General features: G+C 38.9%; 58 protein-coding genes and 1 tRNA gene (2 of these 59 cut by a window edge). 27 read left to right on the top strand and 32 right to left on the bottom strand.

Translation table 11 applies throughout. The features are described from left to right. The 4 genes from CDOM16188_RS00610 to CDOM16188_RS00595 all read right to left on the bottom strand — a co-directional run. Positions 1-237: the beginning of a hypothetical protein gene (locus CDOM16188_RS00610; RefSeq protein WP_172197275.1), read on the bottom strand. Its footprint begins 495 nt before the window's first position; the window shows 237 of its 732 coding nt (coding positions 1-237); its start codon is at positions 235-237; its stop codon lies beyond the left edge, outside the window. 110 nt (positions 238-347) lie between these two features. Then, a complete protein-coding gene (locus tag CDOM16188_RS00605; RefSeq protein WP_172197273.1) occupies positions 348-2801 on the bottom strand; it encodes a GGDEF domain-containing phosphodiesterase in 2454 nt (817 codons plus the stop codon). Next, a complete protein-coding gene (locus CDOM16188_RS00600) occupies positions 2798-3655 on the bottom strand; it encodes a cytochrome-c peroxidase (RefSeq protein ID WP_253908103.1) in 858 nt (285 codons plus the stop codon). The genes CDOM16188_RS00605 and CDOM16188_RS00600 overlap by 4 nt, the downstream gene beginning before the upstream one ends. A 46-nt stretch (positions 3656-3701) precedes the next feature. Continuing rightward, positions 3702-4424 (bottom strand): class I SAM-dependent methyltransferase, encoded by a 723-nt coding sequence (locus tag CDOM16188_RS00595; RefSeq protein WP_172197271.1) that lies wholly within the window; start codon positions 4422-4424, stop codon positions 3702-3704. A gap of 54 nt (positions 4425-4478) precedes the next feature. On the opposite strand from CDOM16188_RS00595, the gene CDOM16188_RS00590 reads away from it, so the two are divergent. Next, complete coding sequence (locus tag CDOM16188_RS00590) at positions 4479-4886, top strand: thioesterase family protein (protein ID WP_172197269.1); 408 nt, start codon at positions 4479-4481, stop codon at positions 4884-4886. On the opposite strand, the gene CDOM16188_RS00585 is transcribed toward CDOM16188_RS00590, so the two are convergent. After that, on the bottom strand, positions 4883-5233 hold the full coding sequence (locus CDOM16188_RS00585) for a Fur family transcriptional regulator (protein WP_170018951.1): 351 nt from the start codon (positions 5231-5233) through the stop codon (positions 4883-4885). The genes CDOM16188_RS00590 and CDOM16188_RS00585 overlap by 4 nt on opposite strands. A 116-nt stretch (positions 5234-5349) precedes the next feature. On the opposite strand from CDOM16188_RS00585, the gene CDOM16188_RS00580 reads away from it, so the two are divergent. From CDOM16188_RS00580 to CDOM16188_RS00565, 4 genes are read left to right on the top strand one after another with little or no spacing between them, the layout of a single operon-like run. Next, on the top strand, positions 5350-6240 hold the full coding sequence (locus tag CDOM16188_RS00580; RefSeq protein WP_172197267.1) for a zinc ABC transporter substrate-binding protein: 891 nt from the start codon (positions 5350-5352) through the stop codon (positions 6238-6240). Next, positions 6240-7685 (top strand): DUF1007 family protein, encoded by a 1446-nt coding sequence (locus CDOM16188_RS00575; protein ID WP_172197265.1) that lies wholly within the window; start codon positions 6240-6242, stop codon positions 7683-7685. The genes CDOM16188_RS00580 and CDOM16188_RS00575 overlap by 1 nt, the downstream gene beginning before the upstream one ends. Next, positions 7682-8449 carry a metal ABC transporter ATP-binding protein gene (locus tag CDOM16188_RS00570; protein ID WP_172197263.1) on the top strand — a complete coding sequence of 256 codons (768 nt, stop codon included), beginning with the start codon at positions 7682-7684 and terminating at the stop codon, positions 8447-8449. Before CDOM16188_RS00575 ends, CDOM16188_RS00570 begins: the two co-directional genes overlap by 4 nt. A 2-nt stretch (positions 8450-8451) precedes the next feature. Continuing rightward, entirely contained in the window at positions 8452-9249 is a 798-nt protein-coding gene (locus CDOM16188_RS00565; protein WP_172197494.1) for a metal ABC transporter permease, read from the top strand. 44 nt (positions 9250-9293) lie between these two features. Here CDOM16188_RS00565 and CDOM16188_RS00560 read toward each other — a convergent pair whose 3' ends face one another. Together CDOM16188_RS00560 and CDOM16188_RS00555 are read right to left on the bottom strand one after the other, a co-directional pair. Then, positions 9294-10175: a DMT family transporter gene (locus CDOM16188_RS00560; RefSeq protein WP_172197261.1), complete on the bottom strand. Its 882-nt coding sequence runs from the start codon at positions 10173-10175 to the stop codon at positions 9294-9296. Positions 10176-10202: 27 nt separating this feature from the next. Next, complete coding sequence (locus CDOM16188_RS00555; protein ID WP_367649325.1) at positions 10203-10952, bottom strand: DUF4197 domain-containing protein; 750 nt, start codon at positions 10950-10952, stop codon at positions 10203-10205. 212 nt (positions 10953-11164) lie between these two features. Between CDOM16188_RS00555 and CDOM16188_RS00550 the strand changes: the two genes are divergently transcribed. Then, entirely contained in the window at positions 11165-11743 is a 579-nt protein-coding gene (locus CDOM16188_RS00550; RefSeq protein WP_169942898.1) for a manganese efflux pump MntP family protein, read from the top strand. Between the two features lie 43 nt (positions 11744-11786). On the opposite strand, the gene CDOM16188_RS00545 is transcribed toward CDOM16188_RS00550, so the two are convergent. Beyond that, positions 11787-12659 carry a pirin family protein gene (locus CDOM16188_RS00545; RefSeq protein WP_172197255.1) on the bottom strand — a complete coding sequence of 291 codons (873 nt, stop codon included), beginning with the start codon at positions 12657-12659 and terminating at the stop codon, positions 11787-11789. A 190-nt stretch (positions 12660-12849) separates the two neighbouring features. Between CDOM16188_RS00545 and CDOM16188_RS00540 the strand changes: the two genes are divergently transcribed. Continuing rightward, on the top strand, positions 12850-13071 hold the full coding sequence (locus CDOM16188_RS00540; protein ID WP_172197252.1) for a hypothetical protein: 222 nt from the start codon (positions 12850-12852) through the stop codon (positions 13069-13071). A 340-nt stretch (positions 13072-13411) separates the two neighbouring features. Here CDOM16188_RS00540 and CDOM16188_RS00535 read toward each other — a convergent pair whose 3' ends face one another. Further along, complete coding sequence (locus CDOM16188_RS00535) at positions 13412-14170, bottom strand: exodeoxyribonuclease III (protein WP_172197249.1); 759 nt, start codon at positions 14168-14170, stop codon at positions 13412-13414. Positions 14171-14260: 90 nt separating this feature from the next. Here CDOM16188_RS00535 and CDOM16188_RS00530 point away from each other — a divergent pair, with 90 nt between their 5' ends. Both CDOM16188_RS00530 and CDOM16188_RS00525 read left to right on the top strand, forming a co-directional pair. Continuing rightward, positions 14261-14620, top strand: a complete 360-nt coding sequence (locus CDOM16188_RS00530; RefSeq protein ID WP_172197246.1) for a diacylglycerol kinase — start codon at positions 14261-14263, stop codon at positions 14618-14620. Next, a complete protein-coding gene (locus CDOM16188_RS00525; protein WP_172197243.1) occupies positions 14617-14868 on the top strand; it encodes a replication/maintenance protein RepL in 252 nt (83 codons plus the stop codon). Before CDOM16188_RS00530 ends, CDOM16188_RS00525 begins: the two co-directional genes overlap by 4 nt. A gap of 3 nt (positions 14869-14871) precedes the next feature. Here the strand turns inward: CDOM16188_RS00525 and prfA are convergent, their stop codons facing one another. Both prfA and rpsT read right to left on the bottom strand, forming a co-directional pair. Continuing rightward, the gene (gene prfA / locus CDOM16188_RS00520) at positions 14872-15939 is read right to left on the bottom strand and encodes a peptide chain release factor 1 (RefSeq protein ID WP_172197240.1); all 1068 of its coding nucleotides are present in this window, start codon (positions 15937-15939) and stop codon (positions 14872-14874) included. A gap of 14 nt (positions 15940-15953) precedes the next feature. Beyond that, positions 15954-16226 (bottom strand): 30S ribosomal protein S20, encoded by a 273-nt coding sequence (rpsT, locus tag CDOM16188_RS00515; protein WP_169942906.1) that lies wholly within the window; start codon positions 16224-16226, stop codon positions 15954-15956. 181 nt (positions 16227-16407) lie between these two features. Here rpsT and glmM point away from each other — a divergent pair, with 181 nt between their 5' ends. The 4 genes from glmM (at position 16408) to hemJ (ending at position 19103) form a co-directional block, all read left to right on the top strand. Continuing rightward, positions 16408-17751, top strand: coding sequence for a phosphoglucosamine mutase (gene glmM / locus CDOM16188_RS00510; RefSeq protein WP_172197237.1), 1344 nt, complete (start codon positions 16408-16410; stop codon positions 17749-17751). Next, entirely contained in the window at positions 17744-18196 is a 453-nt protein-coding gene (lspA, locus tag CDOM16188_RS00505) for a signal peptidase II (protein WP_172197234.1), read from the top strand. The genes glmM and lspA overlap by 8 nt, the downstream gene beginning before the upstream one ends. 98 nt (positions 18197-18294) lie before the next feature. Further along, positions 18295-18657: an NINE protein gene (locus CDOM16188_RS00500; RefSeq protein ID WP_172197231.1), complete on the top strand. Its 363-nt coding sequence runs from the start codon at positions 18295-18297 to the stop codon at positions 18655-18657. An 11-nt stretch (positions 18658-18668) separates the two neighbouring features. Next, positions 18669-19103 carry a protoporphyrinogen oxidase HemJ gene (hemJ, locus tag CDOM16188_RS00495; RefSeq protein ID WP_169942910.1) on the top strand — a complete coding sequence of 145 codons (435 nt, stop codon included), beginning with the start codon at positions 18669-18671 and terminating at the stop codon, positions 19101-19103. Positions 19104-19247: 144 nt separating this feature from the next. Here the strand turns inward: hemJ and CDOM16188_RS00490 are convergent, their stop codons facing one another. From CDOM16188_RS00490 to proC, 5 genes are read right to left on the bottom strand one after another with little or no spacing between them, the layout of a single operon-like run. Further along, a complete protein-coding gene (locus CDOM16188_RS00490; protein WP_172197229.1) occupies positions 19248-19637 on the bottom strand; it encodes an energy transducer TonB in 390 nt (129 codons plus the stop codon). Positions 19638-19670: 33 nt separating this feature from the next. Then, positions 19671-19982, bottom strand: coding sequence for a WG repeat-containing protein (locus CDOM16188_RS00485; protein ID WP_172197491.1), 312 nt, complete (start codon positions 19980-19982; stop codon positions 19671-19673). Further along, positions 19979-21247, bottom strand: a complete 1269-nt coding sequence (locus tag CDOM16188_RS00480) for a WG repeat-containing protein (RefSeq protein WP_253908107.1) — start codon at positions 21245-21247, stop codon at positions 19979-19981. The genes CDOM16188_RS00485 and CDOM16188_RS00480 overlap by 4 nt, the downstream gene beginning before the upstream one ends. Positions 21248-21256: 9 nt before the next feature. Further along, positions 21257-22189, bottom strand: coding sequence for a DUF4299 family protein (locus tag CDOM16188_RS00475; protein ID WP_172197225.1), 933 nt, complete (start codon positions 22187-22189; stop codon positions 21257-21259). Between the two features lie 56 nt (positions 22190-22245). Next, entirely contained in the window at positions 22246-23034 is a 789-nt protein-coding gene (gene proC / locus CDOM16188_RS00470; RefSeq protein WP_172197223.1) for a pyrroline-5-carboxylate reductase, read from the bottom strand. Between the two features lie 160 nt (positions 23035-23194). Here proC and CDOM16188_RS00465 point away from each other — a divergent pair, with 160 nt between their 5' ends. Then, positions 23195-23443: a chemotaxis protein gene (locus tag CDOM16188_RS00465; protein WP_172197221.1), complete on the top strand. Its 249-nt coding sequence runs from the start codon at positions 23195-23197 to the stop codon at positions 23441-23443. 149 nt (positions 23444-23592) lie between these two features. Here the strand turns inward: CDOM16188_RS00465 and CDOM16188_RS00460 are convergent, their stop codons facing one another. After that, positions 23593-24840: a glutamate-5-semialdehyde dehydrogenase gene (locus CDOM16188_RS00460; protein WP_172197219.1), complete on the bottom strand. Its 1248-nt coding sequence runs from the start codon at positions 24838-24840 to the stop codon at positions 23593-23595. Positions 24841-24848: 8 nt separating this feature from the next. Continuing rightward, on the bottom strand, positions 24849-25967 hold the full coding sequence (proB, locus tag CDOM16188_RS00455) for a glutamate 5-kinase (RefSeq protein WP_172197217.1): 1119 nt from the start codon (positions 25965-25967) through the stop codon (positions 24849-24851). A gap of 206 nt (positions 25968-26173) precedes the next feature. Here proB and CDOM16188_RS00450 point away from each other — a divergent pair, with 206 nt between their 5' ends. From CDOM16188_RS00450 to CDOM16188_RS00435, 4 genes are read left to right on the top strand one after another with little or no spacing between them, the layout of a single operon-like run. Continuing rightward, positions 26174-27325, top strand: coding sequence for an ABC transporter substrate-binding protein (locus tag CDOM16188_RS00450; RefSeq protein WP_172197215.1), 1152 nt, complete (start codon positions 26174-26176; stop codon positions 27323-27325). Then, the gene (locus CDOM16188_RS00445; RefSeq protein ID WP_172197212.1) at positions 27315-28355 is read left to right on the top strand and encodes an iron ABC transporter permease; all 1041 of its coding nucleotides are present in this window, start codon (positions 27315-27317) and stop codon (positions 28353-28355) included. The genes CDOM16188_RS00450 and CDOM16188_RS00445 overlap by 11 nt, the downstream gene beginning before the upstream one ends. Beyond that, complete coding sequence (locus CDOM16188_RS00440; protein WP_172197209.1) at positions 28352-29125, top strand: ABC transporter ATP-binding protein; 774 nt, start codon at positions 28352-28354, stop codon at positions 29123-29125. Before CDOM16188_RS00445 ends, CDOM16188_RS00440 begins: the two co-directional genes overlap by 4 nt. Before the next feature lie 48 nt (positions 29126-29173). Further along, positions 29174-29626 (top strand): DUF523 domain-containing protein, encoded by a 453-nt coding sequence (locus tag CDOM16188_RS00435; protein WP_172197206.1) that lies wholly within the window; start codon positions 29174-29176, stop codon positions 29624-29626. Positions 29627-29692: 66 nt separating this feature from the next. Here the strand turns inward: CDOM16188_RS00435 and CDOM16188_RS00430 are convergent, their stop codons facing one another. After that, positions 29693-31237, bottom strand: a complete 1545-nt coding sequence (locus CDOM16188_RS00430; protein ID WP_172197203.1) for a flavocytochrome c — start codon at positions 31235-31237, stop codon at positions 29693-29695. 259 nt (positions 31238-31496) lie between these two features. Between CDOM16188_RS00430 and CDOM16188_RS00425 the strand changes: the two genes are divergently transcribed. Continuing rightward, positions 31497-33440: a methyl-accepting chemotaxis protein gene (locus tag CDOM16188_RS00425; protein WP_216656196.1), complete on the top strand. Its 1944-nt coding sequence runs from the start codon at positions 31497-31499 to the stop codon at positions 33438-33440. Positions 33441-33559: 119 nt separating this feature from the next. Next, a tRNA-Val gene (locus tag CDOM16188_RS00420) sits at positions 33560-33635 on the top strand. A gap of 326 nt (positions 33636-33961) precedes the next feature. Here the strand turns inward: CDOM16188_RS00420 and CDOM16188_RS00415 are convergent. Next, positions 33962-35527: a right-handed parallel beta-helix repeat-containing protein gene (locus CDOM16188_RS00415; protein ID WP_172197200.1), complete on the bottom strand. Its 1566-nt coding sequence runs from the start codon at positions 35525-35527 to the stop codon at positions 33962-33964. A 534-nt stretch (positions 35528-36061) separates the two neighbouring features. On the opposite strand from CDOM16188_RS00415, the gene thrS reads away from it, so the two are divergent. Continuing rightward, on the top strand, positions 36062-37870 hold the full coding sequence (gene thrS / locus CDOM16188_RS00410) for a threonine--tRNA ligase (protein WP_169942925.1): 1809 nt from the start codon (positions 36062-36064) through the stop codon (positions 37868-37870). Continuing rightward, complete coding sequence (infC, locus tag CDOM16188_RS00405; protein ID WP_169942926.1) at positions 37867-38385, top strand: translation initiation factor IF-3; 519 nt, start codon at positions 37867-37869, stop codon at positions 38383-38385. The genes thrS and infC overlap by 4 nt, the downstream gene beginning before the upstream one ends. 36 nt (positions 38386-38421) lie before the next feature. Here the strand turns inward: infC and CDOM16188_RS00400 are convergent, their stop codons facing one another. Continuing rightward, positions 38422-38952 carry an isoprenylcysteine carboxyl methyltransferase family protein gene (locus tag CDOM16188_RS00400; protein ID WP_172197197.1) on the bottom strand — a complete coding sequence of 177 codons (531 nt, stop codon included), beginning with the start codon at positions 38950-38952 and terminating at the stop codon, positions 38422-38424. A 133-nt stretch (positions 38953-39085) separates the two neighbouring features. Here CDOM16188_RS00400 and CDOM16188_RS00395 point away from each other — a divergent pair, with 133 nt between their 5' ends. Then, the gene (locus CDOM16188_RS00395; RefSeq protein ID WP_172197194.1) at positions 39086-39778 is read left to right on the top strand and encodes a pirin family protein; all 693 of its coding nucleotides are present in this window, start codon (positions 39086-39088) and stop codon (positions 39776-39778) included. 31 nt (positions 39779-39809) lie between these two features. Here the strand turns inward: CDOM16188_RS00395 and CDOM16188_RS00390 are convergent, their stop codons facing one another. Further along, entirely contained in the window at positions 39810-40727 is a 918-nt protein-coding gene (locus tag CDOM16188_RS00390; RefSeq protein ID WP_172197191.1) for a methylenetetrahydrofolate reductase, read from the bottom strand. Between the two features lie 40 nt (positions 40728-40767). After that, positions 40768-43029, bottom strand: coding sequence for a 5-methyltetrahydropteroyltriglutamate--homocysteine S-methyltransferase (metE, locus tag CDOM16188_RS00385; RefSeq protein WP_172197188.1), 2262 nt, complete (start codon positions 43027-43029; stop codon positions 40768-40770). Positions 43030-43565: 536 nt separating this feature from the next. Here metE and rpmI point away from each other — a divergent pair. Both rpmI and rplT read left to right on the top strand, forming a co-directional pair. Further along, complete coding sequence (gene rpmI / locus CDOM16188_RS00380) at positions 43566-43757, top strand: 50S ribosomal protein L35 (protein ID WP_169942931.1); 192 nt, start codon at positions 43566-43568, stop codon at positions 43755-43757. 89 nt (positions 43758-43846) lie between these two features. Further along, positions 43847-44203, top strand: coding sequence for a 50S ribosomal protein L20 (rplT, locus tag CDOM16188_RS00375; protein ID WP_172197185.1), 357 nt, complete (start codon positions 43847-43849; stop codon positions 44201-44203). Between the two features lie 223 nt (positions 44204-44426). On the opposite strand, the gene CDOM16188_RS00370 is transcribed toward rplT, so the two are convergent. Genes CDOM16188_RS00370 through coaE form a run of 3 tightly spaced genes read right to left on the bottom strand, consistent with a single transcriptional unit; the run spans position 44427 to position 46450 of the window. Then, positions 44427-45134, bottom strand: a complete 708-nt coding sequence (locus CDOM16188_RS00370; RefSeq protein WP_172197182.1) for a glucosaminidase domain-containing protein — start codon at positions 45132-45134, stop codon at positions 44427-44429. Further along, a complete protein-coding gene (dapF, locus tag CDOM16188_RS00365) occupies positions 45115-45858 on the bottom strand; it encodes a diaminopimelate epimerase (RefSeq protein WP_172197179.1) in 744 nt (247 codons plus the stop codon). Before dapF ends, CDOM16188_RS00370 begins: the two co-directional genes overlap by 20 nt. Next, on the bottom strand, positions 45839-46450 hold the full coding sequence (coaE, locus tag CDOM16188_RS00360; protein WP_172197176.1) for a dephospho-CoA kinase: 612 nt from the start codon (positions 46448-46450) through the stop codon (positions 45839-45841). Before coaE ends, dapF begins: the two co-directional genes overlap by 20 nt. Before the next feature lie 73 nt (positions 46451-46523). On the opposite strand from coaE, the gene purM reads away from it, so the two are divergent. Then, the gene (gene purM, locus CDOM16188_RS00355; RefSeq protein ID WP_172197173.1) at positions 46524-47507 is read left to right on the top strand and encodes a phosphoribosylformylglycinamidine cyclo-ligase; all 984 of its coding nucleotides are present in this window, start codon (positions 46524-46526) and stop codon (positions 47505-47507) included. Positions 47508-47549: 42 nt separating this feature from the next. Here the strand turns inward: purM and CDOM16188_RS00350 are convergent, their stop codons facing one another. From CDOM16188_RS00350 to ung, 6 genes are all read right to left on the bottom strand, one after another. Continuing rightward, complete coding sequence (locus CDOM16188_RS00350) at positions 47550-51404, bottom strand: hypothetical protein (protein WP_172197170.1); 3855 nt, start codon at positions 51402-51404, stop codon at positions 47550-47552. A 196-nt stretch (positions 51405-51600) separates the two neighbouring features. Next, positions 51601-52779 (bottom strand): replication-associated recombination protein A, encoded by a 1179-nt coding sequence (locus tag CDOM16188_RS00345; RefSeq protein ID WP_172197167.1) that lies wholly within the window; start codon positions 52777-52779, stop codon positions 51601-51603. A 119-nt stretch (positions 52780-52898) separates the two neighbouring features. Then, positions 52899-55019 (bottom strand): TonB-dependent receptor, encoded by a 2121-nt coding sequence (locus CDOM16188_RS00340; RefSeq protein ID WP_172197164.1) that lies wholly within the window; start codon positions 55017-55019, stop codon positions 52899-52901. A 205-nt stretch (positions 55020-55224) separates the two neighbouring features. Further along, on the bottom strand, positions 55225-55737 hold the full coding sequence (locus CDOM16188_RS00335; RefSeq protein ID WP_172197161.1) for a pyridoxamine 5'-phosphate oxidase family protein: 513 nt from the start codon (positions 55735-55737) through the stop codon (positions 55225-55227). Positions 55738-55745: 8 nt separating this feature from the next. Next, entirely contained in the window at positions 55746-56588 is an 843-nt protein-coding gene (locus CDOM16188_RS00330; RefSeq protein WP_172197158.1) for an HAD family hydrolase, read from the bottom strand. Between the two features lie 11 nt (positions 56589-56599). Beyond that, the gene (ung, locus tag CDOM16188_RS00325; RefSeq protein ID WP_172197155.1) at positions 56600-57295 is read right to left on the bottom strand and encodes a uracil-DNA glycosylase; all 696 of its coding nucleotides are present in this window, start codon (positions 57293-57295) and stop codon (positions 56600-56602) included. Positions 57296-57415: 120 nt separating this feature from the next. On the opposite strand from ung, the gene CDOM16188_RS00320 reads away from it, so the two are divergent. Continuing rightward, positions 57416-57671 carry the 5' portion of a YbaK/EbsC family protein gene (locus tag CDOM16188_RS00320; protein WP_172197152.1) on the top strand. It continues 308 nt past the right edge of the window, so only the first 256 of its 564 coding nucleotides appear in the window; it begins with the start codon at positions 57416-57418; the stop codon falls past the right edge of the window.

Here is a 57671-nt window from a genome sequence, read left to right as displayed (position 1 = left end):
AAATTTAATAACCTCATCTCTTTGAACTTCGTTCAGATAGGCGCTAAAGCACATTGAGCTGTTGTGCGAAGTGTAATTTACTCTTTCGTAAATTAGCAACTGATGGCGACTTATAAAAGAACATTCGCAAAAGCGCTCATTTATAAATTCCACTATATTTTCAGCAAGCATACCGGTGGATTTAGTATATCCTATTTCATCGGTATCATCAATGGCAATATAAGTTTTATACTTCAAGTTTATATCCTATTTTATATTTTAAATTATAGAATTTTAGTAATTAAATTTAGATAATAGAATTTAAAAGGATTGGGCTTGTAAATTTATAGGCTTAGGATAAAAGCGAATTATTTTTTAGTATCTTTTTTTAGATCGTCAGGCGAGATAGGTTTGCCAAGCAAGAAGCCTTGAGCGTATTTGATACCGAATTTTTTAACTTCGGCTAAAATTTCAGGAGTGCTTACGAATTCGGCTACCACATTGTAATTTTGGCGATTAGCAAAATCGATGATAGTTTGCATTAGATATCTGGCGTTTTTATCAAAAGGCAGCTTTTTGATTATAGAGCCGTCGATTTTAATTGTATCTATATCAAGCTCTAAAATTCGGTAGTAGTTTGAGTAGCCGCTGCCAAAATCGTCAATTGCGATTTTAGAGTTGTAGCTGCTTACTTTGTGGATAAAATCATTTACCGCTTCATAGTCATCCACGCCTTCGGATTCTAAAATTTCAAAATAAACATGCTCAGGATATGAGCAAATTCTAAGCTTTTGTTCTATGAGATCGCGAATTTGGGAATTTATGATGTCGCTATTTGAAAGATTCATCGAAAATTTAAGATCAGGAAATCTCTCAACCAGTCTAAATACATGGCCTATGACTTTTTTAGTTATGTCGTTATAAAGAGAAATTTTCTTAGCGATATCCAAAAATTCTCCAGGATAGCGCATCTTGCCGTGTTCGTCGATGAGGCGCACAAGAACTTCGTAATATTTGACCTTAGGATTTTTTACGTTAAAGGATATGTCATATACGCCTTGGCACTCCACGATAATGGTGTTGTTATAAATAGCGTACTCGATAGTTCTTGACATGATTTGGTTTTGATAATACTGCTGCTCTATGTGGCTGTTTTCGGTGTAGTAATAAACATCTTCACCTCTATACTTAGCCTCGTGGTGAGCAAGCATCGCTTGAGTTAGGCGGTTTGTCTGAATAGTATCTTGCGTCAAACTAACGCCGATAGTGGTTTTTATGTTCGGGATGAACTCTTTTTTATCATCGACTATGATATAAAGGTCGTTAGCTACGAAATAATCCTTAATCCTGCTTATATCTCTTTGGACATTATTGCCGTCATACCAGATACAAAATTCGTCAAACTGCACCCTATAAACACTTGCATTTATCTTATAAGTATCGATACAAAGCTGGATAGTATTGGCAAATGAAGTGATAATAAGCTCTATCGTCTTTGTCTTGTAAAAGAAACGAAAATCCATAAAGTTGTTGATATTTATATAGATGATCATACCGCTTGGATGCTCCGTAAGCCTTTGCGTAAGACCAAAATAGCTACCAAATCCAGTGAGCCTATCATAAAGAGCCTTGTTTCTAAGCTCGATATCTTTTTTCTCAAGCTCTTTTGCGTTTAAAATTTCTTGAGTTCTGTCAAATTTTACCGATAGATAGCCTTCTCTTTTGCCCTTTTCGTCAAACAAAGGAGAAAACATAACTTGCTCATATATCAAATCGCCGTTTTTTGACTCCGTTACATACTCATTGCATCTCCAAACTTTATCGCTTTCTAAAGTCTTGATGATATCTTCGTAAAATTCATTCACGTGAGTATGGGATTTTAGTATGTCGGTGCTTTTTCCTATAACCTCTTCGGGCTTATAGCCGGTAGTTTCTTCAAAAATTTTATTTACATATTTAATTTTTCTATTCATATCTATAAACATAACCGAGCTAAATATATTATCGATGGCTTGATGCAGGTGGTTTGATCTTTTTAATATTCTTTTGCTTTTTAAAAATGTAAAAAATATCAAAATTATTGATATGGCTATGAGTAGGATAAAAATTCTAGTCATATTTTTTAAATTCGAGATGGACTTGTTGATGTAGTGCTGACTTTCTACAACAAGCTTATCAAGCTGCTCTTGCAAATTTAGTCCATAAATTTCATTTAAAGTTATCTGCGCCTCTTGATAATACTCCACAAGCTCCTTGGCTCCATGCAGGAAGCTTATGTCATGCTTATTAAGCTCCGCTCTTTCAAAATACTCACTTAAAAGCTTGTATGGTTTTTTTAAATTTGCATTTATATCATATCTAAAGAGCAAAATACTGGGCATAACGCTGTCAAAATAACTGCTTCTATAAAGATCTTTAAAGATTATATCGTCATATATGAATTTAGCCAATATCGCAACGGAGTTAAAATTATCTATCAAATTTATTTTTTTATCGAAAATTTCCTTAACTCTTTCTATGGTTTCAAGATTTACCGGAACTTCGTTAAAGGATTTATGCTTTTTAGTATATAAAATTTCATTCACGATACCGCTAAAATCATTAGTTAGCTGCATCATTTTATCGTGATCGGCTTGCAAAAATGTCTTATCAAGTATAAATTTAATCTCTTTATTTATCCTAACCAGATCGGTTATATAGTTGCTCCACCTATAACCTTCTAAAACATCTTTGTTTGCCTTATAGGTTATCATAGCGCCCATAAACAAAATCAGCGCCAAAGACAAAAACAGCAATTTTAAAAATATAATTTTGTTTTTCATTTTAAAATTTCAGGCTTTTCGCCGCTTAAAGTAAGTAAAAATTTATATATAAATTCCATCTCTTCATCAGTGATATCCTGAGATACCTGAAGTCCAGAAACATGCCTGATAGCCTCTTTTAAATTATCCTGCTTGCCGTTGTAAAAATACGGAGCCGTTTTAGCGATATTTCTAAGTCCGGGCACTTTATAATACCCCGTCTCGGCCTTAACTGAATTATCGTCAAGCTGGACGTTATAATATACATTTGCGCCCAAATTTCTGCCGCTATGGCAGTTTATGCATCCGACTTTTTTAAACAGTTCAAAACCTCTTTTTTCATCACTACTAAGGGCGTTTTCATCGCCTCTTAAAAACTGATCGAACCTTGCATTGGGAGTTATAAGAGCTTTTTGAAATTCCGCTATAGCATCAACTATATTTTCAAAAGTTACTCCGTCATCATAAACGGCATAAAACTGGCTTCTATATTTAGCGTTGGAGCTTACTTTTTTTACTACGAATTCCTTTGTGCTTCCAAGCTGATTTAGATCGGTTATGCTCTCTATGACCTGATCTTTCATATTTCTTACTCTACCGTTTTTGAAAAACAAAAAATTCGACGCGGCATTTAGTACTGTAGGAGGATTCATATAGCCGCTTATGGAAACTTTGATGTTGTGATCTATCGTACCGCTTGTATTCCAGTAAAGATTATGGCATCTTTCACAAGAAACGGTTCCGCTTGGGCTAAGTCTGGTATCATAAAAAAGGTTTTTGCCAAGCTGCGCTTTTTTCTCATCATACTTAATAACCTCAATCGGTGCTACCGGTCGGCTATTTGCAAAAAGCGACATAGACATTAAAAATATCAACAAAAACCTCAAAATACTCTCCGACAAAAAATTATCCGATTATATCCTAAAACACCAAAAGTTTCATTGAAGAGTCGATAGTTTCTGTTATTTTTCCGTTTATACTTTGCTTTTCAAGTTCGTTTTTAAGGGATTTTTCATCAAATTTAATTTTGCCGATTTCTAAATGCCAAGTAACATTTTCGTAAGCTTCCTGCAAACTCAAATCCTTGCTTCTTACCTCTTGGATAATCTCTGATTTAAAAGGAATTTTTTGCATTTGCAAGTGATACTCAAACCCGCTTGCTCTATCAAACCACTCTTTTCTCTTTCCGTAAATTTCATAAAATTTATTGATTAAGTCCGAATTTCTAGGCTTATTCCACCATAGATAAACTCTTTGCTTGCCTGCACTTGTAAATTTATCAAAGTCCTCCACGGTCGCGATCGCCGGACTCATCGTGCTAAAAGCTATATCGTAAATTTGATCAAGCTTAAAGCTCGTCCAATCGCTCTCAACTATCCTTAAATTTGAGATACCGAATTTGCGAGCGTCATCGCTCATAACCTCAAGCATCTTGGTCGAGAGGTCAAGACCTGTTACGTTTTTACACATTTTAGCAAGATGAAGAGTTTTTACACCTGTTCCACAACCCACATCTATAAGAGTTTTTTCTTTAAAGTCGATTCCGTATTTATCCAACTTATCAAAAAATTCTTTTTGAAATTCGTTAAGTTCGCCCTCATATCTTGAGTAATTAGCCGCTTTTTTATCCCAAGAGCTCTTCATAAAACCGCCTTTTTAAAAATTTGAGTTACAATTGTATCAAACAAAAGGACAAATATGAGAATTTTTAGCTACAAATTTAAAGTAGGCAAAGAGGCTATAGACATAAACAACCACGCAAACAACGCATACTATCTTATCTGGATGCAAGAAGCGGCTTTTGCGCACTCAAATTTCGTGGGAGATACGTTTGAAGAGCAGCTTAAAAACAACTCGACTTGGGTTATAAAACGCAACGAAATCGACTATTTGGAGCAAATTTATTTAGGAGATGAGATCGAGATAAAAACATGGACAAAGCAGGCTAGAAAAGTTAGTTCAAACAGATTTTACGAATTTATAAAAGACGGCAAGATTATAGCTAAAGCCATAACCACTTACGTATATTTTGACCTTGACAAAAAGCGTCCAAAGGCGATCCCCGATCATCTTGCGGAGCTTTACGGCGAAAATGAGGAAATTTAAAAGCAATCGTCGCAAATTCCCTTTACAACTACGCTTTTAACGTGGCTTTGGTTTAAATTGGGCATATCGATATTTGTCATCTTTCTGCAAACATCACAGACAAAATATGCCTTTGCTTCGCCTGCAAGCTCGTAAAAATTTTTGTGGTTGTTTTCGCTTTTTACGATAATGCCTTTAGCTTCAAAAATCTCCATCGAGCGGTAAAATGTCGTTTTATTGGCCTTAATTTTGCTTAAAATTTCATCATATCCAAGCGGAGTATCGGCGCGAGATAAAATTTCTAAAATTTGCAACCGAAGCGGAGTTGCCTTTATATCGTTTATCCTTAAGAGCTCTTGAGGCGACATCTCATCCTTTCGTTTAATCTCAAAAGCTATCATACTAAAATTTATATAAAAAAGCATTAATTCGCAACTAAGTTGCTTTTGCTATACTTCCCTAAAAATTTAAAAAAAGGTTTAAGATGAAGAAAATTTTAGCTTTTTTATGTTTTGGCGCGCTTGTATGCTTTGCAAAGCCTGTCGTTAGCGTAAGTATATTACCTCAAGAATTTTTCGTAAAACAAATCGCAGGCGACACGGTTGAAGTAAATACCATGGTATCTCCAGGAGCCGATCCTCACACTTACGAGCCAAAGCCAAAGCAGATGAAATCTCTTGAAAACAGCAAACTTTACTTTGCCATAGGCATTGAATTTGAAGAGGTTTGGTTGCCGAAATTTCAGCAGTCGTTTCCAAAGCTAAAATTTATCTTTACTCAAAAAGGAGTAGAAAGAGTCGCTATGCAAGAGCATGAGCATGAGGGGCACGCGCACGATAAAAAAGAGCATTGCCACGAACACAACGGAAAAGTGCATTGTCATAGCCACGACGGGCTTGATCCACACATCTGGCTTGATCCGGTGCTTGTAAAAACTCAGGCTAAAAACATCCTAAACGGACTTGTTAGAGTTTTCCCTGAGCATAAAGAGCTTTATAACGCAAATTACGAGAAATTTCTCGTTAAGCTAGACGAGCTTGACAAATTCATCAAGGATAAGCTTGCAAATCTTAAAAACCGCGAATTTATCGTGTATCACCCATCTTGGGGATATTTTGCAAAAAGATATGATTTAGAGCAAATTTCCATAGAAGTCGAGGGCAAAGAGCCAAAGCCCGCAGAGCTTGCAAACCTCATCAAGGAGGCAAAAGAGCACGGCGTAAAGGTCATCTTCGTAGCGCCTCAGTTTTCTAAAAAATCGGCAAATTTAATCGCAAAAGAAACGGGCGCAAAGGTAGTTGAGATAGATCAGCTCCCGCTTGATTGGGAGGCTGAGCTTAAAAAGACAGCCGAAATTTTCGCTAAGAGTCTTTAATGATGAAATTTGGGCGCATACTGGCCGCACTGACGCTTTTTGCGTCCATTGCCTACTCGTGTGCGCTTTGTGCGCTTTACACACCCACAGCTCATGCGCAGATCAAATTTGACGCATGGAGCGACACGCTTAAAACAGCTACTATAACATGGACGTTTTCAGAAAATTTCACCGAGCTAACCATGCAAGGATATGACGAGGACGCCGATAAAAAGCTAAACGAAAAAGAGGCTTGGAACGTGCAAAAATCCTTGCTTGACTACATCGTGCCACGCGGATATCTTACTACGGTTAGCTTTTATGACGGCGAGGGTGCGAGCGAAAATTTATTCGTAAAGACAAAGAGCCAGCGCGTTTATATTGAAGAAAACAGGCTAAATTTCGAGTATGTTTTGGAGCTAAATTTAGAAATTTTGCCTCGCCGTGTGGTTGTGTTTGAGATAATCGATCGCGAAGGATTTTTTAACTTCAAAATCGCAAACGACGAGCCTTACAGGATAACCGAATCCATTTTCATAGTGCCAAATTCAAATTTAAACACCGTGTTTTTTGAGATGAGCGAGCAAAAACCTAAAATTTCAAACAAAGACAAGCCTGAGCTTAGCTCGCTTGTAAAAAACAAAAATTTAGAAGAGATTGACGCGATAGACGAAGCGAAATTTAACTCTCTTGCCAGAACCACGATAGGCTTTTTAGACAGGCTAAAAGAACTCATCAAAGAAAACTCAACCGCATTTGAAGCTTCGAAATTTGCCCTCATTATGCTTTTTAGCTTCGTCTACGGCTTTTTGCACGCAGCGGGCCCGGGACATGGCAAACTGCTTACGACATCGTATTTTGCAGCAAGCGGAGGCAGCTACTTAAAAGCTTTTGGCTTCTCGCTTAAAATCGGCATTTTGCACGTGCTTGGCGCGCTCATGTTGGTTTGGATTACCATGAGTTTGCTTGAAAGTTTTGCGGCAAACGTAGCAAATTCCGCTGCAAATTTGACGACTAAAATTTCAGCCCTGATCATCATGGCGATCTCTGCTTATATGATATTTACTAAGCTAAAATCACTCAAACCAAAAGTTCATAACTACAAATTTAGCCCTCACAAGGCAGACTGCGGATGTGCGGCTTGTAAAGCAATGGAAGTTAAGCCAAAGAGTCTAAACGAGTGGTTTGTAGCGCTTGCAGCCTCGCTTGTGCCGTGTCCCGGCACTATCATAGTCTTCATACTTGCATTTAGTCTAAACAGCTGGTTTATAGGCGTGATGAGCGGCGTTTTTATGGCGCTTGGTATGAGTATAGTTATATTTATCGCAGCGGTCTTTGGCACGAAAGTAAATGCGCTCTCAAAATATAAAAATTTAAAAATTTACTGCGAATTCCTAGCTCTTTTAGTTATGTTTGGATTGGGAGCTTTTATGTTTTTTATCGCGGGTAGGATATCGGTTTTATGAACGGGGTTAGAATAGAGAATTTGTCGTTTGGATACGATGAGAATTTGATATTTGAAAATATAAATTTAAACTATGATATCAAGGATTTTCTAGCTATCATAGGTCCAAACGGCGGGGGCAAATCAACCCTACTTCGCCTTATGTTAGGGCTTTTAAGACCTAAAAGCGGCGAGATAAAGATATTTGATAAAAACCCTAGCGAGGTTAGCAAAACCATAGGATACGTCCCTCAAAACATCTTCATAAACGCGAATTTTCCGATGAGGGTTTTAGAAGTGGTACTTATGGGGCGAATCGATAGGAAAATTTTCGGCTTTTACACCAAAGACGATAAATCAGAAGCGATGAAAGCGCTTGAAAAAGTCGGCATGAGCGAGTTTGCAAACTCTCGCATAGGCGAGCTCTCGGGCGGTCAAAGACAAAGAGTTTATATCGCAAGAGCGCTTTGCGCAAAGGCTAAAATTCTCATGCTTGATGAGCCAACCGCAAGCATCGACACCAAAGGGCAAGCCGCGATTTATAGCCTGCTTAGCGATATAAACAAAGAAGGAATCGGTGTCATCTTGATAAGCCATGACGTAAATATCGCACTTAGCTTCGCTACGAAAGTTGCTTACGTAAATCACAAAATTCACATGCACGACATCGCGCCCGATCGTTCAAAGCAAGAATTCATCGCTCATCTTGCACACGAGCATAATCACTTTTGCGATGTCGAGATCGCGCTTAAGGAGTGCGGTTGCAAGAGCTTAGACAAAGGGTAAAAATGCTAGAAGCGCTAAATTTGGAATTCATGCAAAATGCCCTTATGGCAGGGCTTTTAGTAAGTATCGCATGCGGAGTTATCGGCTCGCTTGTAGTTATAAATCGCATGGTTTTCATCGCCGGCGGCATAGCGCACGGAGCTTACGGCGGACTTGGGCTGGCGTTTTACTTTTCGCTTGAGCCGCTTTTGGGTGCTAGCGGATTTGCGATATTTCTTGCACTCTTGATAGCTACTATCACGCTAAACGATAAGAGCAAAATGGACTCGGTTATCGGCGCACTTTGGGCGTTTGGAATGGCGTTTGGCATTATCTTAATAGATCTAACGCCCGGATATAACGTAGATCTCATGAGCTATCTTTTTGGCTCGATTTTAGCGGTGCCTGATAGCGATTTAGCCTTTATGGCGGCGGTTGATTGTGTCATCTTGCTTATAGTTACGCTGCTTTACAGGCAGTTTGAAGCCCTTAGTTTTGATTCGGAATTCGCCAAACTTCGCGGAGTAAAAACCACGCTTTTATACTATGTACTAGTCTGCATGATGGCGCTAAGTGTCGTGATGACGATACGCGCAGTGGGTCTTATCTTAGTCATCGCGCTTCTTACCATACCGCCTTATATAGCGCAAAATTTCTCTAAACGCCTTGGCGCAATGATGCTAAACGCTACTCTTATCTCGGCTGCGTTTTGTATATCGGGGCTTTGGCTTAGCTTTGAAGCGAACTTAACAAGTGGAGCAAGCATAATACTTATAGCCTCAATCTGCTTTTTTATATTTACGGCTATAAGCAGACGCTAAATTTGGTTAATTTTAATAAATTTGCGCTTGTAAGATAACGAAATTTAAGCTTTTTGACTCTTGTAATAGCTTCCCACTTCACTGATTATAATTCCAAAAAGTATAAGCAAAGCTCCTAAAATCTGCCACGAGCTTAAAATTTCCCCGCCAACAAAATACCCAAAAAGCCCGGCACTAACAGGCTCAAAAGTAAAGATAAGAGCCGTTTTCATAGGAGTTGTGTAGCGCTGCATCGCCGACTGAACAAAAAATGCAAAGACGGTCGCAAACACCGAAGTTATGATAACGGCTTTAAAAAATGCATAGTTAGCCACAGGCAAAACGCTATGCGTATCAAAAACAAGAGCCGCAAAAAGACATAGAGCGGTTACTACCAAAAACTGCATGCAAACCATCTGATAAAGCTCGCATTTGCGCACAAAAACGCCCGTAAATATGATATGAACAGAATAAGCAACGGCACAAAGCACGGAGAGAATTTCACCTCTGCCAAACCCAAGCTCGCTATCACTTAGCAAATACAGCCCAAAAGCCGATAAAAAGGCTCCTATAAACGAATAAACATAGACTTTTTGCCTAAAAAACAGAAATACTATAAAAGGCACAAAAACTACATTTAATCCCGTGATAAAGGCAACGGTCGAGCTAAAAGTGTATTTAAGGGCAAAGGTTTGAAGCGCAAAGCCCGCAAATAAAAACACACCTAGCAAAGAGCCGAATTTAAGAGAATTTGAGTCAAATTTCTTAACAAATTTAATCGAAATCAAACCCATTAACAGAGTTGAGATTAAAAATCTCCAAAATAAAATGACAAAAACGCCGTTACTCTTAAGCGCTTCAGCCATCGGCAAAAACGTCACGCCCCACACGACGGCAACGACTACAAGAGCGAGATCGGCGCCAAATTCCTTTATCTTTTTCGTCATATTATGGGTTTAAATTTAAGCTAAAAGTTATTTAAAGATATTTTCAATAGCTTTTTTGCCGTAACCCACAGGATCGCTTCTAAGCGACTTTTCATTTTCGCTCATCACTTTAAATAGCCCATCAAGCGTCTTTCTCGTGATGTATCCGTTTAGATCCTCGCCGTCGTTTGTTACATATTCGCCCATGCCAAGGCTTGAGGCTACAGATTTAACCGACTTCATACTCTCCGAGCCGCCAAGAGAATTTTTCACAAATGAATTTAGCCCGTTATAAGCGGTTGCAAAACTGTTTTGACTCATCATCTTTTCAATGATCGGCTTAAATATCTTTTCAAGCTCCTTGCTTGAATTTTGTTGCAAAAATTTACTAAAACTATCATTTCCACCGCTCATGATCTTTTTAACATCGCTTTCACTCATGTTTTTTATAGTTTTTGAAAAGACATCGGCAGCTCCGGGAACTGCGCTACTTGCGGCTTTGTTTATAGAAGTAACCAACTCGTTTGCCCACTTGTCGCCGCCAACTTTCTTTGCCAAATTTGCAGCCGTTTGCAAGCTTGGCGGAAGCGGAATTTTAGCCGAGGCATTTTTGATAAATCCGTCATTTGAAAGCTCTTTTACGGCATACTCAAGAGCCGAGCTTACCATGCTTTTATAATCGCTCTTTGTAGAGGCTTGATTTACGGCTTTAAGCCCATCTCCAACCATCTTACCCCAATCCGTACCAAAAGCGCTTAAAGCAAAAAATAGCGCCAAAATCACGATTTTTTTCATAATAATATCCTTTAAATTTAACCCTGCAAGCGTAAATTCGGCTTGGCAAGCAAATAAAATGATATTAAATTTTGGCTTTTCATCACTTGAAATTTATCTTTATACGCTAAATTTGCGCTCATAAAATATCAAATTTTAATTCCGTCAAATAAGGCCGAATTTTAATCTTAAAAAAATTAGTTTTAATGTAAAATTAGCCTTTTTCAGGAGAATTTATGGAGCTTTTACTACTAGCTTTCGCCCTTGCCATGGATAGCGTAGCACTCAGTATCGCAAGCGGTGCAAAATGCCGCGCATTAACCGTTTCGGGGGTCATTAAAGTCTCTTTTATATTTGGCTTTTTTCAAGCTCTTATGCCCTTTTTGGGATATTTTTTAGGGCTAACCTTCGTAAGCTTTATAGCTTCCATAGATCATTTTGTCGCATTTGGCATACTTTCATTTTTGGGTATCAAAATGATACTTGAAGCAAGAGAGCATAAAGACGAAGCGTGTTTAAATGACCTAGGACTAAAAGTCCTAACCATGGGCGCAATAGCCACGAGCATCGACGCGCTGGCTGTCGGAGTGACGTTTAGCTTTGAGAATATAGACATCATTTATACTAGTATTTTGATAGGATCTATCTGCTTTATCCTATGTGTTTTGGCGTGTTATGCGGGGAAATTTTTAGGTATAGTTTTAGAAAAAAAGGCTCTTATTTTAGGCGGAGTTATACTCATAGGCATAAGCGTAAAAATTCTCATCACTCATCTTTTAGACCATGGGTTCTTGGCTCATTTAAAGCCGTTTTGATTTTACGCTTACTATTTTCTAACTCCACACTAACAGGTCAAATTTAGCCTATGCTACCGAATTTTCCGCTGTTATAATCATCAATAGCTTGGCGAATTTCATCTTTTGTATTCATCACAAACGGTCCGTATCCGACAATCGGCTCATCTATAGGCTCGCCCGAAAGAAGCAGGATTTTTACATCTTGTCCGACTGCCTTTACTCTCACTTCACCGTCGCCTTTTTCAAAATTTACCAACTGAGCCTCGCCTGCGCTTTCATTGCCGTTAAAAATCGCTTCTCCGCGTAAAACAACCATAGAAAGCGAATGTGAAGCAGGTACGTTTATAACCGCTTCTTTGCCGGAATTTATCATAACGTCCCAAACATTCATCGGCGTAAATGTGCTTGCCGCTCCGCCTACTCCATCAAATTCTCCCGCTATAATCCTTGCTTGTCCCGCACCGTCTGCAAATTTGATCACAGGAATTGCTTCGCGCGACAAGTGCTGGTATTTTGCGGGAGTGTTTTTATGCTTTTTAGGTAAATTTACCCAGAGCTGAACCATCTCAAAAAGTCCGCCCGAACGGCTAAAATCCAAAGAGTGAAACTCCTCGTGCACTATGCCCGCACCCGCCGTCATCCATTGCACGTCGCCCGATTTTATAACTCCGCCACCACCGCTTGAATCCTTATGTGCGACCTCGCCGCTATAAGCTATCGTTACAGTCTCAAATCCTTTATGCGGATGGTGTCCGACTCCTCTTGGAAAGTCCGTTAAATTCGGTTTAAAAACCTGAGGCGCAGCGTAATCAAGCATCAAAAACGGATCAGTGCCGCGATCTTCGCCCATGTGACTAAAAAGTGGCTGAACTAAAAATCCGTCTCCGACCCAATGTGCACTATTTGATTTGTAAATTTTATTAACTTTTCTCATTTTTTATCCTTTATTTTATTTAAAATTGCGGTATTTTAATGCAGTCTCGTTAATATATTATTTAAAATCGGTAAATAAAAATTAAGATTATTAATCCAAACTTAAACAACTCTATTTATTGACCCATATCTATAAAATTTCACCCAAATTTGAATATAATTGTAAAAATTTAAGCGCGAAAAGGCTCGAAATGTTTAATTTTATATTCTCTTGGAAGTGCTATTTCTTACTCTTGATAATCGGAGTTAGCGGGTATCTCGCCGTGCCATACCTTGACGCGGCAGGCGCTCACAATGAAACGATAGAGGTGTTTAAGATACTAACTATGGCCATGGTAATGGGCATTGCCATATACCTGCTACTTGCGATTTGGGTGATACTTTTTAAAACTATCAGATCCTCAAGCAACTAATTTATCTCAAAGCGTCTTTTTTAAAAGCCATATATTTGGATACAAATTTAAAATTTGATATGAATTTTCAAGCTCTTTGCGTTTAGAGCTAAATTTAACTTGCCCGATTAAATTTAGCCGACTAGTTAGCCAAACTAGGAGTTTTAATCCTTGCCAAATAATATAAAAGCAATGCAGATTTTACGCAAGCGTTTTATCTTAGACAAAATTCAAGCTCATCTTTATTGCAAAAAACATGAGGTCTAACGCCAAAATTTGTACCAACCAAACTCATAGCTAAAAAGGAAGTAAATTTCATTAAACAAAGTTTGGCAATGCGAATTTATAAAAACGAAAACGATTAAATTTCTATCTCAATTCCCACGGGACAATGATCGCTTCCCGTTATATCACTAAGTATAAATGCGTCTTTAAGGCGATCTTTAAGGCTTGCCGAAATGAAAAAATAATCAATCCTCCAGCCGACATTTTTGGAGCGAGCGTTAAATCTATAGCTCCACCACGAATAAGCATCCTCTTTATCGCCGTGAATTTGCCTAAAAGTATCGATAAATCCGTGCTTTATAACTTCATCTATCCACTCTCGTTCAATAGGCAAGAAGCCTGAAGTCTTAGAATTCGCCTTTGGATTTTTAAGATCTATCTCGCGGTGAGCGGTATTAACGTCTCCGCAAAATATCACGTCCCTACCTTCACGCACAAGCTCGTTGCAGTAGGCTAGAAATTTCGCATAAAAATCCATCTTGTAAGCAAGTCTTTCATCATCCTTTTGCCCGTTTGGAAAGTATATGTTAAAAAGTACGATATTACCAAACCTATGCTCCAAAACCCGCCCTTCATCGTCGTTAAAGAACTGCGATTTTAGAGTAGCTAACGGAAACTTACTAAGGCTCATCACGCCCGAATACCCTGCCCTTGCGGCCGAATTTACGCTCACATCGCTAAATCCGAGCTTGTAAATCTCACTAGGCACATCAGCTTCTTTTACTTTTATCTCTTGAAGCCCTAAGAAATCGGGCTTAACCTCATGAAGCCAACTAAATCCGTCTTTGCTTGCGACCGCGCGAAGTCCGTTTACGTTCCATGAAATCAGTTTCAAATTTAGTCCTTTTTAATTGCAATTATACGCACTCAACCTAAATTTAAGAGTCTATTTTGATATAATTATTCAAAAATTTAAGGTCTAAAATTGAGAAATCAACCAAAATACAAATTCTTTAAAAACTGGAGTTACGCACTTAAAGGGCTAAAGGAAATTTTTAAAAACGAAAGTAGCTTTAGACTTGAAATTTATATATTTTCGCTTGCTTTTATTTCTCTTTTGTTTTGGAATTTTGGCGCGGTCTTAAATTTATTTTTGACTTTTAGTATGGTTTTGGTTCTAGTTTGTGAGTGCATAAACTCCGCTATTGAGCGTATAGTGGATCTTGCAAGCCCTGAAATTCATCCTCTAGCAGGCGCGGCAAAAGACGCAGGAAGCGCTGCGGTAATGATATGCAACACGCTTTGTGCAGGAGCGTGGATATATGCGATTTGGGATAAATTTTGAACTCGCTTGAAAGAGAAATTTTTGGCACTTTAATCGGCGAAAAGAAATTTGAGATAATTGAGTTTTTTATCCAGAATTTAGATGAAAACGGACTTATAAATTTCACAATTGCAGAAATTTGCAATGCTACAAATTCAAGCAAACCGACCGTCATAGAAACAATAAAACTACTTGAAAATAGAAAAATTTTTAAGCGAGTAAAAAATGGAGTTTATAAATTTAAGAATTTAAAATCTAACTCTAACTAGATATCACAGCCCGGCGGCAGCTATAGCTTCGGCTTGATGGTGCGCGATAAGAGGTTCTATTATCTCGTCAAAAAGCCCGCCTGCCATGATCGCATCTAAACGATAAAGCGTTAAATTTATGCGGTGGTCGCTTATGCGGTTTTGAGGGAAGTTGTATGTGCGAATTCGACCGCTTCTATCTCCTGTACCTACTTGGCTCTTGCGCTCGCTAGTCTCTTTCGCAAGGCGCTCAGCCTCTTGCATCTCATAAAGTCTAGCTTTAAGCACTTTCATCGCGGCCTCTTTATTTTTATGCTGGCTTTTTCCGTCCTGGTTGGTTACGACAAGTCCTGTTGGGATATGTGTGATACGCACGGCACTATCGGTTGTGTTTACGCTTTGTCCCCCGTGTCCCGAGCTTCGCATAACGTCGATTCTTAAGTCGTTTGGATTTATCTCTACTTCACTATCTTCAACCTCGGGCATGATTGCGACAGTAACGGCCGAAGTATGGACTCTGCCCTGACTTTCAGTCTCAGGCACACGCTGAACCCTATGCGTTCCACCTTCGTATTTTAGCCTTGAGTATGCGCCGTTTCCTTTTACGAGCAATATTATCTCTTTAAACCCACCCGTGTTGCCCTCGCTTTGGCTTACTACTTCAAATTTATATCCGCGAAGTTCGGTATAGCGCACATAAGCGTTAAAAAGATCGCCTACAAATAGCGCCGCCTCATCTCCACCGGTTCCAGCGCGAATTTCAAGAAAGATGTTTTTATCGTCGTTTGGATCTTTTGGAAGAAGTAGAATTTTTATCTCTTCTTCAAGCTCGGCTTTGCGCATTTCAAGGCTCTTGAGCTCATCTTTGGCAAGCTCGCCAAGTTCAACATCATCAAGTAGAAGTTTGTTTTCGTCAATGTCGGCTAAAATTTGCAAATACTCTTTGGAAGCATTTCTGATATCTTCTATGCTTGATTGCTCTTTGGAGAGCTTGGTCATATTTGCGATATCTTGAGTGATTGATGGATCGCTTAACAGACGAGAAAGTTCGTCATAGCGATCCAAAAACGGTTGCAGTTTATTAGCTAACATTTAAAATTTAGTGATTAAGCAGCTGTGTTTAGAGTATTTACAAGCTTCGCCAAGCGTCCAACACGGCGTGAAGCTGTTTGTTTTTTCAAAAATCCTTTACTAACAAAGCTGTGCAGGCTTTTATTAGCTTCTTTTAGCGCTTTTAAAGCAGTCTCTTTATCGCCAGCTTCTACGGCTACACGTACGGCTTTTGTGATATTCTTAAGTCTTGTGCGATAAAATCTGTTTCTTTCGGTTCTTTTTATCGTCTGTCTAGCTCTTTTTTCAGCAGATTTATGGTTTGCCATAATATACCTTTTTCATAATTTTAGTCCGTGATTATATAAAATTTAGTTTTAAATAGCGCTTAATTTAAGTGAAATTTAAAGCAGTCAAAATTCACGTATTTAAATTTGTGAAATTTTGATAGAATACAACAAATTTTATCATAGATAAGGCAAAACAGCCTTTAAATCATGAAGGATAAATATGAAACTATTCGGTACCGACGGAGTTAGAGGCAAGGCGGGAGCCAAGCTATCTGCGCAAACTTCCATGAGGCTAGCGATGGCTGCTGGAATTTACTTTCGTAAATTTGCTCAAGTTACCAATACCATCTTACTTGGCAAAGACACTAGAAGAAGCGGGTATATGATAGAAACGGCCATCGTTGCGGGACTTACGGCGGTTGGCTATAACGTGCGCCAGATCGGCCCTATGCCCACACCTGCGATCGCATTTCTTACCGAAGATATGCGCTGTGATGCGGGTATAATGATAAGCGCTAGCCACAATCCATACTACGATAACGGTATCAAATTTTTTGATAAACACGGCAATAAACTAACCGAAGATGCCGAAGCCGAGATAGAAAAAATTTATTTTGACGACGAGTTAATCGCTCAAAGCCAAAAACATATGCTTGAAATCGGCGCTTCAAAGAGAATTGACGACGTTATCGGTCGCTACATCGTTCATATCAAAAATTCCTTTCCGAAATCTTTGACTTTGCACGGAATAAGAGTTGTTTTAGACGTAGCAAACGGCGCGGCTTACAGAGTAGCACCGACTATATTTAACGAGCTTGGCGCGGAAACCATCGTGATAAACGATGAGCCAAACGGAAGCAACATAAATCTAAACTGCGGCGCGCTCTATCCGCAAAATTTAGCAAGCGAAGTCGTGAGATTAAGAGCTGATATCGGACTTGCTTTTGACGGAGACGCCGATAGGCTTGTCGTAGTTGATGAAACGGGTGAAGTGGCAAACGGAGACGCGCTTCTTGGAGTGCTTGCGATGTATCTTCATAAAAACAAAGCCTTAAAAGGCGGCGGAGTGGTGGCTACGGTAATGAGCAACGCCGCACTTGAAGACTACCTTACAAAGCATAAAATAAAGCTGCTTCGCGCAAACGTAGGCGATAAATACGTACTTGAGATGATGCAAGAAAACGGTATAAATTTTGGCGGCGAACAAAGCGGACACATAATCTTTTCAGATTATGCCAAAACAGGCGATGCTCTCGTGGCTGCGATGCAGTTTATCGCTTGCATGCTAACTCAAGGCAAAAAAGCAAGCGAAATTTTAAGCGAGATCAAGCCGTATCCGCAAATTTTACTAAATTTAAAAGTCGCGGACAAAAAACCTCTTGAGAGTATAGAAGGACTAAAAGCGCTCGAAGAAAATCTCAGAAAAGACGGAATCAGGCCTTTATTTAGATACTCGGGAACCGAAAATTTAATCCGCCTTCTGCTTGAAGGAAAATGCCCCGACAAAGTGCAAAAACGAATGGACGAAGTGGAAAAATTCTTCACTAAAGCTCTAAATGCCTAGGGTTTTCATTAAATTTTCTATAGCTTTTTTTGTCGTTTTTATAGCCGATCAGCTCGTTAAGCAAATTTTCTTAAACGGCTTTACATGGCAGGGAGAATACTTCTCTTTGGTGCTTGCGTTTAACAAAGGTGTTGCCTTTTCGATGTTTGCAAGCCTTGGCGAGTGGCTTAAATTCATCCAAGTAGCTCTTATCGTAGCCGTTTTTGCATATCTTGTCTGGCAAAAAGAAATTTTAAAAGATCACGCCATAGCCATTGGAATTTTGCTTGGTGCGGGCAGCTCTAACCTACTTGATCGCTTCGTGCACGGCGGAGTTGTGGATTATGTTTATTGGCATAAGTGGTTTAGTTTTGCTATTTTTAACCTTGCAGATGTTATGATTGATGTTGCGGTTTGTATTATCTTATGGCAAAGCTTTAAAAAGCCAAAAAATAGCGGCAAATGAAAGCCGAGCGGGTACTGGCAAACCCGTAGAGTCGCATTTAAATTTTATAAATTTGATGCAAATTCGCTTAAATTTATAAAACTTAAAAAGGATGAAAAATGGGAAATAACGTATATATCGCTTATGCGCTTTGGCTGTTTTGCGGCTGGTTCGGAGCGCATCGTATATATCTTGGCAAATTTATCAGCGGATTTTTTATGATGACGCTGTTTTTTATGGGCTCGATGACATATTGGATACTGATAGGTTGGCTGTTTTGGCTGATTTGGGGTATTTGGTGGCTGTTTGATATATATCTTACCGGTGTTTATGTGGAGAAAAATTTGCAAAAAGACGAACTTAAACACGAGCTTAAAAAGCAAGATCTCGAGGCTCAGCTCAAAAGGCTTTATGAGCTTTACGAAGAGGGCAAGATAAGCAAAGCCGAATTTGAAGCTAGAAAAGAAATTTTATTTAGATAAAAGGAGAGTAAATGGCGGAATACTATAATCTCATTAAGTATTTTCACTACTTGGCGTTCATATCGTGGATGGCTGTGTTGTTTTATCAACCGCGCCTATACGTATATCACGCAGAGCATATGGATAAACCCGACTTCGTAAAGGTAGTCGAGGTTCAAGAGTATAAGATGTATCACTATGTGGGCTGGGTTTCTATCATCGGCACGTTTTTAACTGGAATTTTGATACTCGTGGCGATACCTGACCTACTTAAAAGCGGATATGTGCATGTAAAGCTTACCGTAGTCGTGCTGCTAGCGATATACCATCTTGATCTTGGCAGATACATGAAACTGCTTCGCGAAAAACGCTGTAACAAATCAGGCATGTTTTTTCGCGCATACAACGAGGTGCCTACTATAGCTATGGTCATCATCATCTGGATGATGGTCTATAAACCGTTTTAAAATTTAGCGTCTTCGGGCGCTAAATTTATCTTTTTTGTTATCGCCATTTTATTCTTAACAAGGGATTTATTTCTGTCTATCAAGTTGCATCACAAATTAAGTTTAATAAATTTACATAAAATAATCTCACGCTGCTTATCAACATTACCCGGACACCTTATAACTGATCGGAGCTATTATTTGAGTATCACGGCTAGGCTTTGGGAATTTGGTTGAAATTTCTTTGATAGTTTTAATCGCCGCATCGTCTAAAATTTTATGCCCCGAGCTATTTTTTATCTTGATATCTTTTATCTGTCCGTGTGCAGTAAGCGTGAATTGTACTACAACTTTTCCGCTAATTCCAAGTTCTAAAGCCTCGTTTGGATAAGTGGCGTACCTTGAAATAATACTTGCTATACTATAATCACTATCATCGCTATCATCGCTATCGCCGCTTAAAAATTCGCCGTTTTGGCTAAAAAAAGCAGTCGCCTTTCCCTTTTGCGCCTCTATCTCGCCACTGCTTAAAAAGCTGATTTTGGTAAATTTCACAGGCACCAAGATCTTGCCGTTTCTATCGGCAACTCACCAGTTTAATCCATCCAGCGCGATTAAAACAAGCCCGCTCTTATGTAAAAAGACATGTTCGTAAATCGCAGGGATTATAAACTCGCCGTTTTTATCAATCAGCCCGTGCTTGCAAATCTTATCGCAACCAACAACAACTACGGCGACTTCATCGCTAAATTCATAAGCCAAATCATATCTAGGCGAGATAATCTCAAAGCCGTTTTTATCGGTGTAACCGAATTTTCCGCCTGACTCAAATGGCGAAATTTCAGCAGCCATAACAAAAACGGCTAAAATCAAAAACGCAAAGTAAGCTTTAAACTTCATCTGTCAATGCGCTTTACTATGCCCCATTTACCGTCTTTTTGGGCTGCAAAAATATCCGCTTGTATGTGATATGCCATATCATAAATTATCGGCAAAACCATCTTGTTATTTTTGTCTATAAAGCCCTGCTTGCCGGATTTTTTAACCCAAGCGATCTCATCTTTAAAATTTGCGATAGCTTCGTATTCAAGCGGGATTATAAATTTGAAATTTTTATCCGCTACGCCGTATTTACCGCCTTTTGCAACTACGGCTAAACCGTCTTTAAAGATATCGGCATCATCAAATTCAAAATCCATGACAAATTTACCGCTCATATCCGTAAAGCCAAATTTACGGCTTGCAACTACGCCGTTTAAGTGCCTTTTGTATTTTTGGACCATGACAAAATTTTCGCCCGATATCGTTGCATTATCAAATTTTAAAGGCACAACTTCCTTACCGCTAGTATCTATAACACCCCATTTTTCGCCTTTGCTAACTTCGGCAAAGCCGTTTTTAAAATCCGCGGCCGTGTCGTAAATTTTATCTATCACGAGCTTGCCTGTTTTATCCATATAGCCTTGCTTGCGAAAGCCGACTCTGGCAAGCCCGTCGTTAAAAGCGCCGGTTAAATAATCGCCCTGCAAGACTACGTTTAAATTCTCATCTATAAATTTCGCCCTCTCCTCGCCATGCTTTCTAGCTATAAAAAATCCGCTTTTATCAACGATAATATGCTCTTCGTATTCTACGGGCAAGACAATCTTGCCGGAAGTGTTTATAAGACCCGCTTTTCTATCTTTATACTCAAAAATTTTGGCGAATTTATCATCTATCCAATAAGCTTGATCGTATATTATAGGCGTTACGATTTTTCCGTTTTTGTCTATAAAACCGTATTTACCGTCTTTTGACACTTTTGCGATGCCGTTATTAAACAAAAAGCCGCTAACTCCTTTATTTAAAAGAAAAACAGGCTCATACTCCATAGCAATTACGACCTTGCCTCTCTTATCGATGAAGCCGTATTTTGCGCTGTTATCCGTTATCTTGGCAACTATGGCAAGCCCTTCTTTGAATTGCGAAAGATAGTCGTAAGCAAACGGCAAAATTTCCCTTCCTTCTAAATCTATAACCCCGTATTTGCCGTCTTTTTTAACGCTTATCAACCCTTCTGCGGAAAAAGAAAGCTCATCATAGATAAAAGGCGCTATGATTTTTTCTCTTTCTGCCGCCTGCACAAAAAGCCCCATACTAGCGATACCCGCCATGATAAATTTCATTATTTTCAATCACTCGCCCTCCGCTTCAAGTCTATTTTTACACTTTGAGATAAGCTCGTTTAACTCATCACGCAAAAGCCCTTTGACCGCTATATAATTTGCGTCTAAAAACTCAAATTTATCTTTAGGCAAATTTGATATAAAATCATCATACCTAATCGTGCCGATAACCTTATAATCCTCTAAATTCTCGCTATCGCCATCAATCGCCACTAGCGATATAACCCACTCGATATCTTCATTTTTTATATCAAGATTTATATTTTCAACCATCGGCTCATAAGGCAAGATAGTATCAAGCTCTTGCGTAAGGGCGTAACTGCCCAGCACTGCGCCGTCATCTTTTTTGTAAAATGCCTGATTGGCGCTAAAAGCATCGTGGTATTGAGTGCGCTTGATAAGCTCGTCAAATTCTTTTACCGCATCGATGCCGGCTAAAATTTCTTCAGCCATCTTAGAACTTATGGCAACAGGCCTATAAACACCTTGCATATACATCATATCATGGTCTCTTAGCGCATTTAACCCCGCTTTTATATCGCGTTCGTAGTCAAATTTCTCTATCTCGTCGGGGCTAAATTTCTCATCCTCTTCGCTTACGATATCGCTTCCCATGCGATGGGCTAAATTTTTCATATATTCAAGAGCTATTTTCCAATCAAAGCTCGTGCTTGGCGTGAGAATTCGCACGCTATAGCTTTTGATTTCGGGCTCATAAGATAGCTCAAACCCACGCCCGCTTACTCCGTCAACTCCCAAAAGCAAGCAGGTATAATCACTCAGCTTTGAAGAGTAAAAGCCCTCCACGTCAAAGTCCTCCCCACTCTCATCAAAGCTAAATTGCGTGATATTTGGCGAGATGTTAAAACACTCTTCCACGCTTAAAACATCTGCATAAGAAAGAAATTTCTTCTTGTTTTTAATGTTAAAAATTACACTCACGGCTTACTCCTTAAGTTTATTTATGATTTTAGCGGATCAAGCTTGCGAATTTAGACTTAAATTTTGCCGTTTGCCTTAAGAGCGGCGGCATTTACGGCCTCTATCACGGCTGATCTAAAACCTCTTTCTTCAAGCACTCTAAGCGCTTCTATCGTAGTTCCAGAAGGCGAGCAGACCTCATCTTTAAGCACTGCGGGATGCTTGCCGCTTTTTAGCACCATATCTGCACTTCCTGCGATGCTTGCCGCAACTATCTCGTAAGCCTTGGCGCGAGGAATTCCGTTTAGCACTCCCGCATCGGCTAAAGCCTCGATAAATACAAATACATACGCAGGCAAGCTTCCTGCAATACCCACAAACGCGCCCATGAGCGACTCGTTTATCTCATGCGCCGTGCCGAAGCAAGCAAGTAGGTTCATCACGCTATCTTTTTCTTGAGCGCTTAAATTTTCTCCGAAACTTACCGCCGTCACGCCCTCGCCGATCGCTGCAGGAGTGTTTGGCATGGTTCTTACTACCTTTTTGTTTTCGCCGATTATGCTCGCTACTTTTTCTATACTGAAATTTGGCGCTAAAGTAATGATAATCTGGTCTTTTATATCTTTTTTGATCAAATTTAAGAGGCTTTCATAACAGTTTGGCTTAACGGCAAGCACGACTATATCTGCGTTTTGCACTACTTCACGCTCATTAGCAAGTGGAGTGATGCCAAATTTGAACTTTAAATTCTCGTTTTTGCTTCTATCATAGACGAAAATCTCCGCTAAATCGGCAAATTTAGAATTTGCAACTGCCGCTATCATCGCGCTTCCCATATTCCCCGCGCCGATAAATCCTATTTTCATCTTTTCTCCTTAAATTTAACTTACCGATGATATCTAAATTTTGTTTTGTTTTGCCTTGTTCTTAAAATTTGCAAGTATTGTTTAGTGATTTTAAGCATCTCTTTGTCTATATCATGATAACATATATCAATTTTATAAAAATAAATCAAAAAGGCTAGATATGGATAATAATCTACTTCAACAAAACGATGAACATATTGTTCGTGCCCTTGAGAAAATCAATTTGGCGATTAAAAATTTCATCGATATTTCAAAAGACGAGCCAAAATTTAAGGAGTATTATATAGAGCTTACGAGCATAGGACAAGAAATTTTTAAGCTACACGAGAAGCTTCATAGCGAATTTAAAGAGCTAGGAGACTGCGAAGAGAAATTCTACGGCAAGTGCGATAAAACAACGCTTGCATAAGTCATAAACTCGCACAAAGCCTTCATTTTGGCAAATTTGTACCTGTAAATAAAAATGAAAGCGGTTAAATAAACCGCTCATCAAGAAAATTTTAAACATTACAAGCCGCATATATTCTTAATTACGGCTTTTGGCGGCTACCTGCTAAATCAGCGAATTTGCCCGTTTCCTCTAACGACATATTTAACCGTCGTAAGCTCTTTTACTCCCATAGGTCCGCGTGCATGAAGCTTTTGCGTACTGATACCTATCTCCCCGCCAAAGCCAAATTCTCCTCCGTCGCTAAATCGCGTAGAGGCATTAGCATACACAACCGCACTATCAACCGCATTTAAGAACTTCTCGATATTTTCATAATTTTGGCTTAAGATACTATCAGAATGCCCGCTTGAATGCGAATTTATATAGCTTATCGCTTCGCTAGTGCCTTGTACCGATTTTACCGCCAAAACGAGGTCTAAAAACTCCTCTCCGAAGTCCTCCTTGCTCGCAAGGCGCACATTGCTAAAACCGCCGAAATTTTCATATAAATTTCTATCAAGTCTTAGCTCGACATTATCAAGTTTAGCGATCAAGCTAGGCAAAATTTCATCGGCTATCTTTTCGTGTAAAAGCACGCATTCAACGCTATTACAAGTGCTTGGACGCTGAGTTTTGGCGTTTTTTATAATCTCTATGGCTTCGTTTAAATTCGCACTCTCATCAACATAGATATGACACACTCCAGCACCCGTTTCTATGACCGGAATCGTTGCGTTTTGGATGATAAATTCCTTTAAATTTTTACCTCCGCGCGGGATTAGGACATCGATAAATTCGTGCATTTTTATCATTTCGCTTACGGCATTGCGATCCGTGTTTGTAATGAGCTGCACGGCATTTTTAGAAAGAGAGAATTTGTCCGCGACTCTATTAAACAAATTTACAAGAAATTTATTCGAGCTTATCGCATTTGCAGAGCCTCTTAAGATAACGGCGTTTGAGGATTTAAGCGCCAAGGCTGCAGCATCTATAGTAACGTTTGGACGGGATTCGTAGATGATACCAATCACGCCAAGAGGCACGCGAATTTTGCTTATCTGCATGCCGTTTTTATGCCTCCATCCATCTAAAATTTCTCCGATAGCATCAGGGAAATTTGCAAGCTCTAGCACGCCTTGCGCCATCGCTTCGATCCTAGAATCACTCAACTTGAGCCTATCAAGAAGCGCCGCGCTCAAACCTGACTTTTCGCCGTTTTCAAGGTCGATCAAATTTGCCGCTTTTATCTCCTCTTTGCAAGCTAAAATCTCACTTGCAACGGCTCTTAAAATTTCGTTTTTTGTGCTTGCACTTAAGTTTAAAAGCTCGGCGCAAGATGCTTTTGCCTTTTGGCAAATTTCTAAAATTTCACTCATTTTATCTCCTAAACCAACATCAAATTATCAATATGCACGACATTATCATCGTATTTGTGTCCCAAAATTTCCTCTATATCCTCGCTTTTTCGCCCTTTGATGAGCGCAATTTCGCTTGATGAGTAGTTGCTGATACCCTTTGCTACAAGCTTGCTTCCTGTGGTTATCTTCACTACCTGACCGCGCTTGAATTCTCCTTGCACCTCGCAAATGCCTACAGCCAGCAAGCTCTTACCGTTTTTTAACGCTTTTAAGGCTCCGTCATCAATTATCAGATTTCCCTTTTGAGACGTGCCGTAAGCAAGCCAATATTTGCGTGAATTTATCTTTTTATCTTGGCGTAAAAAGAGCGTTCCCACATCTTCGCCATTAACTGCGCGCACGATATTTGCAGGATCTTCTCCGCTTGCGATGATCAAATTTGTGCCGATTTTCGTAGACATTTCAGCTGCGGTTATCTTTGTTTTCATTCCGCCGGTGCCAAATTTACTCCCCTCGCCCTCAGCCATATTTTTGATGCTCTCGTCGATATTTTCTACCGAATTTATGAGTTTCGCGTCTTTAAATTTGCTCGGATTTTTATCATAAAGCCCGTTAATATCGCTTAAAATTATAAGCAAATCGGCATCAACCAAACCCGCCACAAGGGCCGAAAGAGTGTCGTTATCGCCTACTTTCAGCTCGTCGCTTACGACAGGATCGTTTTCGTTTATAATTGGAATTATCTTTTTATTAAGAAGTGCGTTGCAGACGTTTCTTGCGTTTAGATACCTTTGACGATCGCTAAAATCTCCCCTTGTAAGAAGAAGCTGCGCGATAGTCTTTGAATGCGCCCAAAAAAGAATTTGATAAAGATGCATTAAAGCCACTTGTCCCACACTTGCAACTGCTTGTTTTTCGCTTAGAGCTTTTGGCTTTTGAGTTAAATTTAACTGCCCCATACCCGCTCCGACCGCACCTGAGGTAACAAGTAAAATTTCATATCCTAAATCGCTAAGCGCACTTAAATTCGCAACTATTTTTTTAATCTTATCCTCATTAAGCTTGCCGTCGCTTTTAGTAAGCGTTGAAGTGCCGACCTTAACGACGATTTTGCGAACATCTTTTAAGAGCTTTTTTCTGTCCATCTCAAACCTTAAATTTGGCTTTTAATTTATCAAAAGTATAGTATGGCTATGCTTTTAAAGCCTTAAATTTAGCCGTGAATTTTCAAATTTCAATCGTTTAAGTAAGACTGATAATCAAAAAATATGCTTAAATAATATTAAATTATTTTTTATCATATTTTAGCTAACATCATAAAAGCTGAAATTTATCGTTGAAAGGGGCATTTATGAGGTTTTTATTAGCTGTTTTTATGATTATAAATTTGGCGTTTGGCGCTAGCGTCATAAAAGATATGCGCGGCGTAGAGGTAAAGATCGCCGAACCGCTTACGAAGATAGCGACTATCGACGATGGCTTTGTCGAAGGCGTGATGACGCATCTTGGTGTGATTGACAAGGTTAAGGTTATCGGCTCTTGGTCGATGAAAAGAGACTACAAATACTCCTTCACAAGGCGCTCAGGCGAGAACTACACGCTTCGCGGCTGGAACACGATGAAGTATCTTCACCCTTGGCTTGATGAGCTAACCTGCATAAATTCACCGCAAGGAAACGTGATAAACTTTGAAAATTTAGCCAACGAAAATCCGCAACTCGTCATCCTTCGCGTCGGTGACTGCACACTTAGAGGCTCAAACAAAGACGCAGTTGAAAAGACAATATCGACTATAGAAGCCCTCGGTCTTCCGCTTGTAGTGATTTACGCGCCTAAAGGGGCTGAAATTTCGACGATGAAAGAGGAGATGAGAGTTCTTGGCGACGTGTTTAATCAAAGGCAAAAGGCGCTTAAGCTATTTGAATATCTTGACAGCACTCAAAAGCTCATAGAGGAGCGAACAGCCAAGCTAAAAGAGAGCGAAAAAGTAAGCATGCTTTATATGGGGCTTAATCCAAACGTCCGCAAAAACGGCGGTATGGCGACAGCTTACGGAGTAAATACGCCCGAATCTTTCATCATACAAAATGTCGCAGGTGCTAAAAACGCATTTACGGGCGATGGCACAAACGTGATCTTAAGCACGGAGCAGCTTTACGCGATAGATCCTGATGTGATCGTGCTTCCTACATCAAACGGCTATCACCCTGCAAGCGAGCTTTTAGATTCTCCTGACTTTGAAAAGCTAGGCGAGCTAAAAGCGGTGCAAAACAAGCGCGTATATGCGATGCCTTGGTCGCCGATGAACTGCGCTAGACGCGTTGAATACCCTATCGACATGCTAATCATCGCAAAAGCTGCGTATCCAAAGCTATTTAGCGACATCAAGGTTCATGAGTTCGTGCTTAAATTTTATAAGGACGTTTATGGCGTAGATGAGGCTACGGCTAAGGCGCTAAGAAGCGAGCAAATTTTAGACTGGACCGTGGAAGATGACTTCTAGCGAGCATGCTAAGTCAAAATTTAAATCAAAATATGTATTTTTAATATTTCTCGTCGCGATACTTGCCGTTTGCATGGTCGCGGCACTCATGCTTGGGGATTATAAAATTTCCGTTAGCAAGATAATCGGCGTGCTTGGACTTAAGCTTTTTGATTTAGAGGCTTCAGGCATAACAAAAATGGATCAGATCGTAGTTTTTGATATCAGAATGCCTCGAATTTTAACCGCAGCGATTATCGGCTTTGCACTATCAAACGCAGGTGCCGTATATCAAGCCTGTTTTAGAAATCCGCTTGTTGAGCCGTTTATCCTAGGAGCTAGCTCGGGAGCTGCGCTTGGAGCGGCATTTGGGATCATATTTGCGGGATTTTTCCTAAGCATAACGGCAAGCGCTTTTGTGTTTTCGCTTTTGGCTGTATTTTTATCTTACACATTAGCGCGAAACGGCGGCATAGTGCCTGTGGTGGGGCTCATACTTTCAGGCGTGATCGTAGGCTCGATATTTTCGGCAGGTGTTTCTATCATCAAGTATGTAAGCGAGGATGCGCAACTTCGCGAGATAACGTTTTGGATGATGGGTGGGCTATACTATTCCAAGTGGGACGCGCTTGGCGAAATTTTAGCAGTCGTTGCGGTGTGTTTTGCGGTTTTAAGCGCGCTTTCTTGGAAGCTAAATTTGCTCTCTTTAGGAGATAACCAAGCAAAAAGCCTCGGTATAAATCCCGAAAAATACAAATTTATCTTTATCGTTATAGCCACGCTTATGACTGCAACCTGCGTGGCAAATGTCGGTATAATCGCATGGATAGGGCTTATCATGCCGCATGTGGCAAGACTTCTAATAGGACCCGATAACCGCTGGGTGCTACCGATAGCGGGGCTTTTGGGCGGGATTTATCTGCTTATATGCGACACCTTAGCGCGCACGATAACGATGGCCGAAATTCCCGTTGGTATCATCACTTCGCTTGTGGGCGCGCCGTTTTTGATAGTGCTTTTAAGAAGCAAGGCAAAGGAGCTTTTAAAATGAGTTTTTCAAATATGCTTGAAGCTAAAAATTTATCGTTTAGCTATGGAGATTTTGCGCTTAAAAACATAAATTTAAGCGTTAAAAGAGGCACGATCTGCGGGCTGCTTGGAGCAAACGGAAGCGGTAAGAGCACATTTTTTAACTGCTGCATGAATTTTTTAGAGCTTAAAGAGGGGGAGATCCTCATAAATTCGCAAAGCTCAAACCGCAAGGACTCATCTTGGCTGGCTAAAAATATCGCTTACGTAGCTCAAAATTTGGAGCTAAATTTCCCGTTTTACGCAAAAGATATCGTGCTCATGGGGCGCTCTCCTCATATAAAAAGCATATTTGGTCCAAGCAAAAAGGATAAGCAGATAGTGCGCGAGGCGATGGAATTTATCGGTATATCAGAGCTTACCGATAAGCGCATGAGCGAACTTAGCGGCGGGCAGCGCCAGCTTGTATTTATCGCGCGTGCTTTGGCGCAAGAGACGCCTTTGATGCTACTTGATGAGCCCACATCCGCGCTTGATTTTAAAAACCAAATTTTGCTTTGGAAAATTTTGCAAAAGATAGCAAGCGAAGGCAAAACGATCATGATATGCACGCATGAGCCAAACCATATCTTGTGGTTTTGCGATGAGGTTGTGGCGTTTGACAAGGGCGAAGTGGTCGCCACAGGCAAGGTAAAAGATATCATAAACAATGAGTTTTTAAAGCGAATTTACGGCGATACTTGCAAATTTAAAAGCCTCAAAGAGCGCGATATAATATTTCCGAATTTATGATTTTAACTTCTAAATAGGTACAATTGGCTTTAAATTTAGGAATTTAAAGTGAAAGAGAAAATTTTAGTAAGCGCCTGCCTGCTTGGCATAAACTGCAAATATAACGGCTCAAACAACCAGACAGATGAGCTTGAGCTCAAATTTAACCATCTTGCTTTGAACTATGAAATTTTATCCGTCTGCCCCGAAGAGCTTGGCGGGCTTGCAACTCCAAGAGAGGTAGCTGAGATAAACGGCGAAAAAGTCTTTACAAAAAGCGGCAAGGACGTAACCGAGCAGTTTTTAAAAGGGGCTAAAATTTGTGCCGATCTAGCCTTAAAAAATGGCTGCAAATTCGCCGTTTTAAAATCCAAAAGCCCAAGTTGCGGAAGCAAGCTTATATACGACGGAACATTTAGCAAAACTCTTAAAACAGGCGATGGCTTTACCACAAGAGCTCTAAAGCAACTCGGCATAAAAATTTTAGATGAAAATTTCAGCTTAGATGATATAGCAAAGTAGTTTTTGTAGCTATCTAAACTGCAAATTTAAAGAGATTGAGACGCCGCTTGGACGTCCCAAATTTGGCTATAAATTTTCGCCCGCTATCATACCAAAAACTATGCAATCGGTTATTGCGTTGCTTCCTAGGCGGCTTGCTCCGTGAGTACCGCCTGTGATCTCGCCAGCTGCGTAAAGTCCTGCGATAGGCGCGTTGGTATCAGAACTTATGACTTGAGCTTTTGTGTTTATCTTAAGTCCACCCATGGTGTGGTGAGGTTTTGGCGATAGGCGTATCGCGTAGTAAGGACCGCTCTCTTTGATACCCTCGCCTTTTAGCTGATCTACTTTCTTGCCGAATTCATCTTTACCGGCCTTTACGCCTTCGTTATATTTAGCAACACTTGCTTTTAGCTCGGCAGCTGGAATTCCGTAGTTTTTAGCCAGATCATCAAGAGTTGCAAACTCTTTCATCACTCCGCTTGTCATCGCTTTTTCTACTAACTCAGGGTTAAGTTCTCTAAAGCCCTCTTTAGTCGTAAATGTCACAGGGAAAGCCTTAGGGTCTTTTACCAATATCTTAAATTCAGCGTCCGCTCTGGTTTTCCTATCGGCCAGCTCGTTCATGAAGCGCTTGCCGGTCTTCACATCAACCGCTATGCCGTATTTAAACGTACCTTGCTGAGTGAGGATCGGGGCTGAGCCAAAGCCTCTTTCATCAGGGCTTGCCCAAGGACCAAACTGAATCCAATCAATATGCACAGGCATAGCGCCCAGTTTTAACGCCTTTAAAAGCACGCCTGCGGTTGCGCCTTGGTGGTTTGTAGAATCAACATTATCAGGGATTCTTGGATCTTGCAGTTTTCTTAAAATTTTATCGTTGCAAAAGCCGCCTGAAGCAAGCACTACACCATCTTTTGCTTTAAACGCTTTTTTCGCTCCGCTTGTGTTTTCAAGGTCGTCGCTAAAGAGTTTGCCGTCAAATTTATACTCCTCTCTTGCCGTTACTCCGACGACTCTACCGCTGTCATCTACGATAAAATCATCCATTTTAGTTCTTTTTAAGAGCTTGCAACCATCAAATTTTTCAAACGCCGCAGCTAGAGGCTGAACTATGCCCGAGCCGCTATCGTTGGTAGTGATCATCGATCTAGCGACACTGTGTCCGCCCATCCAAGCATTATGGCTGTCTTTAAACTGCGCTCCATGCTTAACTACAAATTCCAAAGCGTCGTTTGCTCTTACGGCAATTGTATCAAGAAGCTCGGTATGGTTTATGTTTAGTCCCGCTTTTAAACAGTCTTCTTTAAAGAGTTCAGGCGAGTCTTTTATGCCGTTTTTTTCTTGGACTTTATTCATCGGAACCGCCATAACTCCGCCGTTGATAGCCGAATTCCCGCCTACTCGTCCCATCTTTTCAAGGACAAGAACCTTCTTGCCTCGCTCGGCGGCTTTAACTGCAGCCGCAAGCCCCGCAAAACCCGAACCTATAACGACGACATCAAATTCCTCATCGAATTTAACATCTTTTTGCGCTACGGCAGCCTGTGCATTTATACCGCTAAGTGCGAGAATTCCCGCTGTAGCGGCACCAAATTTCACAAAATCACGTCTTGATAGAGTGTTTTGCATATCGCCTCCTTGTTTAAGATGAAATTTCATGAATTCTAGCAGAATAATGTTTTAATTAATATAATTTTAAATACAAAAATTAAATTTACTTTACAAAAAATATTTTAAAAAATGTAAATCATTAAATAAAAAAGGTCAAAATTATATTTTTAAATAAATATTTGTTATAAAAAAATTAATTTTTACTTTTTATTTGGCTTTTAATTGCGCTTGGCTATAATCCTAAGTTTTTTTAATAAAATTTCAATAAAGGGTAAATTTGAGATCAATTGCGAACAAAATCACACTTATTTTAGTACTAGCTTTGGTGCTTTGCTTTTCGGCTTTTTCATATTTTAGCTACGATATAACAAAAGATAAAACTATTTATCTAATGCATCAAGCTCAAGATCAAATTCTAAAAGACGTTGCAAATATATTTTACGATAAAGAGCAGTTTATCAAGCACATGGGCGAATTTATAAGTAATAAAGACTACAACGAAGAGCAGATGACTAATTACCTTAAAGTCGCCAAAGAGCTAAGCGGAAGCATGCTTGCGTATGCAGGATATGAAACATCTATGATGTATAGATCAAACGGCAAAACTCAAAGCGCGGCCGACGGATATGACCCACGCACAAGAGGCTGGTATAAAACTGCAAAAAGCCTAGACAAAGCAGCCTACGCAGAGCCACATATGTCCGTTAGCGATAAAAAAATGGCAATAGCTTTCACGGCTCCGATTAAGAAAAATGGCGTTTTTGTGGGTGCAACCGCTATAAATTTACCGCTAAGCGACATGATAAGCAAAGTAGTAAGCATAGGCAAAACCGACCACAGCTACGTCTATATCATGAACTCGGAAGGCAAAATTTTAGTTCATCACATCGAAAAACTTATCGGAGAGACGACAGAGGCTACTAAAAATTTAGTAAATTTGGTAAAAAGTAGCAACTATAATGGCGATCAATTTATAGACTACATAAATTCAAGAGGCGAGCGTACATACGCTAAAATAGCCAAAATAAACGACAGAGGATGGCTTGCGGTATCTACTATATCGGGCAAATTTTTAGATGACAGCATAAGTCAGATAGTTTACTCTCAGGCTATTTTGGCATCAATATTTATCACTATACTATCGTTATTGGTATTTTTTATAATTAAAAAATCCCTTAAGCCTATTAAAATGATCCAACAGGGCTTAAATCAATTTTTTAAATTTGTAACCCATGAAACTACAAGTGCGGATAAAATCATACTTCATACAAAAGATGAATTCGCCCAAATGGCTGATAATATCAACTCAAATATCGATAAAGTAACTGACGGCATAAGCAAAGACGCTTGTATGATAGAGGAGATAAATGCCACGGCTACTACAATGATAAATGGGTACCTAAACTCAAATTTGGTTTGCGAACCAAATAATCCCGAACTAAAACAGCTAAAAATTCTTTTAAACACACTATTTAGTTCATTGGCACAAAATTTAAAAAACGTAACAAACGCTCTAAACACATACTCTAACAACGACTTTACTCCTCGTATAGAGTGCAACGTAAAGCTTGAAGGCGAACTAAAAGCAATGATAGATGGCGTAAATAATATGGGCGAAGTTGTTTCATCTATGTTAAAAAATAGCCTTGATAGCGCAAATAGTTTAAACGATAAGGCTGTGTTTTTAACAAATATCGTTCAAAATTTAGACAACGGCGCCAGAAAGCAGGCTTCAAATTTACAAGAAAGCGCGGCAGCAGTTGAGCAGATGAGCGCTTCAATGAGCTCTATCGCTCAACGTTCAGGAGAAGTGATAAGGCAAAGCGAAGATATACAGCACGTAATTGATATCATTAGAGATATTGCGGATCAAACAAACCTGCTTGCGCTTAACGCAGCCATAGAGGCCGCTCGCGCCGGAGAGCACGGCAGAGGCTTTGCTGTGGTTGCCGATGAAGTGAGAAACCTTGCCGAGCGCACTCAAAAGTCGCTTGGCGAGATAGAAGCCAACATCAACCTGCTTGTTCAAAGCATCAACGATATGAGTGAGAGCATAAAAGAACAAACAGGAGCCATCTCGCAGATAAACGGCTCGCTAGTAGAGGTTGATACTCTTACAAAGAATAACGTTCAATCAGCTAAAGACACAAAAACAATTGCTAACGAAGTAAAAAAGATAGCCGATGAAGGGCTAGATCAGGTTAGAAAAAATAAATTTTAGTTTTTAAAGAGTCGAATTTGGCTCTTTAAATTTTGATTTTGCATTTGAAATTTGAGCTTAAAAAGCCAAATTTCAAATAAATTTTAACTTTAACTTGCTACAATACACACCTACTTGATGGTCGCGTAGCTCAGCTGGTAGAGCACTACCTTGACATGGTAGTGGTCGGAGGTTCAAGTCCTCTCGTGGCCACCATTTCTTCCATTCTTTACTTATTCTTAACATTAACTTCATTTTTTATTTTTTAAACCAATAACGTGCAAAACCACTGTTTACATATTTAGTTGTTTTTATGCTACTCAAATGTAATTCGTTGTAATTTCATTAAACGATTTAAATCAAAGTATCGTATTTCTAAAAATACATAAAATTATCCAATTATATTTATTGAATTAAAACAAGTGTAAATCTATAACTCAAGCAAGCAAAATGATTATATTAAGTAACAACCAAGACGAATTTAGCACTGAAAAATAAATAATGCAGGGCGAATTTTAAATTTCGCCCTGCTTAAATTTGTTTTATTGCCCAGTCGAATTTGTTTCCTTATTTGCAGGCTCAAAAGTCGGGTGTGGTGGCAAATTTAAAGTCTCATTTGATTCATTTTGCACAGGTTTTGCCGCCTCTGCGATATCAGCTTGAGTAGCCTCTTCTCTTACTTCTTGAGCAGGCTTATTTACAGATTCTGAAATTTTCGCTTCGGAATTCTGCGCAGGCATACTCTCGTTTATATCAACAGGAGATATCTCTACTTGCTTTAGCTGCTCTGCAGATGAAGTTTGTGAATCAGGGGCAGGTTCGTCATCGCTCATACTTTGAGCCCCATATCCCTCCACAGCTCCAACTAGCTTAAAAGCGTCTTCAAGAGGATATTTGTTAGCATACATAGATACTTTTGATGTAAGCGAGCCTCTTTTATTCATCCCCATAGCCTCTCTAAAAAGATTCGTCGGAGAATTTAGATCATAAGCTGCGGTTTCTTTGTAAGTCGCACTCAAAAACCCCTCTAAATAAGGTTTATTTAGAGCCTCTTTTAACCCTTGAAGATCTGAAATCTCTCTATTGCCAGTTGCGCTTTTCAAAGTCTCGATATCTTCAAAATCAGCCGCTTTTACATACATAAACAGCCCTCCGCCCGAAGGTAGATCCATATCCATCTTTTTATTTAAAAAGAAAATATTGTCGTTAATATCAATCTCTTTATTTGGATCAACCCTTGTATTTGAAACCGCAGAAGCGATACTAAGACCCAAGATATTATGGTTAATGTCATAATCCATGTTTGTCATAGCTCTTATTGCATGCCCTAAATCACCAAGATCTCTTGTCCTTGACCAGTTAAATAATATAGTATTGTAAGAAATATCTAATTTTGTCTGATGTGGTTTATTTGCAGTGCCGAAAATTTCAACAGCTGCATAAGCATTTGCTACAAAAACATTGTTTCTAATTACTATATTACCCCTTCTGTTTCCAAGCAAAATCGCATAGTTGGGACTATTTAAGAAAAAGCAGTTTTGTATCGTAATATCACTGTTAGCTCTTCCTTTTATAAGAGGGGTAGAAGCTGTTTGATACGATGACATTCCTTTTCCGGGCGGAATCATTAGCACGCCCGTTTCTACGCCTTCTGGTTTACCGTCTTTTTCATGATAGCTGTTGGATTCGCCTTTATCAAATATCAAGCCGTCTATAATGATATTTGAGCCTTGCAAATTTTCAGTTTGTATATCAAGTAGAGGTTTTGAGCTTGAAGTAGCGTTAGCTGCGTTTGTAGGCTGGATAAGCACAGGATACTTTACTACGTCTCGCTTTGAGAAATCTTCACTATAACCGCCAAGCAATGTTATGGATTTCTTAAGCTCAAGGTAGCCTCTATCCATAGTACCAAAATAACGACCTATCGCTATGTGAACAATATCTCCTTCCTGGGCTATATCGATAGCTTTTTGGATATTTTTTACAGGAGAGTCTTTTGTCCCTAAATTTTTGTTTGAACCTTTATCCTTGGATACATAAATTTCAGCACCTAGTGCAAATACCGCGGCAAGCGAACAACTTAGCAAAAACGAAGATACTAGTTTCATGAAAACCTCCTTGATATTAAAGTTTCTTTAAGTATAACAAAAATTTGAAATTTATATCTTTAGTTTGGTCTTATATCTTTAAAAATTTTGATATTAGTGTAAAAAATTGTTACTTGAATTAATAATTATCAAGAAGGCGGCATGAAACTTTCAAATAATATTCAATTATTTTTTAATATATTTAAAATTTGATATCCAAGCAGAAGCAAAAACTTGTGGAAAGGCAACCACTCCTTTCCACAATAATCGGGAGAAAAATGAATCAAAACAATGCAAAGACGAGATATTGCACGATCCATTTACGATTCAAATACTAACACCAAATATCTTAAAATACAATTAATTATATTGATACCAATCAAAGTCTTACAGTGAGTATCTTTATTTGCAGCAAGAAATTAAATTTAAGTTCAAATTTGATTCTCAATAAACCGTTAGCAAATCAAATATTAAGAAAAGCTTAAATACATTTTAGATAAAATCATTCATCATTCTTTTGGTGTTTAAAAGAATATTCGGTAAAAAAGGAAAAATATGAGCGATATAATCGCATACAAACTAAACGGAGAGATAGTCGATACTCAAAGTATCAAGGATTTAAATTCGGCAGAGCCTATTTATTTTGATAATTCAAAAGAGGCTTTAAGCGTTATCAGACATAGTTGCGCGCATCTTATGGCGGAAGCCATCAAAAGCCTTCATCCAGAAGCGAAATTTTTCGTAGGTCCTGCGATAGAAGACGGATTTTATTACGATTTCAGGGTTGATAGCAAGATCGGAGAGGCGGATTTAGAAGCGATAGAAGCCAAGATGAAAGAGCTTATCGAAGCTAAAAAAGACATCGAAAAAACCTGTTTTACGAAAAAAGAAATAAGCGATAGATTTATAAACGATGACTTAAAACAAGAGGTCTTAAAGCGCATTCCGGACGGCGAAGTTACTATGTATTCTCAAGGAATTTTTGAAGATATTTGTCGCGGACCACATGTGCCAAATACTAAATTTTTAAGATTTTTCAAACTTACTCGAGTTGCCGGAGCGTACCTTGGCGGAGATGAAACACGCGAAATGCTTACTAGAATTTACGGCACGGCATATGCAGACAAAGAGAGCTTAAAAGAGCATATTCGTATCATAGAAGAGGCTAAAAAACGAGATCATCGCAAGCTTGGCACTGAGATGAAGCTATTTACTTTTGACGAAGAAGTAGGAGGAGGTCTTCCTATATGGCTACCAAACGGCGGAAGACTAAGAAGCAAACTGGAGCAAATTTTATACAAAGCTCACAGAGATAGAGGCTACGAGCCTGTTAGAGGGCCTGAGCTTTTAAAAGCCGACGTATGGAAAAAGAGCGGACACTACACAAACTACAAAGAAAATATGTACTTTACGACTATTGACGATGCGGAGTACGGCATTAAGCCTATGAACTGCGTCGGGCACATCAAAGTTTATCAAAGCGAAATTCGCTCTTATCGCGATTTGCCTGTCAAATTTTTTGAATACGGAGTAGTTCATCGCCACGAAAAAAGCGGAGTTTTGCACGGACTTTTTAGAGTAAGAGAATTTGCGCAAGATGATTCGCATATCTTTTGTTCTCCCGATCAAATCAAAGAAAATATACTGGAAATTTTAGCATTCGCCGGAAAGATAATGGAAAATTTCGGCTTTGAATACGAGATGGAAATTTCAACAAAGCCGGCAAAAGCGATAGGCGATGATGAAATTTGGGATGTAGCTACAAAAGCCCTTAAAGAAGCGCTTGATGAAAACGGATTTAAATATGGTATAGATGAAGGTGGCGGAGCGTTTTACGGACCAAAAATCGACATCAAGATAACAGACGCGCTTAAACGTAAATGGCAGTGCGGAACGATTCAGGTTGATTTTAACCTGCCTGAGAGATTTGACCTTGGATATATCGATAGCAACAACGAACGCAAACGTCCTGTTATGCTTCACCGCGCGCTACTTGGAAGCTTTGAGAGATTTATAGGAATTTTGATAGAGCATACAAGCGGAGAGTTGCCGTTTTTCATAGCTCCTACGCAAGTTGTCATAGTTCCTATCAACGATAGCCACTTAGACTATGCTAAACAAGTTGCAAAAGAGCTTAGAAAAATCAATGTCGATAGCGAAATTTCAAGCAAAAACGAAAGCCTAAACAAACGCATCAGAAGTGCCGAAAAACAACGCGTACCTATGATAGTAGTTATAGGAGATAACGAAGCTCAAAACCGCAGTATAGCGTTACGCGACAGGCATAACAGAGAGCAAAAAGATATGAAACTAGAAGAATTCATCATTTTATTAAAGGAGAAACTTAGTGAGGTGCATTTTTGAGTAAAGAAAATGAAGTATTGCTCAACGAAGAGATAAGAGCGAGTGAAGTAAGATGTGTCGGCGATGACGGCACAAGCTATGGCATCATCTCAAGAGATGAGGCTTTAAAAATCGCTGAAAAACAAGGTCTTGACCTAGTGCTAATAGCGCCTGATGCAAAACCGCCTGTTTGCAAGATAATGGACTATGGAAAATTCCGTTATCAACAGGAAAAAAAGCAAAAAGAAGCTAAGAAAAAGCAGAAAATTATCGATGTAAAAGAGATAAAACTATCGGTAAAAATTGCGCAAAACGACATAAACTACAAGGTTAAACATGCTATTGAATTCCTTGAAGATGGAAAGCATGTTAAATTTAGAGTATTCCTAAAAGGTCGCGAGATGGCTACTCCTGAAGCCGGAGTTGTTATGCTCGAAAAAGTTTGGGATATGATAAAAGATATAGGAAATAGAGACAAAGAGCCTATCATCGAAGGTCGTTATGTCAATATGCTTGTAACTCCAAAGAAAGCTTAATTCACAAAAGCCCTTTAAAAAGGGCTTTTCTTTTTATTATTTATTGCCGTTTGGTATGATAATCTCTTTTAAAATACGATTTTCCTCTTCTATTCTTCTATAAAGTATAAAAGCGTAAACCGGCAAGATAATTACCGCAGAATAAAATGCATGGCACAGCATCGCAAGCCCGATAAGTTCAGGCACGATATTTAAGAAATAATTAGGATGCTTAACCGTCTTAAAAAGCCAGTGGTTATTAAATTTATGCTCTTTTGCAACCATAAGCTTAACCGTCCAAATTCCGTCCAAAAGAGAGATAACGACATAAAGCATAATCATAGAAAAGACAATAAGTCCCGCTCCTGTGGCGCTTTGAGTATCAAATTTGGCTTTTGTTACTATCGCTTCGATAAAGCACGACAGATAAAAAACTATATGCAGTATCGTAAGGATCTTTGAATTTTTTACACCATACTCCCTGCCTCCGTTTTGCAGTATAGATCTTTCGTTTCGAATCGATATTTTTAAAAACAAAAGCCTAAGCACAAACATCGCCACAACAGCAATCCAAATATAATATTCCATATTGTTTAACCTTTATTAATAATATAAAAAGGCAAAACAATAGCAGTTTCTTTAGCGATTGTCAATAAGCAAAAATTTTAAGCTATCTTTTTAGAAAAAACAACTAATATTCCAAGAAAAAATAGGAGAAAAAATGATTCAAACAAGATATGCGCACGAGCGCGGGCAAGGCGGTGGCGGAGGATGGCTTGATAGCAGGCACACATTCTCTTTTGCCAATTATTTCGATCCAAATCACATGGGATTTTCACACCTTCGCGTTATAAACGAGGACTTCGTAGCTCCTGATAGCGGCTTTGGGACACATCCTCATAGAGATATGGAGATACTATCTTACGTACTTAGCGGGCAAATAGCTCATAAAGACAGCATAGGAAATGTTAAAACTCTAAGTGCGGGCGAATTTCAGATAATGAGTGCGGGAACCGGCATAGCTCATTCAGAATACAATCCAAGCAGCACAGATGAGCTGCATTTTTATCAAATTTGGATAGTTCCAAACCAAAAAGGCGTCAATCCAAGATACGAACAAAAAGAATTTGCGCCAAAAGAGGGAGCAACACTTCTGCTTTCGCCAAATGCCGATGAAAATTCATTTAAAATTTATCAGGACATGAAGCTTTTTAGATATCAATACAAAGCAAATTCCACCGAAGAGATCAAGCTTGATATAAACAGAAAATACTGGCTTCAAGTCGTAAAAGGCGAATTAAGCGTAAATGATACTAAGCTAAAAACAAGCGACGCTTTGGCTATCACCGAAGAGAGCGCGCTTCATATAGATACTTTTAGCGAGGTTGAGTTTTTACTATTTGACTTGGTTTAATTACAAATTTGGCAGATTAGCTCTGCCAAATTTAACTTCTATAACTCACGTTTGTTTTTGATATTATCTCTTTTATCCCCTCAAGAAGCCTCAAAGAAGCCTCTATCTCGCTCTTTCTAGCCGATATGCTTTCTATGTTTGCACCTACGCTTACGCCTTTTGCAAGGCTATATTTGTAAAGAAAGTTAAAAAGCTCCAAGCTTAAATTTACCGACGCACTCAGTATATCTTCGCTATTTTTAAGCCTCTCTTCAAAATAATGCGGGATACTTATACCAAGCCACTTCATAAATTCAAGCGTCTTAAGGCTGCCGCAAGGAGTGAATGTAAATATTATCGGCACCTTTTGAATGCTAAGCTTAGAATAATCATCTATAAATTTCTTCGCATTTTCAAGATCATAAACAGCCTGAGTGATAAAGTATTTACATCCGTTTATGGTTTTACTCGCTACTTTTAGATGCTCGCTTGCGTTTTTAGCATGTCGCTCGGGTATGCAAATGCCGCCAAGAAACAGATCGAATTTGCCCTTTTTTGCTATATTATACGCATCATCAAGCCTTAGGCTGATGTCTTGCTCTTTTGAGCTGGCACCCACAAAAACATTTAAATTTACGCTTTGGGTTTTTAAATTTTGCTCAAATTCAGCTTTATCATATTTACCCACAACCTTATAGATAATAGCCTCAACGCTAGTTTTAAGGTAATTTTTATAATACTCCTCAGGCTCAATGGTCTTTATAAACTCAAAAATACGCTCGTTTTTATTTCTATTACTCTCGTCTTGCAAATCATAAAGCACGATTCCATCGACATCTATACTCTCTATCCTATCTCGCCAAATTTTAGCTATTCGGTTGCGCTCGGACTCTTCTAAATGAATTTTTGGAGGTGTTAGTCCATAAAGCAAAATTCCCGGCTCACAGTTTAAAATTTTATCCTTTAACATATCAAAGCCTTTGATTTAAGCCCCGAAAAGGAGCTTAAATTTATAAACTTCTAGCGATCTTAACCGCTTCGATCATGTTTTTAAGGCTAGGCTTAACCTCTTCCCATTTGCGAGTCTTAAGTCCGCAGTCGGGGTTTATCCACAGCTGCTCTTTTGGGAGCACTTCAAGTAGCGCCTTGATCTGCTCAACCATCTCGCCAACCTCAGGCACGCGCGGACTGTGGATATCATAAACTCCGGGACCAACTTCTTGCCTATAACCGACTTCTTTAAAAATTTTAAGAAGCTCATTGCCGCTTCTTGCAGTCTCTATCGATATCACGTCAGCATCCATCGCCTCTATCGTCTTGATGATGTCGTTAAATTCAGAATAACACATATGAGTGTGAATTTGAGTTTTAGCATCCGCCGAGCTTACCGACAACCTGAAACAATCAACGGCAAATTTCTCATACTCGCCTATATTTTCGGCTCTTAGCGGATAGCCCTCTTTAAACGCAGCCTCATCAACCTGAATGATCTTAATGCCCGCGTTTTGCAAATCCGAAATTTCATCATATATACAAAGTGCAAGCTGCTTGGCAATCTGGCTGCGAGGCTTATCATCACGCACAAACGACCAGTTTAGGATCGTTACAGGTCCTGTTAGCATACCTTTCATTATCTTTTTGGTTTTGCTTTGAGCGTAGCTTATCCACTCGACCGTCATCGGATTTGGCCTGCTTACATCGCCAAATAGAAGTGGCGGCTTTACGCATCTGCTGCCATAGCTTTGAACCCAACCGTTCTCGCTAAAAGCATAGCCTTTAAGCTGTTCGCCAAAATACTCAACCATGTCATTCCTCTCAGGCTCGCCGTGAACCAGCACATCAAGCCCGATCTCTTCTTGAAATTTCACGCACTCATCGATATACGCTTTAATATCGGCTTCATAGACTTCTTTTGTGATAAGTCCTTTTTTATAAGCGTTTCTTACCTGCCTAAGTTCTGATGTTTGAGGAAACGAGCCTATCGTGGTTGTCGGTAAAATTCCGTAATCCAAAGTCTCTTTTTGCACCTTTATACGCTCGTTATACGGTGTATCGCGCTCAAATTTAGTTAAATTTGCAACGCGGCTTGCAACCTCTTTTGAGTGAATCAGCTCGGAATTTGCACGAGTGGCTACGGCTTGTTTGTTTTCAGAGTAAAATTTAGCCTCGCACTCGCTTAAATTTTCGCCGTTTGCAAGCTTGGTGATGATCTTTATCTCATCAAGTTTTTCAACCGCAAAGCTCAGCCAGCTTTTGATTTGAGGATTTAGCTTCTCTTCGTATTTTAGCGTATAAGGCACATGAAGAAGCGAGCAGCTGGTGCCTATGTAAAAGTCTTTTCCGTTTAACGCAGAGGCGATCTCTTTTACAAATTTGACCTTCTCGTCAATGTTGCTTTTCCAGATATTTCTGCCGTCAACCACACCGGCAAAAAGCACCTTGTCGCTGTTTGCTATGACGCTAAGCGCGGCTTTGTTTTTATCCGTATGAACAAAGTCAAGTCCGATGCCGTAAATTTTACTTTTAACCAGCTCATTTACCGCTTTTAAAGCATTTTCAAAATACGTCATAAATACGATTTTAACGTTACTTGCCACACCGGCAAACTCATCGTAAATTTTTATAAACCTAGCAAGCTCTTCGTCTTTGTCAGTTACAAAAATCGGCTCGTCAAACTGAACTAAAATTTCATCATCAAGCCTTGCAATTTCGGCTATCAGCTTTTTATATTCATCAGTAAGGCTATCAAAATGCTTAAACGCACAACTTCCGTCGGTCGTCTTTGAAAGAGCCAAAAACGTTATAGGTCCGATTAAATTTATCTTGCCCTTAACTCCGTTTGCCTTAGCTTCGTTGTATTCGGCGATGATTTTGCTTGAATTTAGGCTAAATCCACTATCTAAACAAAGCTCGGGCACGATGTAGTGGTAGTTTGTGTTAAACCACTTTGTCATCTCCATAGCAACGCCGCTTTTATTTCCTCTAGCAAGCGCGAAATACTGCTCAAGCCCGCTTAAATTCGCAAATCTCGGCGGGACGCAACCAAAAGTAATGATATTATCAAGCACCAAATCATAAAACGAAAAGTCATTTACGCTAATAGCTGAAATTCCTGCGTTTTTTTGATAATCCCAATGTCTGGCTTTAAGCTTTTTTGCGGTATCTTGAAGCGTTGCTTCATCGGTTTTGCCCGCCCAAAAATTTTCTAAAACCTTTTTTAATTCTCTTTGCTCGCCTATTCTTGCAAAACCTGTTACAAAACTTTTTATCATAATTTTTCCTTCTAAAATCTAAATTTCAATGTGAAAATTTATAGCTCAAATTTGAGTCATAAAAAACAATGGCCGATGGTTAAAATAAATGTTAAATGTGTGATTTTAGAGGCACATGGGCGGATGACATCCGCTTTTTCTGAGTGAGAAGTGAAATTTGTAGTATTCATTGCCGTAAATTTTAGCGGCAAATTTCAAAAATTGAGAAGCTCTATTTCTAAAAACGCAGTTGCAATGCAACGGACATCCGCTTAAAAACGGGTTGATTCGTATAATTAAAAAAGTGTAATTATTTAAAAAACTCTTCGCAGCTTTGATTTGATCTTTTAATCTAAGCCCTAATTTAAGAAGCCTTAAGCATGGGACATGACATTTTGTAGTCCTTTAAAGTGAATTTGAAGTGGCATTATAAAGATATTTTTATAAAAAATCAAGAGCAAAAGCTGCAAAACAGATAAATTTAAATTTTTTAAAGAAATTTTGGGTATAATCTCGCTCTTACCTAAGCGTAAGAAAAATTTTAAAAGGATTTAGTAATGCCAAAGATGAAATCTGTTCGCGGCGCTGCTAAGCGTTTTAAAGTGGGTAAAAACAAGATTAAAAGAGGCTCAGCATTTAGAAGCCACATTTTAACTAAAAAATCTCGCAACAGAAAAAGAGATTTAAGAAGCCCTCAATACGTTGATAGCACAAATGTCGCAAGCGTTAAATCAATGCTTTGCATGTAATTTAAGTTTTTGACACAAGGTCATTCAAACTCCCCCGATTTTAGGGGCAAGATTCGCTCGGCGAACGCCAATTTGTAAAAAGGATAAATATGGCAAGAGTAAAAACAGGCGTAGTTAGAAGAAGACGCCATAAAAAGGTATTAAAGCTAGCTCGTGGCTTTTACAGCGGAAGACGCAAACACTTTAGAAAAGCTAAAGAGCAGTTAGAAAGAAGTTTAGTTTACGCTTATAGAGACAGACGCGCTAAGAAACGCGATTTCCGCCGTCTTTGGATAGTTAGAATCAACGCTGCTTGCAGACTAAATGATATCAGCTATTCACGTTTCATCAACGGTCTTAAAAAGGCTAACATACAATTAGATAGAAAAATTTTAGCCGATATGGCTATGAATGACCCAAAAGCTTTTGCACAGATTGCTTCTCAAGTAAAGGCTGTTTTAAAATAATTTCAAATTTCTCGCTCAAAAGAGCGAGAAATTCTTTCAATTTCAAAGCTTCACAATCATAATTTAATATTTATAAGTAGCTATCAAAATATAAATTTTCTGTTTCTTGAATGTAAAAATACACAATTACAGCAAAGCAAATTTCGTCACTATCGTTGTTTTAAAATGATGAATTAAAGATTTAAGCATAAGCAAGTTTTATTTATCCGCTATGCTAATTCAATTAATCATACTTCGTTAAATCAAGCTGATTTATAAGCGTCTTTAGCATCTTTACATACTCTTCGCCAAGCTCTGAGTAGTTTTGCATAGTTTCAGCTGCACTAAGTCCGCTAAAAAGCCTGCCGCTTCTTGCAAATTCCGCCCGCAACAACCTAAAATTTTCATATGCGATGTTTGAGTTCAAATTTAGCGCATACATCTGGACAGACTCTTGCAAACTACTAAAAATTCTAATCTTGTGCCGCTTGCCGCGCGCCCTATCAAGCGGCACAAGTCCTACTTCTCCCCAAGTATAATGCCCAAAGATATTGTTTGCCTCTTTTGTAAATCTACTCTCGCCCCAACCGCTCTCGATAGCGGCTTGAGCTATGGCCAGCGAAACAGGGATTTCTCTTATCCGCACCAGATATTCATTAACATTAAAAATATGTTTTATATTGTGCTCGCTTGCGATTTTAGCTAGCTGTATATAACTATCCTCATCAAGCTCACGCAAACCCTGTCTCCAAGCTTGAACAACAAAAGCTACGCAAAATTCACGCTTTGAAGCTATAACACTATTTACATTTACGATAATTGGTCCAATTTCAGCTACAAAAGCTTCCTTTTTCGCTTTGCCTTTTAAGGTGTAGTATTCATCACTAAAGCCGGCATTTAAGCTAGTTACGATAAGCAAGACAAGCCAAATTTTACTCCATAAAATTCGCATCAAAGCAGTGTCTTACCTTGCCCTTAAAAAATATCTTTTCATCTTTAAGCCTCAAACCAAGCTCTTCGCCGCTTTTTGGAAAGACGCGAATTTGCTCTTTTAAGCCTAAATTTTTAACTCCTGCGTAAAAGCACGCCGCCATTCCCGTTCCGCAAGCGTTTGTTTCAGCCTCTACTCCGCGCTCATAAGTTCTAACAAACAAATTTTCGCCTTCAATTTTGGCGAAATTTACGTTTGCATTATGATCTTGGCGCATTTGACGAGCCAAATTCTCATCAAAGTCATTTAAATTCTCACAGAAACTAACAAGATGAGGAACGCCAGTATCATAAAAATACCACTCTCGCTCTAACTTACTGAATTTATCGGCTATCTTAAGAGGTTTTGTTAGTTCAACTTCTACTATATCGCCCTTTACGCTACCACTAACGCTTCCTGCGCCCGTAGATAGAGTTATCTCCTCTGTGTTAGTTAGTTTGTTAGCAAATGCATACAAAAGCGCTGCTCTTGAGCCATTCCCGCACATCGCCGCATAGCTTCCGTCACTGTTGTAAAATTCCCATTTTACGCCGTTTTCAAAAGGAAGTAAAACGATAAGCCCATCAGCTCCTACGCCGTTAAATCTATCGCATAAAATTCTAGCTAACTCGCTTCGATCTTCGCTAACAAAGGTGTGAAATATCACAAAATCATTTCCGCTTGCGTTATACTTCGATACTCTCATACGTGCCTTTCAAATTTCTTAAAAACCCTTCAACTTGGGCTTGCAAATCCTTTAAATTTCCGCTATTGTCGATAACAAAATCAGCCATTTCACGCTTTTTTTCTATATCCATTTGAAGCTCTATTCGATTTTTAGCCTCTTCATGGCTTAAGCCGTTTCGCTTCATAATGCGATCTATTAAGGTTTTTACAGGCGCATAAACGACTACTATATGATTAAATTTCGCCTTGCCAAGACCCTCGAAATAAAGCGGAATATCTACAAAATAAGGCAAATTTTTACTCTCAAGCTTGTTACAAAGCTCATAAATTTTCGCATCTATTCTTGGATGAAGTAAATTTTCAAGCCATTTAAGCGCACTCTTGTCATTAAATACGATTGCGCCAAGCTTTTTTCTATCAATTTTGTCAAAGGACAAAATTTCCTCGCCAAATTTTCTTACAACCTCATCCTTGCAAGCTTCAAGCTCCTCATGAGAAATTTCATCTGCGTCAATCACTTCAAAACCATACATCTTAAGCAGGTTTAAAAATGTGCTTTTGCCGCTTCCTATCGTGCCCGTAACCACGAAAGCATGGTTAAATTTCATCAAATTTCGCCTTTGATTTTTAATTCGATTTTAGCAAGTTTTAGCTAAAATTAGGCAAATTTCAAAAAGGGATAAAATGATAAGCTATAAAGACGCAGGAGTTGATATTGACGCCGGAAACAGCTTCGTAGAAAAGATCAAGCCATATGTAAAATCAACTTTTACGCCGCTAGTTTTAGGCGGTATCGGGTCATTTTCAGGAGCTATAAAACTGCCAAGTGGATACAAAAATCCCGCCATATTAGGAGCTACGGACGGAGTTGGCACAAAACTAAGGCTTGCGATTGATGCGGATAAATTTGACACAGTCGGGCAAGACTTGGTTGCAATGTGCGTGAACGACCTTATTTGCAACTTCGCCACGCCACTTTTTTTCTTAGACTACTACGCAACGGCAAAACTTGACATAAATAGCGCAGCGCAAGTGGTAAAAGGGATCGCCGAGGGTTGCAAACTGGCTCAGTGCGCACTCATAGGCGGAGAAACTGCAGAGATGCCTTCGATGTATGAGGGCAAGGACTTTGACCTAGCAGGCTTTGCGGTAGGAATGGCTGAGATAGACGAGATCGACAGAAGCAAATTTGTCCGCGAAGGAGACGTCATAATCGCACTTCCTAGTAGCGGTCTTCACTCTAACGGCTTTTCGTTAGCAAGGAGGGTTGTTAGTGAGTCAGGTCTTAAATTTGACGATAAAATCGGCGATAAAACACTTATAGATACGCTTTTAGAGCCTACTAGAATTTATGTAAAAGAATTTTTAAGCCTAAAAGATAAAATAAACGCCCTAGCACACATAACAGGCGGTGGCTTAGTCGAAAATTTGCCTCGCGTTTTTCCTGACGGACTTGGCGCAAAGATAGAAAAATCAGCTATCAAAACGCCTGAAATTTTTAAAATCATCGCTCAAAAAGTAGAGCCGTCTGAGATGATGAGAACCTTTAATATGGGCATAGGCATGGCGCTTGTAGCAAGTCCCGACAACACTCAAAGTATCTTAGCGCAATGCGACGGATACATCATCGGTGAAGTTGTTAAGGGCAAGGGAATTAAGCTTATATAAAATACAAAGCAAAGAGTGTTTTAACTCTTTGCTTGTTAAAATTTAACCCACTACGATGTTTGACTCATCAAGCGAGTAACCGCTAATTTGTCCTATTAGTTTTACTTCGTTACTTTCAAGAGTGCCGTTTGAATTCTCGTCTATAGCCTTGAAAACATAATCCGCTCCTCTGCGATCTACGATAACAATCGCTTTAGCACCATTGTCAACATTTTTAGAAAATGCTTTATCGTCTCCAAAAGTATTACTAAATTCAGGAGAATGCCATCCTTGTGTAAAAGAGGTTTTATAAATTTTACCGTTTTCCAACTGAACCGGAGTATGAGGGGTCGAGGATTGCGGCTGAGGAACATCGAAATTTCCTATAGAGTTAAGGCTAGCATCAATAGCCGTAAAATCTATCTTATCGTTTTTACTAAATGATGATAAAACCAATCTGGAAGCATCGGATTTAAGAACAAAAATTTCGTTTGAGTCTTGGGCTGTTATACTACCCGTTACCTGAGTAATCTTTACATTATCATCAGATGAAAATTTGATAGCTTTTATTCCTGAACCATAACGAGGATCAATAAACGAATTGAGCTGCGTAAGAGTTAATTCAAGAATTTCATCTGCGTCTATATCGACTATCCTTTGTCCTGCGCCTTCCATTTTTAGTTTTTGAAACTCTTTTATGGCGCTAAACTCGTCGCTCTTTAAATCCTCAATACTAGCTTTTAACTTAAACGAAAGTCCGGGATATCCGCCTTTATTGGCGTGAAATACGATATCCGGATACGATGCTTTTATATCTTTTAGCATTTTTACCTGATCTGCATTTATCTCTACTTCAGAGCCTTCAAATTTTAAACTAGCAATCTTACTCGGCTCTTGAGATTTTATAAAGCCAAGTATATTTTCAACGCTATCTACTATACTGAATTTACCGTCCCCCTGAAGCTTGCTTGCCGCAAAGGAGTATTCATCTGCTGCAATATCAAGCGAATCTCTGCCTAATTCATAAGATTCTACCTTAGGGTCATGTATCAGATCTTTGTCATCTCTTGCTAAGCCGGTTAAATGTACTTGGTCTATAAATTTATCTTTCAACTGCTTAAAGTCCGAAGCCTTAACCGATAATTTAGCACCGTCTTTTTCTCTAATAAATTTCACGATCTTTTTCTCAAATCCCAAATCGCTTATGAGTTGATTTAATTCATTTGAAGCGATAGATATATCAAGAGTGTTATCGGCGATCTTGTCTTTAGGGAATTTGCCGACATTAAAAATTTCATTAAACTCCTCGGTTGTTATAGATGCCATTTTTTGTATTGACTTATCCTTTAGCTTGGAGGCGTTAGGAACAAGGGCTTTAAGCTGATCTTTAGTAAAGGCTTGAGTATCGGTAAGCTCGATAGAGTCTCGTTTTACTTTATCAAGTATATCCTTGTCCATTCCGATGACATCGTTAGCCGATAATCTAAGAGAGCTAAAGGCATAATCATCAAATTTATCTATATGATCTTTAATAAAATCAAAATCGCCCTTTGTTAAAACAGTATCTTTAGAAAGAGTTATCGCCTTGCTTTCGATTTTATTTTTTAAGCCCAGAGTTAAAATATTTTTAACTTTATCAAGAGTTGCGGTAAAAGATTTGATACCGCCGCCTTGTTTTAGATTATAAGTAACGCCATCCATATCTATGCTGGAGTAATTCGGTATAAAACTTCCCTCTAGTTCGCCTGCTATAAACTTCTCTTTAGTGATGTTTTTAGCATCGGCAAGCGTCATGGCAGATGACGCACTAGTTTCAAAAATAAAATCATCGCCTTGAATTGTAGTAATCTTTCCTGCGCCGAAACCGCCGAATTTATACGTAGTGTCTGAGATTGTTAGCGTATCGCCTGCAACTCCTTTTGATACGATATCATCTAGCGTATATGCGCTTATAGTCTCTTTTGTTTGGCTAGCTTTTGCAGATTTAAAAGTAAAAATTTCTCCACTATCAAATTTAATAGCCTTGACTTTTACACTTCCCGAATCATCGTCTTTGTTTGCTATGCCAAGCTCTTTGCTAGCCTGAGCATCAGCATAGTATTTGCCTTCTTTTTTATAGATACTCACAACATCTTCAATCTTAACCGCAGGTGCACTATCTTCAAAGAGTTTTACAAAGCCATCTTTGCTTACCAACTCTACTCCTGCGGCTACGGTATTTTGAGTAAAAACGAATTTACCGTCGGCGGCATTTAAATTCTCCAAATTTACGTTTTTAAGAATTATCTTAATGTCATCGCTGTTACTAAATCCCGTCCTTGAGCCGTTTACATAGATTATAGTATCGTCTCCGTCTTTTATAATCTGCTTGACATTTACCCCAAGCTCACCTTCGCTAGCAATCCTTTCAAGAGTAGTTGCTCCATCGTGAAATTTGATCTTATCGCCAGGTTTTACACCATCTATCACTATAGTCCCGGTTGAAAGAGAATATTCAAGATGAGAAACATAATATGTAACTTGATTGTCTTTAGTAAGCTTGTATATATTTGCAAGACCGTTTTGCTCCACTCTTTGTGCATAAACTCCGTCGGTAGTGCCCTCAACCAACCCAAAAGGTCTTTCGAAAAACCCATCCTCTTTATATACTGCATTAGCAAAACTTTGAGAATAAGAAATTCCATTTACGGCATCTTTTGGGACAAATACATGCCCGTCTTTTGTAAATGCTTTAAGTATATAAGAAGTTTTTCCTACACCTGCTAATGCATCTCCATCAGGAAAATCCTTAACAATATAAGCATCGGCTACTAGTTTTTTACCGTCACTAGCTCTAACCACTTCACCTTTTTCGGTTACTTTTATCTTTTCATTTATTTGAAGAGGAGGATTAACGCCAGTGTTATCAGATGACAATATACTTACGAAATATTTTTTGCCGTCAATCTCTATCTTCGCGGAAAATCCTATCTGAGTAGGATTTACACCACCTAAATTCATGGCTTTTAATCCTCCCTCTTCCTCTTTTACAGGTGGTGGCGTAGGCGTTCCTCCAGAATTTCCTCCGGAATTTCCGCTACCGCCCTGATTTTCTCCGCCGCTTGAGCCACCTGAATTTCCAGAGCCTTGAGAATTTGAACCACCCTGATTACTATTGTCCGAATTTCCCGAGTTTGATCCACCTTGATCAGAACTTCCCAAATTTGAACCGCCATCAGAGCCTCCGGAATTTCCATCAGAGTTGCCGGATTCAAGCTGTTTTTGAACATCGCTTTCGCTCATGCCTGTTAAACTTGATATGATTTTAACCTTAGAATTAGCCTCAAGCAATGCATCTATCTTAGATACATCTATACCAAGTACATCTTTTTTGGACTCAATTATCTTTTTTATATCCTCTTTGCTTGATATGGCGGTAACTGCGGAGTTTAATTCCACAAAGTCTTTAAGAGCATTTTTAATATCTCCGCTTGGGATATCCGCAACAATACCTGCTATAACATTTGAAAGTATAATTTTATTTACTAAAATATCATGAGCCGCTTTAGTGGCAGGATCTTTACTTTTGGAGTATTCAGGATTTAAAGCGGCTTTCAAAAGCTCGTTTACGATAAGTCCTCTACTCATTCCTTCATTTAACTTGCTTGTCCAAAACGCCTTCCCGCTAGCATCACTATTTACATCTTTATTTAGAGTGGTTTTGTAAATATGAGCGATAAAAGACTCACTTGAATCCAAACTGCCTGCGAAAAATTCTTTTGCGGCAGAACTTTTTAACATCTCATTGGCAATATCTTCTAACTTCAAATTAGTATTTTTAGTCGAGGCTTCAAGCCAAAACTTATTGCCTTTCCCCTCGCTAACTCTACCGAAAAGCGTGACATATAAAGCCGAAATTTGGCTTTGGGTTAGTGCCATTTGACATCTCCTTTATTTATAATAAAAATTAAAATAATAGATGTTATTAAAATTTAATGAAAATAATTCTTAAAATTTAAATTATATTGATGCTATGTTAAAGCTGTGTTACGTTTTATTAATACAATGCAGCGATAAACACAAAAAGCAGTGATATTATTAAATTAACTGTTGAGAGTAAACGCTTAAAGATACTCTAACATAAGCTTTTTAGTCTCTCAAGCCACTCTTCAAGCGTCTTTTCAAATCCTATGCCGTTACTTTCGTAAAATTTAAGCGGTTTTGCCAGATACTTTTGCTCGACCCAACCGCCAAAACTATGCGGATACAGATAGTCTTTCGCCTCAGGAGAAGTGTTTATAAGATAAGGCGGAATTTTAAGAGGCGGCTCATTTTTGACATATTTTAAAGCGTCATTTATCGCCTTGTAGCTTGAATTTGACTTTGGAGAACAAGCTAGATAAACAGCGCATTGCGCTAAAATTATACGCGCTTCAGGATAGCCGATTTTACTAACCGCAAGCATAGTGTTAGTGGCTAAATTTAAGGCATTTGGGTTAGCATTGCCTACATCTTCACTTGCAAATATCACCATCCTACGAGCTATAAAATCAGCGCTTTCGCCGGCGTCAATAAGCCTTGCAAGATAGTATATAGAAGCGTTTTCATCGCTTCCGCGCATGCTTTTTATAAATGCGCTTGCCAAGTGGTAGTGCGTGTCATCCTCACTAACTCCTTCACTAACAGCGTTAGCGCGAAGTATTTTTAAATTTTCAAGAGTTATATCATGGCTTAAATTTAGCGCAAATTCAAGCAAATTTAAAAAACTTCTCGCATCTCCACCGCTACTTTTAAACAGATACTCTTTAGCGTCATCATCTATTTGAAATTCCACCTCATCACTCACTCTCTTAAGCAGTTTTTCAAAATCAACCGAATTTAAAGGCTTAAACTCAAAAAGCATCGAGCGGCTTCTGATGCCCGAGCTAAGAGTAAAGTATGGATTTTCGGTGCTTGCGCCTATTATGATCGCCTTGTAATTTTCCATAGGGATTAGTAGCACTTCTTGCTGGGTCTTGCTTAGGCGATGAATTTCGTCAATGAAAAACAGCGGTTTATTTAAAGCGTTTTCATAGTTTTTTAGGATTTTACGAAACTCGTCTATCTTTAAATTTCCGCCGTCAAATTCATAAAAATCATAGCTCATGGCTCCCGCAACGACTCTTGCAAAGGTGGTTTTGCCACATCCAGCAAGCCCATAAAATATACTATGCGGGATCTTTTCATTTGCGATAAATTTTTTAAAAATCTCTACGATATCTTTTTGTCCGCAAATTTCATCGAGCGTTTTAGGTCGAAATTTAAGAGCAAACATAAACTTCCTTTTTATAATGGCAGGCTTTTGTTTTGTTGATTATATTAGAATTTGTATTAAAGTGGGTTTTAGGAGTCAAAAAGAGAATTTGAAGGCAAATTTATGCCTTCAAATTTGAGTTAAAATTTCTTTTCAAAGTCGATATAGAAATTTCTGCCTTTGCCGACCATGGTGGTAGTTTTTGTCTGAGAATGGTTAATGTATTTTTTATTAAAGATATTATTTACACCGAAATTGACTTTAAATCCTTCTCCAAAAATTTTGTTTTCAAAGTTCTTTGGCACCCAACTACCTTTAAAATCTATAATGGTAAATGAACTATCGACATACTCGTATGTTACGCCTCTTGCAATAAGTGATTTTTCATCTCTCTTCGGAGCAAAATAATATCTCATATTAACTCCGGTCGAAAGCCCCCAAGGAGAGTATAAGTAATTTCCGCCGATTACTAACTTATCGGTATATGCTCCGATTCTTTTGCCTGTTTTGTTATCTTTAAGCTTCATGTGATCATAAGCAAGATTAAAACCAAAATTTGAGATAGCATACTTCGCTTCGATCTCAAATCCGCTTCTTTTAGCTTCGTCAATATTATCGTATTTTGCATATCTTCTGCCAGGAGAATCAGGATCAAAAGGAGGATTTCCAAGATCCGGTCTAGGCTCTAAAGAGATCATATCTTTGATTTTTCCGTTATAGTAAGTCGCTTTAAAATAAAGTCTGTCGTCATTAAATAAATTCTCTTTATCTATAGAAAAGCCTAGCTCATACTCTTTTGCTATTTCAGGTTTTAAATTCGGATTTGGTATATACCAATAAGGTACGTTTATAGGACCTTGCGATGATGTTTCATGCGGGGTAGGACCTCTAAACGTTTCTGCGTAACCCGCTAATAAATTTATACCGCTAAACACCTCATAGGCAAGTCCTACTTTAGGAGAAAATCTACTCTCGCTATACTTAGGGCGATTATCTTTAGTAACGGCTCTTTCAAACCTATCATATCTACCGCCGATAGTAAATTCAAAATTGCCGACATTAAATATATCCTGAAGATAAAGTCCATAGTCTTTATATGAATTCGGATGAGAGTTTGACTCTCTTAAAACTCCGCTTGATAAATACGCGGAGTCCTCACGACGATGTTCATGCTCCGCACCTACAACAAGTCTATGCTCTAAACCGCCAGTATTGAAAAAGCTTTCATTTTTTAGATTTATGCCCCATCTTTTTTCGGTATTTATATAGTCAACTTTGCCCGATGTTCTGTCGTAAGATGCTTCCGTGTTATAATATTGAGCCGAAAAATTTATCCAAGGATTATTTATCGGCGCAAATTTATACACTGCACTATAATCACGCTGTTTTATCTTACCGATAGTCGAGTCATCATATCTATACAGTGACTGCCAGCCTGTAGCTAAATTTTCATGATAATTAAACACGCTTAAATCAAGCTCGTGTTCATCTGTTATATCCCATTCAACTTTACCAAAAACCGTATTTATACGCTCATCACCCGAAACAAATTTAACATTTTCGGTTCCGCCGTCAGCTAGTTTCATATTGCCGTGATCTGCATGTTTACCGTAAATCAAAAATCCTAAATTTTCTACAGGCTTAAGCGCAAGTGCGGCGCGGTTTGAGTTCATATGATTGCTCTCTTGGCGATGCCCGATCATAACACCGTAGTTTTTATCACCTATTATAAAATCATCTACGCTCTTTGTCTGCATACTTACGATACCGCCTATGGCACCGCTTCCATGAAGAACCGATGAAGCGCCTTTGACAACCTCAACTCGCTTTAACAGATCGTTATCCACGCGAAAGGTTGAAATCATATTTGAATAAAGCGATGCCGAGCGTTTAACGCCGTCTTGCTCTATTATAACCCTCTCTTCGCTTTGATAGCCAAAACCTCTGATAGCAAATTGCTGTCCGGCCTGTCTTCCAAAATCCCTGCCTGTATCTATGCCAGGAATTTCATTCATAGACTCTATCAAAGAGGGAGTTTTTGATAAATTATCTTGCGTTAGCACGCTGACTTGTCCCGTGTACTTAGCCACATCGGTTTCACTTCTGTTTGCGGTAACGGATACCATATCAAGCTGAGCCGTACCTGCCGTAGAATTTGTATCCATGTGTTTTACACGAATATTTTTTACATCCGCACCTTGAACTAAAGAAACAGAAGCACCCAAAAGCATGATAGCCGCTATCTTGCTAAATTTATGCATGTTTTATCCTTTTTTGATATAAATACTTAGATAGATAAATTAATAATCACTATTATATTTTGTTTAATCTTAGCACTTATTTTCTTAGACGTAAGTTAAATTTGAGCTATTAGTAAATAATATTTTAATAATATTGCAATAGTGATTTATTTTTACTGGTCGGTAGAGATAAATTTGTATGCGAATAAAAAATATATCTTAATTTTTACAAAATTTTAGCCTTGGCGCTTAGAGATTTTATTTTAAGCTCGTAAATATAAAGATGATTTAACCCGTGATACGCCGCGGTTTCAAACGCACTCATATATTCAGGCGTATATTTTTCACAAAGAAGCCGTAAAGCTTTGATTTTCTTAGTATCCTCAGCGACAAGATAAGCCTTAGTCTCGGCTATCGCGCTTTTGTATTCGGTAGTAAAGACTCTACTTGCAAGCCTAGCTCCATCATCCTTCATCGCCTCAAATTCAGCCTCGGTATGCTTTGGAACTTTATTATACGACACGCACACCATCTTAACATCTTTGCCGTCTTTAAAAAGCCTAGCCTTTGAGCCTGCAACCGCGCCGTGTATATAGACACTCATGCCTTCTCTTGCTATAGAGATAGGTATAGAAAATACTCCACCGCTCTCATCTACGCAGCTTATAACGGCATACTCGCTGTTATCGATTATCTCAAGTCCCTCTTCGTTGCATAAATTTCTATCTTTTCTGCGCATATTTATCCTTAAATTTTCTTATATTTTTCGATCTGCTGCAAGGCGTAAATGTGATCTAAAATTGATTTTAAAATTTTAAAAATTTTCTTATCCTCTCTATAATCCGCCTCGGCGGCATAGGTGGCTCTTTTATATTTTATAAGCTCTTCGGCTTTAAATTTAGCGTTTCTTTTGTTAGGCGGATAGACGGCTATAGAAAAGCCTCCTTGATAATTAACCATCTTCATAGCCGGTATATCCGTCTCTCCATCACCTATGTAAATCATCCTACTAAAAGGAATTTCTCTTTGCTCTTCGTCTACGTATTTGTTGATTAAAGAGTTATCCCATGCGTTATCAATGCCTTTATTTATCCTGAATAAAAACTGCGTCTTTGTCGTGTAGTTTATAGCCATCGCAGGCCAGATAGGTATATCGTGCTGATCGTAAAAATACGATGAAGCGTAGATGTATTTGAAATTTTTAGCTATAGAAGTGCCCTCTATCATCTCTTTGGTGCCTGAAGATATGATATAGTGCTCAAGCTCGATATTTTTGCTTTTTGCATACTCATTTATCTTGCCAAAATACTCTTCAGCTCCATTAAACAACACAACGCTTTCTCCGTGCGCCCTTATGCTGTTTTTGTCGTATTTAGCTTTATTTAGCGACGCTTTTGAGATCATAAGATACATGTAGGCTAAAATTTCGTCCATCTCGTTTGCTTTGGCTATCTGCTTTACCTCTTTCCAAAAGCTATCTTTGCTTGTGCCGATACTAGGCAAAAACGAGTTTTCCTGTATATTGCCTTGCGCTAACGTCCCGTCAAAATCATAAACTATCGCCGCTTTAATTTTATTTTGCTTAGCCATAAAAACCCTTTTTAATACTTATAATTATTCAAATCCCAATCAATCGCTCTCATGCCTTTACTAACAAGATAGTCGTTACACTTTGAAAAATGACGCGAACCAAAGAACGCGCCGCGCGCTAACGGACTTGGATGAGCGGCCGTTAGTACAAGGTGTTTGTTAGCATCTATAAGCGGCATTTTAGCCTTTGCGGGATTTCCCCAAAGCATAAATACTACATTTTCTTTTTTATCGCTAACGACTCTTATAGCAGCATCGGTAAATTCCTGCCAGCCAAAATTTGCATGCGAATTTGCTTGCCCTGCCCCAACCGTCAAAGTCGCATTAAGAAGCAACACTCCTTGCTTCGCCCAGTAAGTAAGATCACCGGAATTTGGCTCGCTAATCCCAAGATCATCGTAAATTTCTTTATAGATATTAACCAGACTCGGCGGCACTCGCACTCCGTTTGGCACGCTAAAACTAAGCCCCATAGCCTGACCTGCGCCATGATATGGATCTTGCCCGAGAATTACGACTTTCACTTTATCAAAAGGCGTTAAATTAAAAGCGTTAAATATAAGCGAATTTGGCGGATAGACCCTGCCTAATCTCAAAGCACTTATCAAATTTTGTTTTATCTGAGCGAAGTACGGACTTAAAAACTCCTCCTTAAGAGCCTCTTTCCAACCCGCTTCAATCTGAACGTTATTGATATCTATTTGCATACAACCCTCGTTTTAAGCTTTATCCGCTCTAGTTTTCTTAAAATCATAACCAAATTAAGCTAAAATTTCTAAACTCAAATTTAAAATTTAGCGTAAGTTTAAGATTAATAAAGGAAATTTATGTCAGAGCAAATTTTGAATAAAATCATCACTCTTTTAAACGAAAACAAAGCTGATTTTAGAGTCGTAAATCACGAGCCTGCAGCTACTTCAGAAGCTTCCGCTAAAGCACGCGGCACGCTCATAGGACAGGGAGCAAAGGCTCTTGTGTGCGTGATAAAAGGAGTTGTTAATCCACAAATTTCAACTACAAGTAAAGAAAGCTCTAAAGCGGATCAAGCATACCCAAGTAGTTCTCTTAAAAACACAAAACATT

This window comes from Campylobacter sp. RM16188 (assembly GCF_012978795.1).
GTDB lineage: Bacteria > Campylobacterota > Campylobacteria > Campylobacterales > Campylobacteraceae > Campylobacter_A > Campylobacter_A canis.
The sequence above is the reverse complement of the archived record's forward strand: the minus strand, read 5'-3'. Positions and strand labels throughout refer to the sequence as shown.

Coding starts and splice junctions, on each gene's coding strand:
- CDOM16188_RS00440 (WP_172197209.1), top strand. CDS start 28,352: ATGAGTTTTTCAAATATGCTTGAAGCTAAAAATTTATCGTTTAGCTAT.
- CDOM16188_RS00545 (WP_172197255.1), bottom strand. CDS start 12,659: ATGAGAAAAGTTAATAAAATTTACAAATCAAATAGTGCACATTGGGTC.
- CDOM16188_RS00480 (WP_253908107.1), bottom strand. CDS start 21,247: ATGAAATTTATCATGGCGGGTATCGCTAGTATGGGGCTTTTTGTGCAG.
- ung (WP_172197155.1), bottom strand. CDS start 57,295: ATGCAAATAGATATCAATAACGTTCAGATTGAAGCGGGTTGGAAAGAG.
- CDOM16188_RS00570 (WP_172197263.1), top strand. CDS start 7,682: ATGAACGGGGTTAGAATAGAGAATTTGTCGTTTGGATACGATGAGAAT.
- CDOM16188_RS00335 (WP_172197161.1), bottom strand. CDS start 55,737: ATGCGCAGAAAAGATAGAAATTTATGCAACGAAGAGGGACTTGAGATA.
- CDOM16188_RS00605 (WP_172197273.1), bottom strand. CDS start 2,801: ATGAAAAACAAAATTATATTTTTAAAATTGCTGTTTTTGTCTTTGGCG.
- CDOM16188_RS00430 (WP_172197203.1), bottom strand. CDS start 31,237: ATGCAAAACACTCTATCAAGACGTGATTTTGTGAAATTTGGTGCCGCT.
- CDOM16188_RS00460 (WP_172197219.1), bottom strand. CDS start 24,840: ATGAGTGAAATTTTAGAAATTTGCCAAAAGGCAAAAGCATCTTGCGCC.
- CDOM16188_RS00595 (WP_172197271.1), bottom strand. CDS start 4,424: ATGAAGAGCTCTTGGGATAAAAAAGCGGCTAATTACTCAAGATATGAG.
- CDOM16188_RS00445 (WP_172197212.1), top strand. CDS start 27,315: ATGACTTCTAGCGAGCATGCTAAGTCAAAATTTAAATCAAAATATGTA.
- CDOM16188_RS00370 (WP_172197182.1), bottom strand. CDS start 45,134: ATGCGAATTTTATGGAGTAAAATTTGGCTTGTCTTGCTTATCGTAACT.
- CDOM16188_RS00500 (WP_172197231.1), top strand. CDS start 18,295: ATGGGAAATAACGTATATATCGCTTATGCGCTTTGGCTGTTTTGCGGC.
- thrS (WP_169942925.1), top strand. CDS start 36,062: ATGAGCGATATAATCGCATACAAACTAAACGGAGAGATAGTCGATACT.
- CDOM16188_RS00395 (WP_172197194.1), top strand. CDS start 39,086: ATGATTCAAACAAGATATGCGCACGAGCGCGGGCAAGGCGGTGGCGGA.
- CDOM16188_RS00580 (WP_172197267.1), top strand. CDS start 5,350: ATGAAGAAAATTTTAGCTTTTTTATGTTTTGGCGCGCTTGTATGCTTT.
- rplT (WP_172197185.1), top strand. CDS start 43,847: ATGGCAAGAGTAAAAACAGGCGTAGTTAGAAGAAGACGCCATAAAAAG.
- CDOM16188_RS00485 (WP_172197491.1), bottom strand. CDS start 19,982: ATGAAGTTTAAAGCTTACTTTGCGTTTTTGATTTTAGCCGTTTTTGTT.
- CDOM16188_RS00585 (WP_170018951.1), bottom strand. CDS start 5,233: ATGTCGCCTCAAGAGCTCTTAAGGATAAACGATATAAAGGCAACTCCG.
- CDOM16188_RS00550 (WP_169942898.1), top strand. CDS start 11,165: ATGGAGCTTTTACTACTAGCTTTCGCCCTTGCCATGGATAGCGTAGCA.
- CDOM16188_RS00330 (WP_172197158.1), bottom strand. CDS start 56,588: ATGGCTAAGCAAAATAAAATTAAAGCGGCGATAGTTTATGATTTTGAC.
- CDOM16188_RS00415 (WP_172197200.1), bottom strand. CDS start 35,527: ATGAAACTAGTATCTTCGTTTTTGCTAAGTTGTTCGCTTGCCGCGGTA.
- CDOM16188_RS00565 (WP_172197494.1), top strand. CDS start 8,452: ATGCTAGAAGCGCTAAATTTGGAATTCATGCAAAATGCCCTTATGGCA.
- CDOM16188_RS00450 (WP_172197215.1), top strand. CDS start 26,174: ATGAGGTTTTTATTAGCTGTTTTTATGATTATAAATTTGGCGTTTGGC.
- CDOM16188_RS00340 (WP_172197164.1), bottom strand. CDS start 55,019: ATGCATAAATTTAGCAAGATAGCGGCTATCATGCTTTTGGGTGCTTCT.
- CDOM16188_RS00345 (WP_172197167.1), bottom strand. CDS start 52,779: ATGTTTGCTCTTAAATTTCGACCTAAAACGCTCGATGAAATTTGCGGA.
- proB (WP_172197217.1), bottom strand. CDS start 25,967: ATGGACAGAAAAAAGCTCTTAAAAGATGTTCGCAAAATCGTCGTTAAG.
- CDOM16188_RS00560 (WP_172197261.1), bottom strand. CDS start 10,175: ATGACGAAAAAGATAAAGGAATTTGGCGCCGATCTCGCTCTTGTAGTC.
- CDOM16188_RS00590 (WP_172197269.1), top strand. CDS start 4,479: ATGAGAATTTTTAGCTACAAATTTAAAGTAGGCAAAGAGGCTATAGAC.
- proC (WP_172197223.1), bottom strand. CDS start 23,034: ATGAAAATAGGATTTATCGGCGCGGGGAATATGGGAAGCGCGATGATA.
- prfA (WP_172197240.1), bottom strand. CDS start 15,939: ATGTTAGCTAATAAACTGCAACCGTTTTTGGATCGCTATGACGAACTT.
- lspA (WP_172197234.1), top strand. CDS start 17,744: ATGCCTAGGGTTTTCATTAAATTTTCTATAGCTTTTTTTGTCGTTTTT.
- CDOM16188_RS00390 (WP_172197191.1), bottom strand. CDS start 40,727: ATGTTAAAGGATAAAATTTTAAACTGTGAGCCGGGAATTTTGCTTTAT.
- rpsT (WP_169942906.1), bottom strand. CDS start 16,226: ATGGCAAACCATAAATCTGCTGAAAAAAGAGCTAGACAGACGATAAAA.
- CDOM16188_RS00575 (WP_172197265.1), top strand. CDS start 6,240: ATGATGAAATTTGGGCGCATACTGGCCGCACTGACGCTTTTTGCGTCC.
- CDOM16188_RS00465 (WP_172197221.1), top strand. CDS start 23,195: ATGGATAATAATCTACTTCAACAAAACGATGAACATATTGTTCGTGCC.
- metE (WP_172197188.1), bottom strand. CDS start 43,029: ATGATAAAAAGTTTTGTAACAGGTTTTGCAAGAATAGGCGAGCAAAGA.
- CDOM16188_RS00350 (WP_172197170.1), bottom strand. CDS start 51,404: ATGGCACTAACCCAAAGCCAAATTTCGGCTTTATATGTCACGCTTTTC.
- rpmI (WP_169942931.1), top strand. CDS start 43,566: ATGCCAAAGATGAAATCTGTTCGCGGCGCTGCTAAGCGTTTTAAAGTG.
- CDOM16188_RS00400 (WP_172197197.1), bottom strand. CDS start 38,952: ATGGAATATTATATTTGGATTGCTGTTGTGGCGATGTTTGTGCTTAGG.
- dapF (WP_172197179.1), bottom strand. CDS start 45,858: ATGAGAGTATCGAAGTATAACGCAAGCGGAAATGATTTTGTGATATTT.
- CDOM16188_RS00540 (WP_172197252.1), top strand. CDS start 12,850: ATGTTTAATTTTATATTCTCTTGGAAGTGCTATTTCTTACTCTTGATA.
- hemJ (WP_169942910.1), top strand. CDS start 18,669: ATGGCGGAATACTATAATCTCATTAAGTATTTTCACTACTTGGCGTTC.
- purM (WP_172197173.1), top strand. CDS start 46,524: ATGATAAGCTATAAAGACGCAGGAGTTGATATTGACGCCGGAAACAGC.
- glmM (WP_172197237.1), top strand. CDS start 16,408: ATGAAACTATTCGGTACCGACGGAGTTAGAGGCAAGGCGGGAGCCAAG.